A 57,671-nucleotide genomic window follows, 5' to 3' on the forward strand; every position below is an offset into this window, starting at 1 on the left:
TTTCGCTATGGCCGTCCGCGCACCGGTACCGCACAACGCGGTGGAACGTCGGCGTGAGCCAACGCGTCCGCGCCGCAGGTCCCCGAGCGTTTACGCGTTGAAGTACTTCGCCTCCGGATGCAGCAGGACGAAGGCGTCCGTGGACTGTTCCGGATGCAGTTGCAGCTCCTCCGACAGCACGACGCCGATGCGATCGGCCTCGAGCAGGTCGACCAGTTTGGCGCGGTCCTCCAACTCCGGGCAGGCGCCGTAGCCGAACGAGTAGCGTGCGCCGCGATAGCCGAGCTTGAAGTACTCCTGCACGTCGGCCGGGTCGGATTCGGCGACCGCGTGGCCGTCGAGGACCAGCTCCTCGCGGATGCGGCGGTGCCAGTACTCGGCGAGCGCCTCGGTGAGCTGGACGCCGATGCCGTGCACCTCCAGGTAATCGCGGTAGCTGTCGCCCGCGAACAGTTCGTTGGCGAAGTCGGCGATCGGCTGGCCCATGGTGACCAGCTGGAACGGCAGGACGTCCACCTGACCGGTCGACCGGGCGTACTCCCGCGAACGGATGAAATCGGCGATGCACAGGAACCGGTCGCGCTGCTGACGCGGGAAGGTGAATCGGTACCGTTCCGGCGCGTCGGGCGCCGGGTCGGTGAGCACGATGACGTCATCGCCTTCGGACACCGCCGGGAAGTAGCCGTACACCACCGCCGCGTGCTGCAACACGCCTTCGGTGCTCAACCGGTCCAGCCAGGCGCGCAGACGCGGCCTGCCCTCGGTCTCCACCAGTTCCTCGTAATCCGGCCCGTCGCCGCCGCGCTGTCCCCGCAGACCCCACTGCCCGAGGAACAGCGCCCGCTCGTCGAGCAGGCCCGAATACTCGTGCACCGCCAGACCTTTCACCACCCGTGTGCCCCAGAACGGCGGCACCGGCACCGGCAGGTCGGCCGCGACGTCGGAGCGCTCGGGCACCACGACGGGCGCCTCGTTGGCGCGGCGCTCCGCGGCGATCCGCTTGGAGCGCTCGTGGCGCGCTTTGCGCTCGGCGGCCTTCTCCCGCTCGGCGATGGCCTCCGGGCTGTCGGGGTCGAGTTCGCCGCCGCGCTTGCGGGTCATGATGTCGTCCATCAGCCGCAGGCCCTCGAACGCGTCACGCGCGTAGTGCACGTCGCCCTCGTAGACCTCGGTCAGGTCGTTCTCCACGTAGGAGCGGGTGAGCGCAGCGCCGCCCAGCAGCACCGGGAACTGCTCGGCCACGCCCTTGGCGTTGAGCTCCTCGAGGTTCTCCTTCATCACCACGGTCGACTTGACCAGCAGGCCGGACATGCCGATGACGTCGGCCTTCTTGTCCACGGCCGCGTCCAGGATGGTGGCGATCGGCTGCTTGATGCCGAGGTTGACCACCTCGTAGCCGTTGTTGGACAGGATGATGTCGACCAGGTTCTTGCCGATGTCGTGCACGTCGCCCTTCACGGTGGCCAGCACGATGCGGCCCTTGCCGCTGTCGTCGGTGGCCTCCATGTGCGGCTCGAGATACGCGACAGCAGCCTTCATCACCTCGGCGGACTGCAACACGAACGGCAGCTGCATCTGGCCGGACCCGAACAGTTCGCCGACCGTCTTCATCCCGGCGAGCAGGGTCTCGTTGATGATCTGCAGCGGCGGCACCTCGGTCATGGCCGCGTCCAGGTCGGCTTCCATCCCGGCGCGTTCACCGTCGACGATCCGCCGCTCCAGCCGCTCGAACAGCGGAAGCGCGGCCAGTTCCTCCGCGCGCGACGCCTTCGACGAGGAGGTGGACACGCCTTCGAACAGCGCCATCAGTTTCTGCAGCGGGTCGTAGCCCTCGGCGCGACGGTCGTACACCAGATCCAGCGCGGCCTCCCGCTGCTCCTCCGGGATCCGGCTGATCGGCAGGATCTTGGAGGCGTGCACGATCGCGGAGTCCAGACCGGCCTGGACGCATTCGTGCATGAAGACGGAGTTGAGCACCTGCCTGGCGGCCGGATTGAGGCCGAAGGAGATGTTGGACAGACCCAGGGTGGTCTGCACCCGCGGATGACGGCGCTTGAGCTCGCGGATGGCCTCGATGGTCTCCAACCCGTCCCGGCGCGACTCCTCCTGGCCGGTGCCCAGGGTGAAGGTGAGCGTGTCGATGATGATGTCGCTCTCCGCCAGCCCCCAGTTGCCGGTGATGTCGGCGATCAGCCGCTCGGCGATCTCCACCTTCTTCGCCGCGGTGCGGGCCTGGCCCTCCTCGTCGATGGTCAGCGCGACCACGGCGGCGCCGTGCTCGGCGACCAGGCGCATGGTCTGCTGGAAGCGCGAATCGGGACCGGCGCCGTCCTCGTAGTTCACCGAGTTGACCGCGCAACGCCCGCCGAGGTGTTCCAGCCCGGCCCGCAATACCGGGGCCTCGGTGGAGTCGAGCATGATCGGCAGCGTCGAGGCGGTGGCCAGCCTGCTCGCCAGCTCCGCCATGTCGCGGGTGCCGTCCCGGCCGACGTAGTCGACGCACAGATCGAGCATGTGCGCGCCGTCGCGGGTCTGGTCCTTGGCGATGTCCAGGCACTTCTGCCAGTCCCCTGCGAGCATGGCCTCCCGGAATGCCTTGGAGCCGTTGGCATTCGTGCGTTCGCCGATCATCAGCACCGACGCGTCCTGCTCGAACGGCACCGCGGTGTACATGCTGGACACGCTCGGCTCGTGCACCGGCGCGCGCCGCTCGGCGATCGGTGGCAGGGTCGGCTCGACCTCGCGCACCGCGGCGGTGACCTGGCGGATGTGCTCGGGCGTGGTCCCGCAGCAGCCGCCGACCAGAGCCAAACCGAACTCGGTGACGAACCCGCGCAGCGCGACCGCCAGTTCCTCGGGCGTGAGCGGGTAGACCGCACCGTCCGCGCCGAGCACCGGCAGCCCGGCGTTCGGCATCACCGAGACCGGAACCTGCGCGTGCCGGGACAGGTGGCGCAGGTGCTCGCTCATCTCGTCCGGGCCGGTCGCGCAGTTCAGGCCGATCATGTCGATGCCGAGCGGCTCCAGCGCGGTGAGCGCCGCGCCGATCTCGCTGCCGACCAGCATCGTGCCGGTGGTCTCCACGGTGACGTGCGTGATGATCGGGATCCGGCGGCCCAGCTTCGCCATCGCGCGCTTGCTGCCGGTCACCGCCGCCTTGACCTGAAGCAGGTCCTGGCAGGTCTCGATGAGGATGGCGTCGGCGCCGCCGTCGAGCATGCCGAGGGCGGCCTCGGTGTAGGCGTCGCGCAGCGCGGCGAACGGGGCGTGACCGAGCGTGGGCAGCTTGGTGCCCGGCCCCATCGAGCCGAGCACGTACCGCGGCGTACCGTCGGGAGACGGTCCCATCTCGTCGGCGACCTCGCGGGCCAGCCGGGTACCGCGCTCGGAGAGGTCGCGGATCCGGTCGGCGATGTCGTAGTCGGCGAGGTTGGGCAGGTTGCAGCCGAAGGTGTTGGTCTCGACCGCGTCGGCGCCCGCTTCGAAATAGGCGCGATGGATGTCGCGCAGGACGTCGGGGCGGGTGTCGTTGAGGATCTCGTTACAGCCCTCCAACCCGCGGAAATCGTCCAAGGTGAGATCGGCCGCTTGCAGCATGGTGCCCATCGCACCGTCACCGATGACGACACGGCGGCGCAGCGTGTCGAGTAGCGTGGTGTCGAACTCGGCGGGGACGGACGCAGACATGCGTTCCAGCGTAGTGGGCGGGGCCGACGATCCAGGCCACGGCGTAGAGCCTCGGTGTCCTGGACCACACGCGCGGCCCGGCGCCGCGCCGTCCGCGCGCGGAAACACGCCACCCGGTCCGGCCGTCATACGACACGCCATATCGCCGCACGCCGTAGGCTGACCGAGTGAACGCCAGTGAAACTCCCGATCCGGAACTGCCGACGTTGCGGGATCCGGTACTGGTCGCCGCCTTCGAGGGGTGGAACGACGCCGGTGACGCGGCCAGCGGCGCGGTCGAGCATCTGGAACTGATCTGGGACGCCGAGCCGTTGGCCGAGCTCGACTCCGAGGATTACTACGACTATCAGGTCAATCGGCCGACGGTGCGCCAGGTCGACGGTGTGACCAGGGAAATCCAGTGGCCGTCGACGATGTTGTCGGTCTGCTCGCCGCCCGGCAGCGACCGCGACGTGGTGCTGCTGCGCGGTATCGAACCGAATATGCGCTGGCGCAGTTTCTGCGGCGACCTGCTCGAGTTCATCGAGCAGCTCGGCGTGCAGACCGTGGTCATTCTCGGCGCGCTGCTCGCGGACACTCCGCACACCCGCCCGGTACCGGTGACCGGCTCGGCCTACAGCAAGGAGGCGGCCGAGCGGTTCAACTTGGAACAGACCCGCTACGAGGGGCCGACCGGGATCACCGGCGTGCTGCAGGATCAGTGCGTGAAGGCGGGGGTCCCGGCGGTGTCGTTCTGGGCCGCCGTCCCGCACTACGTCTCCCAGCCGCCGAATCCGAAGGCGACCATCGCGCTGCTGCACCGGGTCGAGGACGTGCTCGACATCGAGGTGCCGCTCGGCGAGCTGCCCAAGCAGGCCGAGGACTGGGAGACCGCGGTGAACGAGATGACCGTGGGTGACGAGGAGATCAGCGAGTACGTGCGCTCGCTGGAGGAGCGCGGCGACGCCGCGGTCGACGTGAACGAGGCGATGGCCAAGATCGATGGCGACGCGATCGCCGCGGAGTTCGAGAAGTACCTGCGCAGACGGGGTCCGGGCAGCTTCGGTCTCTGATCGGTTGCGCGGCGGCGCGATCGGCGCGGGCGACCGCCGACCGCAGGTTCACCGGAAGTTCGCCAGGGGGCCACCTTCGGGTCGGGAAACGACCGCTCCTACACTTTCGCCGGTGACCGTCCATCCGATCGTCGAGCGTCTGCGCACCTTCGACGAGCGGATCGCCGTCCACTGCCCCGACCACGCGGGCGGGGACGGCGGCGCCGGGTCCTCACCCCCCTCGCAGGTGACCTACGCTCGGCTTGCGGCGCTCGTCGAGGCCTACGCGACCGAACTCGGCCCGGCGCGCCGCCTCGTCGCGGTCGCCGCGCGCAACGATCTCGCCTCGCTCGTCGCGTACCTCGGCGCACTCAGCGCCGGATGCGTCGTCTTGCTGACCGAGCGGATCACTGCGGAGTTGCGGGACGCCTATGAACCGGACGTGCTCGTCGAAGACGGGCGGACCCGGGTGGTCCGGGAACGCTCGGCACATCGCCTGCATCCGGATCTCGCGCTGCTGCTGAGCACCTCGGGGTCCACCGGGTCGCCCAAGCTGGTCCGGCTCTCGGCGAGGAATCTGCGCTCCAACGCGGCGGCCATCGCCGAGTACCTGGCCATCGGCCCGGACGATTGCGCGGCGACCACCCTGCCGATGTTCTACTGCTACGGACTGTCGGTGGTGCACAGCCACCTGTGGCGCGGCGCGAGCCTCCTGCTCACCGACCAGTCGGTACTGGACGCGCAGTTCTGGCACGCGTTCCGGGACTGCCGCGCAACGTCGTTCGCCGCGGTTCCCTACACCGTCGAGCTGCTGGACCGCATCGGTTTCGCCCGCATGGACCTGCCGCACCTGCGCTATGTCACCCAGGCGGGCGGGAGACTCGCGCCGGAACGGGTACGCGAATACGCCGCACTCGGCCGGGAACGCGGCTGGGACTTCGTGGTCATGTACGGCCAGACCGAGGCCACCGCGCGGATGGCCTACCTCCCTGCGCATCTGGCGAGCGAGCACCCCGACTGCATCGGGATCCCGATCCCCGGCGGCGAATTCACCCTGGAGCCGGTCGAGGAAGCCGGCGACAATGGGGACGAACCACGCGAACTGGTCTATCGCGGGGCCAATGTCATGCTGGGATACGCGAAGTCCGCCGCGGACCTCGCACTCGGCCGTACGGTCGATGCCCTGCGCACCGGGGATCTGGCACGGCGCACCCCCGAGGGCTTGTATCAGGTGGTCGGCAGGCGGAGCCGGTTCGCCAAGATCTTCGGACTGCGCATCGATCTGGAGCGTCTCGAATCCGCGCTCGCGGCGGCCGGATTCACGGCGTGCTGCACGGACGACGACACCCACCTGGTCGTCGCCGTGCAGACCCCTCGGTCCGATCCCACCGAACTCGCCGCCCGCCTGTCCGGCCTGCCCGCCGCCGCCGTTCGGGTCCACCCGGTGGAACGGATCCCACGGCTACCGAACGGCAAACCCGACTACCCCGCCATCCGACAGCTGGCCGGGTTTACGCCGCAGGTGCGCGACATCCGCGCCCTCTACGCGACGACCCTGGGCATCGATCCCGCGCGCGTCCGACCGGACAGCACGTTCGTCGACCTCGGCGGGAACTCGCTCACCTACGTGACCACCGCGGCACGGCTGGAGCGGGCGCTCGGCCGCCTACCCGCCGATTGGCCGAACACCTCCGTGGCGGAACTGGAACGGATACCCGAAGGCCGCAGGCGTTTCGGGCGGGCACTCGACACCGGAACGCTGCTGCGCGCGGCGGGCATCGTGCTCATCGTCAGCTCACACGCCGGAGTGTTCGTGCTCTGGGGCGCGGCGCACGTGCTGCTCGGCGTGGCCGGCTTCAACTTCGCCCGATTCGGTGTGACCGCGGCGCCGCCAGCCGAGCGATTGCGCCACACGTTGCGCACCGTGGGATCCATCGCGGTGCCGACGGCGCTCTGGGTCGCGCTCACGCTGACCTGCACCGACTACTACGGCTGGCAGAACATCCTGTTACTGAACAAGATTCTCGGCCCGCACGACAGCGCCACCGCCGGGCACCTGTGGTTTCTCGAGGTGCTGGTGTATTTCATGCTGGCCGCCGCGCTGCTGATCCGGATCCCCGTGGTGGACCGGTGGCAACGGGCCGAGCCGTTCTGGTTCGCGATGGCGCTGGTCGCGCTGAGCCTCGTCTTTCGATACCAAGCGTTCGGTCTGTATTCGGCGAAGGACGTTCCGTTCTCTCCGCTGGCGGTGTGGCTCTTCACGCTCGGCTGGGCTGCGGCAAAGGCGACTTCGATATGGCAGCGGCTGATCGTCAGTGCCGTCGTACTGATCACGGTGCCCGGATATTTCGGTGTTCCCGAGCGGGAACGTCTGATCATGGCGGGCTTGCTCGCCCTGGTGTGGCTGTCCGCGGTCCGAGTTCCCGCCGTGGTCGCCGTCTGCGCGGCGGTGCTGGCCGACGGCTCGCTGTTCGTCTATCTGCTGCACTGGCAGGTGTACCCGCTGTTCGAACAGCACCGGCTCGCGGGGCTGCTCGCTTCCCTGGCAGCGGGTGTACTCGTCACCGGCGCGGTGAGCGGGGTGCGACGCTGGGGTTCGGTGCGGTACCGGGCAATTCGGTCGCGGCGGTCAGCTCTCCACGGTCCACACCCGCGCCGCCGCCTCCTGAGCCAGCTTGGCGATCAGGATGTCGCGCGGAATCGTCTGACCGGCAAAGTGATCGAGTGAGGGAACCACCACGTGGTGCGCGTCCGCGCGCTTGAGTTCCGCCGTGAGCTCGACGAAAGCCGTCCCGTCACCGCCGGTCGATTCATGGAACGTTGCGGCGAAGCACAGCCCTTCCTCGCGGGCGAGGCTGCTCATCGCGGCCTCGAGCTCCTTGCTATGGCCATCGGCCAGATCGTCACGCAAGTATCCATAGATCAACGCTTCCACCCGAACCTCCGTTGGATTGGGATCGCTGTTCTTTTATGTGGATCCACCCGTTTTACGGGGTATTTGCGCTTCGTGCAAGAGCAGATGTACTTGCACTTGCTCTTACAGGAGGGGCTGGCAAACTTCTGGCGCCAGATCAAGCATGCACAACGGGGCGGGGCGAAAGTAGCTGTCAACACACGGACATCTACCTGCCCTCTTGGGGCCACCAAACGTTAACTGGTGCGATACTACAGACGTGGCCGCTACCGACGATCGACCCGTCTGGGCAGTCCGAATGCGTTCCGAGCGTGACGCGAGGGGGTGGTCGCAAGCCGACGCTGTTCGCGTGATGCGTGGAAAGTCTTCGCACAACCTGCCGACCGACAGTACTCTCCTACGCAACTGGCGCCGTTGGGAATCGGGCGAATCGCGCCCCGACGACTTCTACGCGCCGATCATCGCCGCCACCTTCGACACGGTGACCGCGGCGTTCTTCCCCAAGACGAGACCGAACCGGGACGACGAACTGCTCTCGGCGACCGGCATGGACACACTCGAGTTCATCGGACGGCTCCGTATGTCCGATGTGTCCTCGGTGACGCTGGAGGCCATCCGCATCACCGCCGAACGCCTGTGCTGCGAATACTCTTACGCCGACCCGCACGACCTGCACGCCGAGGGCACCGCGTGGCTGCGCAGGATCACCTCGTTGCTGGACGGTCGCCTGACCCTGGCGCAGCATCGCGAAATCCTCGTTCTCGCCGGATGGGTCGCGCTGCTGGTCGGCTGTGTCGACTACGACCTGGGCCGGCGCACCGCCGCCGAGGCGACCCGCCGCGCCGCCCAGTCCCTGGCGCAGGAGGCGGAGAGTATCGAGATCGCCGCGTGGGCAGCGGAAATGACCGCGTGGTTCGCGCTGACCCAGGGCAACTACCGCGGTGTCATCGAGGCCGTTCAGCCGACGCTGGAAGTAAGCCAGCACCTGCGCGTCGGTGTCCAGCTCGCCGCCCAGCGCGCCAAAGCGTGGGCCAGGCTGGGCAACCCGCGCGAGGTGGAGGCGGCGCTCGAGGAGGGTCGAGCTATCTTGGAGCGACTCGATCATCCGGCGAATCTGGACAACCATTTCGTCATCGACGCGAACAAGTTCGACTTCTACGCGATGGACTGCTGCCGCGTCGCGGGCGAGGACCGGCTCGCCGAAACCTACGCGCGAGAGGTGATCCGCAACGCCACCCGGCCCGACGGCACCCTGCGCAATCCGATGCGGGTGTCCGAGGCGCACCTGACCCTGGCCGTGGTCGCGGTGCGCGACCGTGACCTGGAACTCGCGGTGGCGGAGGGCTCCCGCGCGTTCGCAGGCAGCAGGAAGTCGCTGCCCTCGCTGATGTGGATCGCGGGTGAGGTCGCGCGCGAGATCATCGAGCGGTTCCCCGGCGACCCGCGCACCCGTGCTTATCTGGACCAGTTGCGTTCGCTGTCCGTCGAGTGAGCCCACCTGCGCCGCGGCCGCGGCGAACGGTGACGAACCGGACGCGGCCACGCCGAACAGCGGAACGTCGTGCGGGTGGCGATCGGCCCGCTACTACCCTGTTCCCGGTGACCGACTCCGATGACGGCTGGGCCGACGCCCACTGGGACGACCGGCTGCGGCTGTTCTCTTTCGCCACCGCCGAGCGGCGCGCCGACTACCTCCGGGTGCTGCGCGCGTTCGACGGCGCGCGGGCGGCGTACGTGGTGCTGCTGCACGCGGACGACGTCGCGGAGTGGATCGAACGCAACGGGAACGCCCTGCGCGCTCCCGATTCGATCGCTACGAACCGACCGGCCGCGAAGACCGGGGTGGATCCGACGGAACCGCGCACGCGTCCGTCGGATGCCCCCGAGGACGAGCCGGAACCCGCTGCGGGGGGCCGGTCGACGGAGACGCTCCGCCGGGCTGCGGCGCCGCGGCTGACCGCGGCCGACATCGGCCCGCTGCTCGACCAGCTGCACCAATGGGGCGTGCTCGAGCGCAGTTACGACGGAACCCGCGCCGCGACGCTGGCCGAATATCGCAATCGGCATTATGTGTACCAGTTCTCCCAGGCGGGTTTCCAGGCCTACCAGGCGGTCGCCGGTGTGCTCAGCGCCCGCCTGGACGAAGCCTCGTTGTCGCGTCTGGTGCTGCCGGAGCTGCTGGCCGATCTGCACACCCTGGCCGAGGTCAACCGGGCGGGTGACGCCGAACGCGTCTATCGGACGCTGCGCCGGCTCGACACCGCGCTGTCCGATCTGGCCGCCCGCGCCGCGCACTTCTATCTGGGGCTCGGCGACCTGGTCCGCACCACCGAGATCACCCCGGAATCGTTTCTCGCGCACAAGGACGCGCTGCTGGCGCACATGCGGGAGTTCAGCCTCGACCTGGCCCGGTTCACCCCGCGGCTGGCGGCCGCGATCGCCGAGATCGAGGAGACCGGCGTCGACGACCTGATCTCGCGGGCGGCGCGCTGCGACGAACGGGTCCTGCTGAGCGTCGAGGAACGCCGGTCGGATTGGCAGGCCAGGTGGGACGGACTGCGTACCTGGTTCGTGGCCTCCGGCGGCGGAGAACAGGCGGGGACGACGGAAGCCGAACGCCTGCGCGAGGCCACCATGAGTGCCATCGCGGCGGTGCTCTCGCTCTTGCGGCGGGTCACCGAGACGCGTCGCGGCGGGGTCAGCCGCGAGTCGGCCTTGCGGCATCTGGCCGGCTGGTTCACCGCGGCGCCCACTGTCGACAGCGCTCACGCTTTGTTCGACGTGGTGTTCGCACTGGGCAAGCCGCGACACCTGGCGATGGAGCACCCGGACGCCGACGTGATTCCGGCGATTCGATCTTGGTGGGACGCACCACCATTGGAGATCTCGCGGACGCTCGCCGAAACCGGGCGCCCACCAGCGGCGGGTGCACCCGCCCGTATCCATCGCAACGACGCGGGTATCCGGCGTCTGCGCGAGGCGCAGTTGGACGCGCAGCGGGCCCGCGCCGAGGCCGCCAGATCGCTGGCCTCCGGCGACGTGCACGAACGGGTGCTGGACGACCGGGAAACCGAAGTGCTGCTGCGGCTGCTCGACGCCGCGTCCACCGCGTGGGTTCCGGTGCGCGGCCGGGTGGCAGGCACCACCGGCTCCGACAGCGGCGTCACACTGACGGTGTCCGAGCACGACGGCCCGACCGTGGTGCGCACCACTCGGGGGCTGCTGCGGTTGAACAACCGGTCGCTGAAGATCGAGCAGACGACCGGAACACGGTCCCGCCCGCGCGGGGAGCACGGCTGATGCACGCACGCACCATAGATGCGCTCGCGCTGGACAACTATCAACGCGCCGCCCGGGTCGTGCTGGCCAACCACCTGGTCACCCGCACCTATCCCGACCGGATCGCCCTGCCGCTGATCCGGCGCTGGGCCACCGAGTTGCGCGAGGACCTCGCCGAATTGTTCGGCTACCGGCTCGAAGTCACCGAGACCACCGCGCGGGTCTTCCCGGTCATCGACCGCCTGGACGCGGGCAAGCCGGCGCGCACACCCGCCGAGCGTGTCTTCGACCGCCGCCGCTACGCCTACCTCGCCCTCGCGCTTGCCGCGCTGGGTCGGGCCGGGGACCAGATCACGCTGTCCGAACTGGCCGATCAGGTCGCCGCCTACGCGAACCGGGTGGAAGGTCTGGAGCTGGCCACCGACCGGGCCGCCGACCGCGACGCGTTCGTCGACGCGGTGGGCTGGCTGACCGTGCGCGGCGCGCTCAGCCTGGCCGACGGCGACGCGGGCGGCTGGGCCAGCGATCCGGAGGCCGGTGAGGCGCTCTACGACATCGACCGGCCGGTGGTCTTCGCGCTGTTCCGGCCGCCGCGGGCGCTGCAACACCTGCACGGAGTGCGCGGGTTGCTGACCGAAGAACCCATGGTCACCGGCGTTTCCGCGCACGCGACGACCACCGCGGAGATCGCACGCCGGGTGCGCAGGGCGCTGGTCGAGCAGCCGGTGGTGTACGCCGAGGATCTCGCGCCCGAGGAGCGTCCCGTTCTCGCCCAGGAGCGACTCGTCGCGGAGGTCGAACTGTTCACCGGACTGCGCGCCGAACGCCGTGCGGAGGGGGTGGCGCTCATCGACACCTCGGGGCGGCTGTCGGACGTCCGCTTCCCAGGGACCGGGACGCTCGCGCAGGTCGCCTTGCTGCTGGCCGGTGAGATCGCCGACCGCGTGCTGGACATCGATCACCCGCTGCCGCGGCGCCACACCGGGCCGGACACGGATGCGGCGCTCGCGGATCAGCTCGACGAAGCCATTCCCGAGTCCACGCTGTTCGTGCCGCTCGCCGAGCCGCGTTCGCCGGATTCGCGCGCCCCGGAACCGGGCTCGGTCGCGGACACCACGGAACAGACAGATCGGTCTGCCTCATCGGGCTATCCGCTGATCGACCGGGCATGGCTGTATGAGACGGTGCAGGCGCTGGCCGATCGCTACGGCACGACGTTCGCGGCGCAATGGCAGGCCGACGTACCGCGCCTCGCCACCGAGGTGGTGGCCCTGCTGGAGCGGCTGCGGCTGGTCCGGGTGACCGACGACGGACTGCTCGTGCTGCCCGCACTGGCCCGCTACCGCGGCGCGGTCGTCACGGTCCGCACCAAGCGGGCCGCGGAACTGTTCGTCACCGCGGCCGACACCTACGGGCCCGGCGGCGCCGGGACGGAAGGGAACTGACGAATGTCGCTCATTCACGGCGGAGTGCGGTTCACCCCGACCCGCGCCGGGATCGTCAACCTGTGGGACTACCGCGATCAGGAGTTCTGTTTCGCGGACGGCAGATTGGTATTGCGCGGGCCGAACGGGTCGGGCAAGACCAAAGCGCTGGAGGTGCTGTTCCCGTTCGTCCTGGACGGACGGATCGAGCCGCGCAGGCTGAACCCGTTCGCCGGTGAGGAACGCACGATGAAGTCGAACCTGCTCTACCGCAAGCAGGACTCGGCCTACTCGTATGTCTGGATGGAGTTCGCCCGGGGCCGCTGGGAGGATCCCGAGGCGGTCACCGTCGGCATCGGCATGCGGGCCACCCGTTCGTCGGACAAGGTGACCCGCTGGTATTTCGTCGCCGACGGCCGGGTCGGGATCGATTTCTCCTTGATCGGCCCGGACGATCGACCGTTCACCCGCAAGCAGCTGGCCGAGCAGATCGGCACCGACTCGATCGTCGACCGGCCGGTGGACTATCGCAACGCCATCGACGCGCGTATGTTCGGCCTCGGGGCCCAGCGCTACGACCAGCTGATCAATCTGATCCTCACGCTGCGCCGCCCGCAGCTGGCCAAGAATTTGGACCCGCGCGGTTTGTCGCAGGCGCTCACCGACGGGCTGCGCCCGCTCGACGAGCAGCTGATCCTGGACGCCGCCCGCTCGTTCAGCGATATGGAGGAGGTCGGCCGCACCCTGGAGGGTTTGGTGCACGCCGACACCGCGACCAGGGCATTCGTCGAGGTGTATCGGAAATACCTTGCGGTGCAGGCGAAGACGGACGTCGACCAGGTGCGGGTGCGGCTCGACGCGGTGACCCACGCGAGCACCGCGCTGTTCGCCGCCACCGCGCTGCGCGAGCGCAGGGAGACCGAGCGCGCCGCGGCCGAGGCCAGGGCCGAGGACGCCGACCGGACCTACGAGCAGGCCGTCGCCGACCGGGAGAACCTCCAGCGTTCCAGTGCGTACGAGGGCAAACAGCAGCTCGACGACCTGGCCGACGCGGTGCGGCGGCTGGAGACCTCGGCCGGCGTGCACGCCGACAAGGCGCTCAAATCCCGCCAGACCTTGGACCAGCGTGCCCAAGAGGCAGAGCGCGCGCGAAACGCGGTGCGCACCGCCGCCGCCGCGCTCGCCCGCGGCGAGGACGACCTGCGCGCCGCGGCCGAGGAGGCGGGAATCGCCTGGACGCCGCTGCCGGAGTCGACGCGGGCCGAACAGCTCACCGCGGCGGTGCGCGGGCACGCCGAGGAGCGCGACGCCGACGTGCGCGCGGTACGCAAGGCGGTGGCCGCCGTGGACACGGCAGCCGCCGAACGCACCAGGGCCGAGCGGCTGGCCGAGCGCGCGCGGGAACTGCGGGACGCCGCCGCGGCGGACGTCGCGCACGCCGAAGCGGCGGTCACCATGAACCGCTCCGAGGCCGAGGCCGCGTTGCGAACCTGGTGGGGCGAGCATCGTGCGATCTATACCCCGGTACGCGCGGGCCTGCTGGAAGCGTTGAACTCGGCGCTGGCCGAGGCCGGTTCGGATGCGCCCACCGTCGCCGAAGTGCTGGCCGAACGCACCGAACCCCTGCTCGAGGAGATCCGCACCCGCCGCCAGGAGGCACGCGCCCGGGTGGCCACGGCCACGGCCCACGTCGAGGAGCTGACCGCCGAACTGGAGCGGGTGACGGCCCGGCGCGACGACGCGCCACCGGCATTCGCGGGCCGCTCCGGCCGGAACGGCGACCGGCCCGGCGCCGCGCTGTGGCGGCTGGTGCGCTTCGCCGACGACGTACCGCCCGAGACCGCGGCGGGCATCGAGGCCGCGCTGCACGCCGCGAATCTGCTGGACGCCTGGGTCTGTCCGGAAGGCGAGTTGCCGCCGGACTACGACTCCGATCAGTTCCTGGTGCCGCTGCCCGCATCGGACCGCCCGACCGGTCGCACACTCGCCGAGGTGCTGGTCGTGGAGGACGATTCGGACACGCTGGCGGTGCCGCGGCAGGTCGTGGCCGGTGTGCTCGCCTCCATCGGCCTGTACGAGGGCGCGGGCGAACCGAACGGCGCGGTGTCGATCGGAGCGAACGGCTCGTTCCGGCAAGGCGTGCAGATCGGCCGCCACCGCAAGACCGACGCCGAGTTCATCGGCGCCACGGCGCGAGCCAGGCGCCGCGAGATCCGCTCGGCGGAGTTGACCGCGGCTGTGGCGGCCGCCGAGGAAGACCGCGGCGCCGCCGAACAGCAGGAGTCCGACGCCCACGCCGAACTCGCGCTAATCTCCGCCGCCGCCAAGGCACTTCCGCGACCGACCGCGGTGACCGCTGCCTTGCGGGCGGTCTCGGAAGCGGCGGGCGTGCTGCGATCGCGTGCGGAGGCCGCCGCCCACGCCGAGCGCGATCTCGACCAGGCGGTCGCGGACGTGTCCGCCGCGGAGAAGAAGCTGCGTGCCGCCGCCACCGCGCACCGCACCCCGCGCACGGCCCGTGAGCTCGACGCACTCGCCGCCGCCATCCGCCACTTCGAGAACACCGGCACCGGATTGCTGCGGCTGCGCGGCGACCACGAGCGGGAACGAGAGCGCGAACGCGAAGCCGAGGACCGCTTGACCGAAGCCGCCGACCTGGCCGAGGCGTTCGCGGAAGAGGCCGAGGCCGCGCGCACCGGTTACCAGGAACAGCTGCGCAAACTCGAGACCCTGCGCGAGGCCCTCGGCGCGGGCGCGGCCGACATCGACCGCGAATTGGAACAGGCCCGGCAGCGGATCGAAACGACCAAGGCCGAGCAGAAGGCCGCGCGCAAGGCCGCCAACCAGGCGATCGAGGCGGTCGGCGACGCCGAAGCCGCCTACCGGACCGCGCACGAGTCGCTGGCCACCGCGCTCACCGAGGTGCTGGCGGAGGTGAAAGCCCTTGCGCCGTACGCACAGCCGGATCTGCTCACGCTACTCGGCGCGCCCGCCGACGGACGCTGGCCCAGCAGCGACGCCGCCTGGTCGACACCCGAGCAACTGCTGTACCGGATCGCGACAGCCGGAGCGGAGGCAGCGCCGCGGGTGCTGCCCGACGAAGTCGCCGCGCTGTTCGACAGTCTCACCGCGGCCACGGCGTCGGTGCGCGCGAGCGAGGCGACGCGCAAGTCCACCCGCACCGCGGTGACCGCGGCGTTGCAGGAGTTCGACGCGGCGTTGGCCGGTTCGGGCCGGGACTACCGGTTGCAGTGGGATGCCGCCGACGGCCTCACCGTCGTCCAGGTACACGACGAGCACGGGGTCTCCGCCCTGGCCGACTTCGCCGCACGGATCGACGCCGCGCGCCGGGATCAGGAACTGCTGCTCACCGACGCCGAGCGCCGGATCCTGGAGGATGCCCTGTTGACCGGCCTGGCCCAGCAGATCCACGAACGCACCAGCGACGCGCGCGATCTGATCGCCAGGATGGGCGCGGAGATGAAGCAGCGACGGATGTCCTCGGGCAACACCATCGGCGTGCACTGGGTGCTCGCCGACAGCCTGTCCGACGCGGCGCGGGCGATGTGCAAGCTGCTCGACCGGGATGCCTCGGCGCTGACGGCGGAGGATCTGGCGGCGATCCGGGCGCACTTCGCCTCCGAGATCAGGGCGGCGCGGGCCGCGCACCCGGAACGCTCCTATCCCGAGATCCTGGCCGCGACCTTGGACTACCGCACCTGGCGGGTCTTCTCCTTCACCTTGATCTCCGCCGACGGCAGCGAGGACAAGCTCACCGTGGCCAGGCACAGCGCGCTGTCCGGCGGTGAGCAGTCGGTGTCGCTGCATCTGCCGCTGTTCGCCGCGGCGCACGTCATGCTCGATTCGGCCGACCCGCAGGCCCCGCGCCTGCTGGCGCTGGACGAGGCGTTCGCGGGTGTCGACGACAACGGCCGCAGCGAATTGCTCGGATTGAGCGTGCAATTCGACCTCGATCTGTTCATGACCGGCTACGACCTGTGGATCACCTACCCGCATGTCCCGGCGTGCGCGCACTACGACTTGGCGCACTCGGCGGCCGAGAACACCGTCAGCGCGACGCTGCTGGTGTGGGACAGCGGCGATCTGCTCGCCGAACACGACGGAACGGATCTCACCGCCGCGCTCGGCTCCCCCGATCGGCGCAGGCTTCCGACCACGATCGAGGGCGGGCTGGAACTCACACCGGTGACCTGACCGCCATCCGGGCCGGGTGGCTCACTCCGGCAGGTCGCGGCGCGCGGCGTCGAGCAGGGAGTCCAGCAGTCCGGGGAAGCGGGCGTCCAGGTCGTCGCGACGCAAGGAGAGCAGCAGTTCCCGGCCGGAGGGCCGCTGCCGGATCACTCCGGCGTCGCGCAGCACACGCCAATGATGGGTCAGGTTCGACTTGGCCACGTCCGGCAGCACCGAGCCGCAAGTGTGCTCGCCGCCGTCGGCCAGTATCCGCACCACGCGCAGCCGCAGCGGGTTGCCGAGGGCGGTGAGCACATTCGTCAGCTGGATCTGCGCTCGCTCGGGATGGGCCGCGATCACGCGAACAGGTTAGCGCGGCAGTTGACACACAGTCGAACTGTACATGAGTATTCGTACAATTAGATCTACTTGGGAGGTTCTCGTGGGCGCTGGCAGTGACCGTTTCGACGGCAAGGTCGCGTTGATCACCGGCGGATCGAGCGGCATGGGCTTCGCCACCGCGCGACGCCTGCTCGGCGAGGGCGCGCACGTCGTCGTCACCGGGCGCGACAAGAGTCGCCTCGACGCCGCCGCCGAAGAGCTCGGCCATGCCGACCGCGTCCTCGCGGTGGCGGGCGACGTGTCGGACCTCGCCGATCTCGACACCCTCGTCGCGGCCGTCGCGCAGCGGTACGGACGCCTCGACGTCGTCTTCGCGAACGCGGGCATCGCCGCGTTCCAGCCGACCGCCGACATCACCGAGGCCGAGTTCGACCGCGTGGTGAACATCAACTTCAAAGGGGTCTTCTTCACCATTCAGAAGACCCTCCCCCTGGTCGCCGACCACGGCGCGATCGTCGTCAACGCCTCCTGGGCGCTGCATCGCGGCGTCCCCGGAGCGTCCCTCTACTCGGCCACCAAGGCGGCCGTGCACAACTTGGCGCGCAGTCTCGCCGCCGAGCTGGCGCCGCGCGGCATCCGGGTCAACTCGGTCAGCCCCGGCTACATCGCGACGCCGTCGTTCCGCGCCAACGTCTCCGCCGAAGCCCAGGCGGCGATCAGCGCCACGGTGGCGGCCGGGCACGTCGGCACCGCCGAGAACGTGGCCGACGCCGTCGCCTTCCTCGCGTCGGGTGAGGCGTCCTATGTCAACGGACAGGACCTACTCGTCGACGGCGGCCTGATCGCCGCCGTTCCCGACCCGATGGTCTAGCGTTGCGTCGCGGCAGCGGCGGTCGGCATGCGCTCGCGGCCCGCCGCTGCGCCGGACACGGGGAGCGATCGACAATGCCGGCAACGGTTTTCGAAGTGGTCGAACCGACCCGATCACCGCACGCTGGCGTCGGGCAGCATGGGCGGGCACGGCGTACCCGGCACGGTCTGCAACTCGAAATGCCAATACTCGTTCTCGAACGAGCGGCAGAGGCCCCATCGGTAGCCGTTCTCCTCCAGCCACCGCGCGCCCTGCTGCGGACCGACATCGATGGCGTCCCCGGACACGTGCGTGGACTCCTCCGGCGGCAGCACCCAGCGACGCGCGTTGTCCGGCCCGTAGGTCGCCACACCGTCCTCCCACAGCGCCTGCTGCTCGGCAGGCGTCCGGTATCCGGACGTGATGGACAGGGGCACACCCTGCGCGTGCGCCTCTCGCTCGGCCAAGGTGTACGCCAGCGCCAGCCTGGGATCGAGCCCTTCGGTCCCGGTCGCCGAGCCCACCGACTCCCGCTGCTCGATGGCGACCGCCGCGTCGGCCCGCGCCTCCGCCATCGAAAAACCGGTCGCGACCAGCGCCGGAAGCACCGCCACCGATAGTCCCACCGCCACCCGGCTCCGCCCAGCATTCCCAAACACCATGCGCCGATGCTATCGCCTATGCCGGGTTTGCCCCGATCGGAGGCGCACGGCGACCGCATTCCGCGCGGTAGCCGCGCGGCGCTCTCACGGTGTTTCCGCGCGGCGGAGGACAGGTCGCCGTCGCAGTACCGGATCCGGCCCGGCGGGTGCGAGACTTTCAGGCGGACGCGGCGATCGTGTCCTTCGCGAGTTCGCGGTAGTACCCGCTGGAGGCCATCAGTTCGTCGTGGGTTCCGATCGCTTCCACCCGTCCGGCATCGAGCACCACTACGTTGTCCGCATCTCGAATCGTCGAATACCGGTGGGCCGCGACGATGACGGTGCAGCGTCCCCGCAGTTCGCGCAACGTCCGCAAGACAGCCGCTTCGCTGATCGGGTCCAGGTTCGACGTCGGCTCGTCCAGCAGAAGCAGGTCGGGCTCGGTCAGCAACGCGCGTGCGATCGCCAAGCGCTGCCGCTCGCCGCCCGACAGGGACTGCCCGTGCTCGCCGACCCGCGCGTCCATGCCGCCGTCGAGCCGGGCGAGGACATCCTCGAAACCGGCCAGCTCGACCGCGCGCGCGACCTGCCGCTCGGTGGCGTGCGGATGCGCGTAGGTGAGGTTCTCCCGCACCGAACCGTGCAGGATCGGAGCACCTTGCTCCACGAAGGCGATACGACGCCGGTAGGTAGCCAGATCCAGGCTGGAAGCATCGCGATCGTCGAGGAGAACCGCTCCGCGGTCGGGTTCGTAGAAACGTTCGATCAGGGACAGCAGCGTGCTTTTTCCACTGCCGGATCGACCTACCAGCGCGACCTGTCCGCCACCCGGCACCGTGAAAGACACCTCGTCGACAGCCCGGCGGGACGGCTCGTAGGAAAAGGTGAGCGCACGAAGTTCGACCGTGGCTGGTCGGCGCCGCGCATCGTGCGCTGCCGCCCGCTCCTTCGCGAGACCGGCAAGCGTGGCGGGATCCTCGGAGGCGGTGTCTTTTTCGATGTCGACCCGAAGCACTTCGGCCACGCGCTGGAACGCACCCAACGCTTTCTGCGTCGAGCCCAGCAGCGCGATGACGCCGGTGATCGGAGTGGCCAGGAACGTGGCGTACAGCAAGAACCCGACCAGTTCACCGACTTCCATCCGGTCGCCCGCCACGCGAATACCGCCCACCAGCAGCAGAGCGAGGAACGACCCGTTCACCGCGGCCAGCGATGCCGGGCGGAGGACCGCCTCCATGCGGGCAGCGCGGACACCGCTGTGCAACGCCTGGGCCGCCTTCGCGGTGAGCCGAGCCGCCTCCCGATCCTCGGCCGAACTCGCGCGCACCGTTCGCAGTGAACTCAAGGCTCGTTCGGTGTCGGCGGCGAGTTCTCCGACACCGGTCTGCACGCTCTCCGAGGCGGTTCTGATCCCCGCCAGAGCACCCGCCACCAGCGCCCCGGCCGTAGCGATGGTGATCAGGGTCACCACCGTCATGAACGGACTGAGCCAGATCATGACGGTCAGCGCCGCGATCACCGAGACGACCGATATTCCGAACTGCACCACACTGGTCACCGCGTGCTCGCGCAATGCCGCGGTGTCGGCGCCCAGTCTGGATGTCAGATCGCCGATCCGCATGCGGTCCAGCACCGGCATGCGCACACGCAACAAACGCTCGATGAGACGCGCACGCAGATCGAATACCACCCGTTCGCCGGTGCGCGCTACCAGGAAGTCGCCGGAGGTTTCGAGCAGCGCCTGTGCGACGAACACAGCGACGAGCAATGCCACGAGCCCCGCTGTGGCGTGGCGGCCGGATACCGCGTCGATGATCCGCATGGTTACCCACGGCTGCACGAGGCCCGCGCCGACACCCGCCAGCAGCAGCGCGGCACCGGCTCCGGCTTCCTTTGCGTGCCCGCGCAGTAGAGCGACGAGATCGCGGTACCGAACTCGCCCTTCGCGCCACAATTCAGACACTTTCCCCCCTTATCCGACCGATGATGCGGATATCGATCTACTGCGATCGTCGTACAGTTCGGGTAGGAGGACAAGGTCGTTCCGGCTTTCGAACGCTGGGTGAGCGACAACCGGCGCACTACTCGCTCCACATGCAGTGCATCTCATGTGGACAACATTCAGCGAATTCCACAGAAAGCTCCACAACTTGGGATAACGCAGATCTGATATGTCCCCTTTGCGCTCAATCGCACTCAGACGGCAAACATTTCAGCGGTGCTGGAACGAGTGATGTCCACAATCTATGCACGTGCTGTGGATCACACAATCCTCCTGCGACTATCACGCCGAATTACCTGCCGATAAGGCACTTTTGGGTGATTTGCGCCGTATCGTCGCCGGTCGGCACGATGAGATCGGGTTCGCGCAAGTAACTTTCACGAGGCAATGCGTCCCTTTCGACCTGTATGTCACACATACCCGAGCTCTGGCGGCAGGACGGACGCAGTCGGCGAATCTCCCGCACCCGAGCGCGGCGAGCCGGTCCGGGCCGTGGACGCGCCGCGGGCGGCTGTGGCTCCTGCCGCCAGCCGCCCGCGAAGGGGTGAATCATCCACAGTTGTCGGGAATTTCACATTCCCTCCCCAGTCATGTGAAGACCGGCCGCATCAGACGATACGGACCGGTCATTCTCCCGGCGGACCTCCCAGCGCATTCGGACGCGACGTCGCCGCGGTCATCGGCACACCTGCCCGGCGAATCGATTCCGCGGCTTCCCTGTTGCGGGCGATCCGGTCCAGGATCTGGCCGCCGTGCGCGCGGGCGTACGACAGCGCCAGCCTGATCTTGCTCGCGTGCAGATCCGATTTCGCGCTCAGCACGGCGATCCGGCGTTCCACCGGGCCGTCCAGTTCCCGCAGGCGCGCAACGACTTCCCAGACCTCCGGACCGGCCGTCAGCGCGGCGCGCCGGTCGTGCAGCGGACCACGGAAGACGATTCCGGGGTGGTCGAGCTGGTCGACGCCTTCATGGATCAGCCGATCGAGCAATGCGGTACAACTGGTTCCTTCGCGGGCAGCGCGATCGGCCAGCCGGGAGGCGGCCGACTCGGTGATACACAACGCCGTCGGTACTGGTCTGGACGTGCTCATAGCTCTCCTCGACCTGCATCGGTGCGGACATCAACGATGTTCTCCGCTAAGCGTGCCCGCTGCGGCGCCACCGCTGCCCCGGTGATCGAGGGGACATCGTCGTGTCCTGGCCTGCCGCGGGCAGGCCAGGAAGAAGGCTCAGACGCGCTCTTTGGAGCGGGTGCGCACGCGCAGCGCGATCGGCTTCTGCGTTTCGGCGAAGAAGTCGTTGCCCTTGTCGTCGACGACGATGAACGCCGGGAAATCCTCGACCTCGATCTTCCAGACGGCTTCCATGCCCAGTTCGGGGTATTCGAGCACCTCGACCGACTTGATGCAGTCCAGCGCGAGCCGGGCGGCGGGACCGCCGATGGAACCGAGGTAGAAGCCGCCGTGTTCCTTGCACGCCTTGGTGACCTGCGCGGAGCGGTTGCCCTTGGCGAGCATGACGAACGAGCCGCCCGCCGCCTGGAACTGGTCGACGTAGGAGTCCATCCGGCCCGCGGTGGTCGGGCCGAACGAGCCGGACGCGTAGCCTTCCGGCGTCTTGGCCGGGCCGGCGTAATAGACGGCCATGTCGCGCAGATAGTCCGGCATCGGCTCGCCCGCGTCGAGCCGCTCCTTGATCTTGGCGTGCGCGATGTCCCTGGCCACGACCAGCGGACCGGTCAGCGAAAGCCGCGTCTTCACCGGGTATTTGGACAATTCGGCACGGATCTCGTCCATCGGGCGGTTCAGGTCGACGCGCACCACGTCGCCACCGAGGATGGCGTCGGTCTGCTCGGGCAGGTACTGCGCCGGCTCGCGCTCGAGTTGCTCCAGGAACACGCCATCGGCGGTGATCTTGGCCAACGCCTGCCGGTCCGCCGAGCAGGACACCGCGATGGCGACCGGGCAGCTGGCGCCGTGCCGGGGCAGGCGCACGACCCGCACGTCGTGGCAGAAGTACTTGCCGCCGAACTGCGCGCCGATGCCGAAGGACTGGGTCAGCTTGAAGACCTCCTCCTCCAGTTCCAGATCACGGAAGGCGTGCGCGGACAGCGAGCCCTCGGTGGGCAGATTGTCCAGGTAGTGCGCGGAGGCGTATTTTGCCGTCTTCAAGGCGAACTCGGCGCTGGTGCCGCCGATCACGACCGCGAGGTGGTAGGGCGGGCAGGCCGCGGTGCCGAGCGAGCGGATCTTCTCGTCCAGGAACTCCAGCATCCGGGTGGGGTTCAGGACGGCCTTGGTCTCCTGGTACAGGAACGACTTGTTCGCCGAGCCGCCGCCCTTGGCCATGAACAGGAACTTGTAGGCGGGGTTCGCCGGGTCACCCGCGGTGGAGTACAGCTCGACCTGCGCGGGCAGGTTGGAACCGGTGTTCTTCTCCTCCCACATGGTGATCGGCGCCAGCTGCGAATACCGCAGATTCAGTTTGGTGTAGGCGTCGAACACACCCCTGCTGATCCATTCCGCGTCGTCGACGCCGGTCAGCACGCCTTCGGACTTCTTGCCCATCACGATCGCGGTGCCGGTGTCCTGGCACATCGGCAGGACGCCGCCCGCGGAGATGTTGACGTTCTTGAGCAGATCGAGCGCGACGAAACGGTCGTTGCCGCTGGACTCGGGGTCGTCGATGATCTTGCGCAACTGGCCCAGATGCGCAGGGCGCAGGAAATGGCTGATGTCGTGCATCGCCGTTTCGGTGAGCAGCCGCAACGCCTCCGGTTCGACCTGTAGGAAGGTGCGCCCGTTGTGCTCGAACGTGCTGACGCCCTCCGTCGTGAGCAGCCGGTAGGGGGTATCGTCCGCGCCGATGGGCAGCAGGTCTGAATAACGGAACTCCGGCGCGGTCACCAGTCGCACTCCTTCGAACGGGCCCGAACACCGCGAACGGCCGGGCTGGTCACGAGCACAGCGAGCCTAGCCACCGGCGCGCTCGCCCTGCCGGTTAGGCAACCCTATCTCGGACAGTTGGCCAGCAAAGGTTGCACGTTCAACCCCGGTGATGCTACCTCTCATCTCTGAGAAAGCGCCCGGGCGTCCGAGTCCGGCCGCGCGCGGACCGTTCGCGCGCCGCACGTCGCGACGCGGAACGATCTCGGTACAAGTCGGAGTTTGGAGCGCTGTCGTGACCGATCCCCATTGGCTCGATGACGTCGAGATGCGCGCCTGGCTGGGCTTCGTGCGCACCCGCGACCTCATCGCCGCGGCGGTCGGGCGGGATTCCACCAGGGAATCCAACCTCACCTACGTCGAATACTCGGTACTGGCCTATCTGGCCGAGTCGCCGGACCACCGGATGACCTTCGCCGATCTGGCGGCCAAGCTCGAGTGGTCGCAGAGCAGGCTCTCCCACCAGATCACCCGGATGGAGAAACGCGAGCTGGTCGTCCGCGAGCCGATCCCCGACGACGCCCGCCGCACCGCCGCCAAGCTCACCCCGCGCGGCGCCGACGTGCTCACCGACGCGGCGCCCGCGCACGTGGAGAGCGTGCGCAGGCACATGATCGACATCCTGGATCGCAGGCAGCTGGCCGACCTGGCCGACATCTACGACACGTTGCTCGCCCACCACCGGCGGATGGCGACCGAGAACTGACCGCTCAGGCGGTCGTCGCCGCGTGCGCGACCGGATCGCTTGCCGCGGAGCGGTTTCCGGGCAGCCCGAGCGCTCGCTCGAACCCGGCGGGCAGCACCACGTCCGAGCGATCCAGATCGGTGACGCGCGTCTTGCGCAGGCCCAGCAGCGCCGAATCGATGCCGCCGCGCAGGATGTCCAGCACGTTCTCCACGCCGGCCTGCCCGTTCGCGGCCAGACCCCAGAGGTAGGCGCGCCCGATCATGACCGCCCGCGCGCCCAGCGCCACGGCCTTCACCACGTCGCTGCCGCGGCGGATGCCGCCGTCGAGCAGCACCTCGATCTGCGAGCCAACCGCGTCCGCCAGCACCGGCAGCGCGCGGATCGCGGCGGGGGTGCCGTCGAGATTGTTGCCGCCGTGGTTGGACACCGAGATCGCCGCCACACCCGCGTCGACCGCGCGCAGGGCGTCGTCGACCCGCATGACGCCCTTGAGCAGCACGGGACCTTTCCACTGCTCACAGATCCAGCGCACATCCGCCCAATCGGGTGCGGGCGTGCCCATCCATTCGCCGTAGGCGCCGAAGAAACCCGGCGCGGGCGCGTCGCCGACGGCCATGTTGGGCGCGGTGAGATCCGGGATGCTGCCCGACCGCACATAGGTCGCCAGCCACCGCGGACGCGCCAGGGTCTGCGGTGCGAACTTCAGCATCGTGCGCAGATCCAGCTTCTCCGGAATGACCGGGCTGCCCCAGTCCCGCCCGTGCGAGAACGACCAGTCCAGCGTCAGGATCAACCCGACCGCACCCGCCCGCTCGGCCCGCTCCATCCGCCGCAGGATCTCGTCTTTGCCGCCGCACCAGTACAACTGGAAGAACGTCGCCGGGTTGGCCGCGATCACCTCTTCGATCGGCTTGCTGGCGAACGAGCTCAGGCCCATCGCGATGCCCCGCGCCGCGGCCGCCCGCGCGACGGCGACCTCACCGTCGGGATGCACCGCCTGCACGCCCGTCGGGGAGATCAGCACCGGCATCGAAAGCTGCTGTCCCAGTACCGTCGTGGACTGGTCGCGCTCACCGATCGGCCCGGCCACGTGCGGCGCGAAACCCAGTTCGGTGAACGCCCGCTGATTGTCCTCGATGGTCTGGCCGCGCTCGGAGCCTGCGATCAACGCGCCGTACACCGACTTCGGCAGGCGCTTCTTCGCCCGTCGCTGCGCTTCGGCGACGGTCTCGAACCACGGATTCATGTTCCGGTCCTTTCCGGGGAGTTCTCCGGCCACCAGAGCCGGGTTCGGTCGAGCAGGTCGGTGCCCAGGTGATCGAGCAGAGCCGCGCCCTCGGCGGCGGTCGCGCCCGCCGGGTCGCCGAGTACGCCGTTGGCGCTCACCGCCCGCACTCCGCCACTGCGCAGCAGTGGCAGCAGTTCGGACAGCGGGCGGAGGTCACCGGCCGCGGCGCGGTCGCCGCGCACGCGCTCCGGCGCGAGGGCAAGTTGCAGCGCCGTCTCCGACCGGCCCGCGTGCGGGTCGCCGTCGAAGCGCGGCAGGTACAGGCGCACGTCACGAGATTCGGTGCGCAGCAGTTCCGTGGCCCTGCGCAGCGGTTCGATGTTGCCGCCGTGCCAGTTGACCAGCAGGATTCGCTCGAAGGTGTCGCTCGCCGAGCGGCACAGCTCGACCACCAGCAGTTCCAGCGCCGCCTGCCCGATGGACAACGTTCCGGGAAACCCCGCGTGCTCGCCGCTGGCGCCGTACGGGACAGCCGGTCCGACGAGCACGTCCGCCCGCACCGCGGCCAGCCGGGCACACAGCGCCGCGGCGACGTCGGTATCGGTGGACAGCGGCAGATGCGGGCCGTGCTGCTCGGTCGCGCCGATCGCGACGGTCAGGATCGCACCCGCGGCGGCGCGGGCGCCGGCCTCGGGCCAGGTGAGATCCGCCAACATGCGGCGAGATTATCGTCAGTCACTGACAAAATCAAGGGTCGCGGCGGCCGAGCACAATCGAACAATGCTGGAGAACCGGGCCACGCGCGGCCGCCCACGCGGCACCACCAAACGCGAACTCGAACTGATCGCCATGCGACTGTTCAGTGAGCAGGGCTTCGACGAGACCACCGTCGAGCAGATCGCCGCCGCCGCCGGTATCAGCGGACGCACCTTCTTCCGGTACTTCCCCACCAAGGCGGAGGTGCTCTGGTCGCAGTTCGACGACGAGGTCGCCGCGCTGCGCGCCGCGTTCGCGACGGTGCCGGACGACGTTCCGATGATGACCGCGGTGCGCCGAGTCGTGGTCGACGCCAACAAATATCGCGCCGAGGACGTCCCGGAACTGCGCACCAGGATGCAGCTGGTCGCGAACATCCCCGCGCTGGCCGCCACCGCGGGCGCGCACTACGACGCCTGGGAGCGCGCCGTGAGCGCGTTCGCGGCGGGCCGGCTCGGGGAACCGGAGGACGGGCTCATCCCGCTCGCCGTCGGCCGGACCACGCTGGCGGCGGCGCGCGCCGCGTTCGACGCCTGGCTGAGCCGCGCGGACGCGGACCTCACGGTGTATTTGGACGAGGCGCTCGCAGCGCTGGAACGCGGGTTCGCTACGGTGCCGTGAGGTACTCGCGCACTCGAACATCAGGCGAACAACCGGCAGGTTTCGTCGGCGTCTCGGGTGGGGTATGACTAGGCTCGGAATCGGCAAGCGCCGATGCACACAGATCCCGACTGAACCGTCGAAAGGGGCAGGAGTCCATGTCCGAGGTGTCCATGAGCCTTTCGGCGGATTCCCTGACCGCGGGACCGATCGATCAATTGCTTCCGCAGCTCGTCGAGCACCTGCGCCAGAACCGCACCGCGCTGCGCGAAGAGTGGGCCCGCCGCATCGCCGACGCCCAACTGCTCACCGCCATGACCCCGGAGGAGATCTTCTCCGAGGCCACCTCGATCTACGACGGCTACGTCGACGTGCTCGAGACCGGTAGCGTCGAGGCGCTGCAGGCGTACGCGCGCGACCTGTCCGAACGCATCATCCCGAGAGGCGTCGAGACCGACGAGGTCATCGGCATCGTGCTGTTGCTGCGCGACGTGCTGGCACGCAGCCTCTTCGAGAAGTACCAGTCGGACTTCGAACTGCTCAACAAGGTGCTCGACGCCTACGAACCGGCCGCCAACCGCATCGCCAACACCGTGACCGTGTCCTTCGTCCAGGAGCGCGAGCGCGTCATCCGCCAGCAGCAGGAAGCCATCCGCGAGCTGTCCACGCCGGTGCTGCAGGTGCGTGAGCAGCTGCTGATCCTGCCCATCATCGGCGTGCTGGACAGCCAGCGCGCCCGCCAGCTCACCGAGCAGCTGCTGCGCGCGATCCGGGCCAACCGGGCGAAGGTCGTCGTCATCGACATCACCGGTGTGCCGCAGATCGACTCCACCGTGGCCAACCATCTGGTGCAGACCGTCGACGCGTCCGGCCTGATGGGCGCGAACGTGATCATCACCGGGTTGTCCTCGGAGATCGCGCTCACCCTGGTGACGATCGGCCTCGATCTGTCGAAGATGAACGCGGTCGGCGACCTGCAGGGCGGCATCGAAGAAGCGGAACGGCTGTTGGGCTACGAGGTTTCCCGCGTCACCGAACGGGTTACCGAACGCGACGGCCGCTGATCGGGCCCGCCACATGCCGGTTCCGATTCTGAAGCAAGGGACGTATCTGATCGCGTCGGTGCAGTCGGCGCTGACCGACGCGGATACCGAGCGCCTGCAGGACGACCTGATGAAACAGGTCAGCAAATACCGGGCACACGGCATCATCGTCGATGTCACCGCTATCGACGTGATGGATTCGTTCGCCGCGAGATCGTTGCGTACCATCGCGCACATGACGCAGCTGCGCGGCGCCGAAACGGTGATCGTCGGTCTGCAACCGGAAGTCGCGTTCGCCATGGTGCAACTCGGTCTCACCTTCGAGGACATGCACACCGCCCTCGATCTGGAAGAGGGGCTCGCGTGGTTGGACCGGAAGATCCCAGCCCGTCGCCAGCGAGACGGTCGTGACAGTGGCCGCTGAGAACGTGGTGATCGCGGTCAGGGTGTCCGGGGACATCGTGACCGCACGTCAAGCCGGACGCGAACTGGCAGCGAAGCTCGGATTCACCCTGACCGACCGCACGATGATCTCCACGGCGATCTCCGAGATCGCCCGCAACATCACCAGTTACGCGGGCAGCGGCGAGATCCGTTTGCTCGTCGACGACCGGGAGGGTCGGCAAGCCCTGGTGGTGCAGGCCGAGGACCAGGGGCCCGGCATCATCGACATCGCCAGGGCACTGGAGGACGGGTACTCCACCGGACGCGGGCTCGGGCTCGGCCTGCCCGGCGCCCGACGATTGATGGACCGGCTGACCGTGGATTCGGCGCCGGGTCGCGGCACGCTGGTGGAGATGTGGAAGTGGGTACCGAACGGTGCGTGAGGACGGGTTCATCGGCCGGATCGAGTGGGCGGTGGCCGGACGCGCGCTACCCGGTCAACAGGTCTCCGGTGACCGCGGCGTCGTCCTGGACGCCGGTGGCGGCACCGTCCTGTTCGCGGTCCTCGACGGGCTCGGGCACGGCGCCGCCGCGGCGGACGCGGCAGATCGCGCCGCGCGGGTGCTGTCGGAGAACCGCGCGGAACCGCTGGACGTGCTGATGGTGCTGTGCCATCGGGCGATGGCCGACACGCGAGGTGCGGCGATCTCACTGGCTCTGTTCGACGAGGGCGACACGGTGCGCTGGCTCGGCGTCGGCAATGTCGAATCCCAGGTGCTGACCGCGGGCCCCGCGGGCAGCCCGAAGGTACACGCCACCGTTCTGCTGACCGCGGGCATCGTCGGCTACCGCCTTCCGGCCAATCTCCAGCCGCAGTCGGTCGCGGTCCGTCCCGGTGACCTGCTGCTGATGTCCACCGACGGCATCGTCACCGAATCCACCTCCGCCATCGACCTTTCCAAGTCCACCGCCGACATCACCGCCGAGATGCTCGCCCGGCACGCCAAGGACACCGACGACGCGCTGGTGCTCGCGGCGCGGCACCGCGGTGCGGGAGGGGCGGCCAAATGAGCGCCCTGCTGGCCGACTTCCTGGACGACTACGGCGATGCGCTACGGCGGCACATGGATTCGCCCACCCAGGCCGGCCTCGCCGAGGGGTACGAGCTGGGCAGGCGCGCCCTGGTCGAAGGCATCAGCCTGCTCGACCTCACGGAGAATCACTTCCGCGTGGTCCAGGACGTGGAGGAACAGCGACAGAAGCAGGCCGCCGCCGAGGGCGGCGAACCCGCGGCGCGCCTCCCGGAGACCGCGCTGGAATTCCTGTTGCAGACCCTCGTTCCGCTGGACATCGCCACCCGCGGTTATCTCGACGGCACCCGCCGCTACGAGCAGCAGCGTTCCCGCGCCGACGATCTCGCCGGACGCGACGCGTTCCGCACCGCGCTGGTGGAATCGTTGCAGGACGGCTTCTTCGTCGCCGACGCGCAGGGCACGATCATCGAGGTCAACACCGCCTTCGGCGCCCTGACCGGCTACGGCGCCTCGGGTGTCCCCTATCCGCTGCCACATCCGTGGTCGAGCCCGGAGGGTCCGCGCTATCCCGACCTCGGTACCGAGGCACAGCGCTTCGTCATCCCGATCCGGCACCGCGACGGGCGCAACGTGTGGCTCGCGGTGAGCACCAGCGCCTTGATCAAGCCGGAGGACAACGAGCGGATCTTCGTCGGCACACTGCGCGACATCACCGCCGAACACGACGCGCAGGCGCGCGACCAGGCGGCGTCCCGGCTGGCCACCGCGGTCGGCGCGGCCACCAGTGTGGTCGAAGTGCTCGCCGTCGGGCTCGACGAGTTGCGCCGCACGGTGGGCGCGGAAACCGCGGTGGTGGCGGTGTGGCCCAGCCGCACCGCGGCGCCGGAGGTGTACATCTCCGGCACCGGCGCCGACCGCACGTCGCACAACGGAGCGGAGTCCCTCGACGACGGGTCGCGCGCCCTGCTGGATCGAGCCAGACGCAGGCCGCCGCGCAGCCTGCTGGCCATCCCGGACGGAGCCGAGAGTTCCGAGGGCATCGTCGCTCCGCTCGGCGAGACCGGCGACGCGGCGGTGTGGTTGCGCTTCGCCGCGCCCCGGGCGATCAGCGCCGCGGACTGGACGCTGTTCTCCTTGCTGATCGGCCATCTCAGTCTCGCCGTGCAGCGGGCGCGCAACTTCGACCAGGCCCGCGCCACCTCGCTGACCCTCCAGCGCGCCATGCTCGGCCCGATCGAACTGCCGCCGCGTTTCTCGGTGCACTACGAGCCCGCGCTGCCGCCGCTGGAGATCGGCGGCGACTGGTACGACGTGGTGCCGCTGCGCGACGGCACCATCGGCGTGGTGGTCGGCGACTGCGTCGGCCGTGGCCTGTCCGCCGCGGTCGTGATGGGCCAGTTGCGCACCGCCGCCCGTGCGCTGCTGCTGCGCGGCGCGGGACCGGCGCAGTTGCTCGCCGAACTCGACACCGTCGCCGCACGGATCCCCGGCGCCATGTGCACCACCGTCTGCGCCGCCGTGCTGGACCCGGTACGCGGCCTGGTCCGCTACAGCAGCGCCGGTCACATGCCACCGATCCTCGCCGACGTCGCCAGGACCGGCCGCCTGCTGGAGGGCGGGCGCTCGGTGCCGCTGGCGACCTTCGATCCGCCGCGCCGACCGGAGGCGACCACGGCGCTGACACCGGGCTCCACCCTGGTGCTGTTCACCGACGGTTTGGTCGAACAGCGCGGCGTCGACATCGACGAGGGGTTCGCCAAGATCGCCGCGGTGCTCGCCGACACCTCGGGACGGTTGCCACGCGAAGTGGCCGACGCGGTGTTGTCGGCCCTGCGGCCGTCGATGGGTTACGACGACGACGTCGCCATGGTGGTCTACCGCCAGCCGCCCGCGCCGCTGCGGCTGGACGTGCCCGCTCGCGCGGACGAGCTCGCGGTGCTGCGGCGCACGCTGAAGGGTTGGCTGGCCGCCGCGGCGGTGCCGCACGACCTGGCCGCCGATCTGGTCGCCGCGGCCAACGAGGCGTGTAGCAACAGCATCGAGCACGCCTATCGCAACGCCGACACCGGTCGGGTCCGGATGTCGGCCACCTGCGATATCGACACCGTCGTCATCGTGGTCAACGACACCGGCGACTGGAAGCCACGGGCATCCGATCCCGGGTATCGCGGCCGCGGCATCGACATGATGCGCGCGCTGACCGAGGAACTCGACATCGACCACTCGGAATCCGGCACGACCGTGCGCATGTCGGTGACGCTGCCCGCGATCACCTTCCCCGTGGCCAATCCGTTGCGCGGGACGAACCGCCGCGTTTCCGGCTGACGATTCGCCCGGCGGTGAGCGGAGCGGCGGGCTGGACTCCGTAGATCCGGAATTGCATGCCGCGATACGGCATACCCGATTCCGCCCATTCGCTGACGATCATGCAGAATGCGCCGTCGAACCTGCTGTCCGGGTGGACATAGCAGCCATAGAGACGCGGCACGATATCCGGACCGCCGGGCGCCCAGAACGACCCTTTCACCGGACGATAGGTCCACGCTGCGCGCCAGTTGTCGGTGATCCTCGCCGCCACCTTGACGAAGGCTCCGTAGGCACCGGCGTCGAACCCCGACATCACCCAATTGCCTTGGATGCGCCGCAGTCCGATCTCGCCGAGTCTCGTGCCGTCGGCCAGGATGCCGAAACGCGGATCGCTGCCCGGATCCCGGCCCCAGCCCCAATCCTGTCCGTTCCAACCCCACCCTTGCCAGGCCGCCGGGTCGACGAGCGCGGCATGGCTCTCGCGTACTCGCCACAGCAGCATGTTCTTGTTCCGGGCCAGCCCGCCGGTGGAGATGATGTAGACATAGCCGTCGCCGCCGCGTTCCCAGGAGATCATCGTGCGTTTTCCGCCGTAGGCGCTGGTCGACCACCGAACAGCGGTATCGGTCCAGCTCTCTCCGTTGTCGTCGGAATAACGGATCTCGCACCACCGCTCGTTCGCCAATCCTTGGGTGACCATCACCCACAGATAGATCCGGCTGCCGATCGTGATGGCGTCGCAGGGCAGAACCGTGGAGTACTCCGGATTGTCGTGTACGTAGTCCCACAGTTGCCGGGCCTCCCGCGCCGCGGACCGGAATTCGATCGGTCGGTACATGTCGTGGGTGCCGCTGCGCAACAGCATCGGCGAACGCCAATTCGGGCCGCCCACCGCGGGTTCCGCTCCGGCGAACGTGTCGCCGAGCAGGTATCCGATCTCACCGCTCGGCATGCGGAACGGGATGAAGAGATCCGAGCCGCCGATATCGGCCATCGGCAGCGGGTTCAGGTCCTTGATCTTGGGCATCGCCGGATCCTGTCGATTCTCGGAGCGTCGCTGATAGATCGGCTCGTAGGGTCACCGCGAGGTGTGCACGGGCTGTCCATCAGTATCGGCCGCCGATGGCTGCGACGTTGCTGATTCGGGCCGACAGGTGCGCGCGAGAATGCGGAAACCGACTGTGCAGCTTGTGTTTCGGCAGCTCGATTCGGTGTGGCCCGTCCGATTCCGGTGGCGGAAAGTCCGTTTCCGATGCCGCTTCCGATGTGCACGGTGTTCGCCAGTGGCTGGGAACCGCGACTCCGCGCCAACGCGATCCCGGCGTACCGCGCTCCGAAAGGTGATCGCCGAATTCGCTGCTCGACAGCCGGGCCGTCACCGATCCGGGCGCCGTGTTTGGGCGGTCGCGCAGCGGGGTAAGCCGCGCACGGCTATCCCGGACCAGCTCACCCAGCGATCGGACGGAAGGCATGTCCGAAACAGACACTCCCGACGAGGAACATCCCGCCCGCGATTCCGCGGACACCGGACACAGCGGCGACATCGCCCAACCCCACGGCACCGACGAAGCCGGTCCGATCGTCGCCGCCGAGGCCGAAGCCGCCCGGGCACGCAGCGCGGCGTTCCCACTGGGCCGGCCCGGGCGCCCCTTCGATCGGCGCTCGCCGTTCATGGTCGGGCTGACCGGAGCCGCCGGTGTCGCGGTGACCTATGCCGCCATTCGCACCGTGCTCGCCGCAGGGCAGACGCTGATCCTCATCCTGGTGGCGTTGTTCCTGGCCATCGGGATGGAACCGCTGGTGTCCCGGCTGGTCCGGCCTCGCTTCCCGCGCTGGGCCGCCGTGACGACCGTCTACGTGGTCGGGCTCGGCCTGTTCGCCGGATTTCTCGCCGCGGCGATACCACCGCTGATCACGCAGGGTGACGCACTCGCGCACAACGCGCCCCACTACGTCACCCATCTCGCCGACCGCTATCCCTACATCGGCACGCTCGACCAGCGTTTCCACCTACAAGACCGGCTGCGGCGAACGCTCGAATCGGACTCTTCCGGCGTTACCACCGGGGTACTGGACGCCGGACGCGCGGTGTTCTCGATCGTCAGCAGCACGGTCATCGTCGCGGTGCTGACCGCCTACTTCATGGCGAACTTCACCCGGGTGCGCGCTTCGGTGTACCGGCTCTTCCCCAGCTCGCGCCGTCCCCGCGCGATACTGATCGGCGACGAGATCTTCGCCAAGGTCGGCGGCTATATTCTGGGCAACCTGGTCATCTCGCTGATCACCGCCGTGCTGACCGGTATCTGGCTGCTCATCTTCGATGTGCCGTATCCGCTGCTGCTGGCCGTGCTGGTGGCGGTGCTCGACCTGATCCCGATCGTCGGTTCGACGGTGGCCGGGGTGATCGTCGCGCTCGTCGCGTTGACCGTCTCCCTGCCGGTCGCGGTGGCGACCGTCGCGTTCTTCATCGCGCTGCGCCTGGTCGAGGACTACGTTCTTGTGCCACGCATCATCGGCCGCGCGGTGCGCGTACCCGCGCTCGTGACCGTGGTGGCGGTGCTGCTCGGCGGCGCGCTGCTCGGGATCATCGGTGCGTTGCTGGCCATACCCGTGGCCGCGGCCGTCCTGCTGATCATGCGCGAGACCGTCCTCCCCTCGCTCGACGAGCGATGACCGAGGCCGAGTTCTGCCGCGTCGCGTTCCCGGTGGGTCGCCCTCACCGCGCCCGGCGAAGCATCCGGATGACGGCGCTGTCGATGATCGCCCGCTCCGCGTCGGCGCCATCGGCCCGGTTCGCGCGCCGCAGTGCCGTGGCGATGGTCGTTCCGTTCTCGAAGGCGGTCACCACCCGTGGATCGACGTAGGACGCCTGAGCGACGGCAGGGGTGTTGCCGAGTGCGGCGGCGACCTCGTCCATCACCTCCCGTACCGCGCGTTTGCGCGCACGGTGGTTCGACGGCCGTTCGATCGCACCGAGGGCGGCCGCGGCCAGAACGGTCGCCTGCCAGGTGCGCAGGTCTTTGACGCTGCACTCGCAGGCGGCGAGTTCCTGGAAACGCGCGTTGATGTCGTCGGCGCGCAGTTCGCCGTAGCGGTCGCCGTCCCGGTACACCAAGAGCCGATCGGATTCCGCCCTGCAGCGTTGCAGCGAGCGAACCGCACCGGCCAGCAGTGGGTCTCGGACGCTCACGCGTCGCCGGATACCACCCTTGGCGCGATAGTCGAAATGCATCTGCTCCCCTGACACCCGAACCTGCGACCGCAGCAGCGTCGCGACCCCCCGAGTGCCGTTCTCCTCGGCATACTCCTCGCCCCCGACCCGGAACACTCCGCGATCCACCAGATCGATGGCGACCGCTTCCACCCGCCGCCGAACCAGACCGCGCAAGGCGAGATCCTCCCGGACTTGCGCGCGGACCTCCGGCAGACGCCCGGCCAGTGCCAGGACCCGGTCGAACTTCTCCTCGTCTCGCTCCTTGCGCCACTGCTCGTGGTAGAGATACTGACGCCGGCCCGCGGCATCGACGCCAACCGCTTGGATGTGACCGTTCGCGTGCGGGCAGATCCAGACCTTGCGCCAGGCCGGCGGGATCGCCAACCCGCGAATGCGCTCCAGGGTCGCGTCGTCCCGCACCGGTTCGCCGTGCACGGTGCGATAGCCGAATCCGCGTCCGCGCCGGACGCGTTGGAGTCCGCCGTCATACGGTCGGCTACGGCGCAATCGCATACTCACATCACCTAGCTGCCCTGTCCTGGACAGGCCAAACAGCTCGAGGCGCCAGGTCCCGGCAGGACGACCTGGCGCGGCGCGTATTCGCAAGATCCGTCCGGGCCGGAGAGCTACGGGGTCGGCGGAACGAAGGGTTGATTGACCGTGGTGAAGTACTGCACCAGGGCGGCGACGGCGATCGGCGCGGTGACGAAGAGCTGCCCGGCGAGTGTGCCCAGAGCTCCCACTGCCAGAATGCCGCCCAGACAGCCGACGGCGGCGGCCGGGATGAACGGGCCGAACATGCCGACGATCGTCGCGGCCGCGACGGTCGCGCCCGCGATGCCGCCGAGCACGCAGCCCACCAGGCCGCCACCGAGGCCGCCGACGACGGTGCCGATCGCGGCGCCCGTCGCGATAGTGTCCTTCAGCCGGGTGAACGCCGCGACCTCACGCTCGTAGGGCGTCCGCCACCGCGCCGAGTCCTCGAAGGGAAGGGCGACCGGGCGGTACTGCGCGTGCTCGAGGTCGAACAACGGTGTGAGCGTGGCGGTCCGGCCGCCGATGTCGGCCGCGATCGGGAAGACGAGGTCGTCGACACGGAATTCCAGCGGTGTGCCCGCGAGTACGGTGCCGTCGTCCGCCGCGATCGCGAACACGCCGTTCTCGGCCCGCAACGAGCCGGAATCGATCTGGACGACCACGCTCTCGGCCGAGGTGGTGGCGGTGTAAGCGACGACCTGCCCAGCGTCTTCCCGCGGCGCGGCGCCCGCGTTCGTGACCGAGCCGCAGGCGAGCGCGACGGAGAGCGTCGATATCGTGGCGATCTTGCGCAGAACCATGTCCGTCAGTCCTGCTTCACCGTGCCCAGTACGGCCCCGCTGTTCGCATCGACCGTCACTTCGTGTTCGACGGCGGTCGCCGCGAGCAGCCCGCGCCGGCCGGGAAGTGCACGGCCAACAGTGGCCTTCATGATGAAACCTCCTGCAAGAGTCGTGATCTCGAAGATGAAGATCACCTTCGCAGGACGTGGCTTAAGGCAGCCTGAAGTCACCTGAAAATCGTTTCAGGAACCCGTTTTCGCTGTCATTGTCGGGACGACGGCGTTAAGGTCGGTCACGGGTCGGGGTTTCCGGGGGTTTTCGCATCGTCTCCGTCGGTCGGTCCCGACGCTGCCCGCGTCGGCTGCGCAGCCGACGCCGAGGCGCGAGGGTGGGTGCGCTCGATCCCCTCCGAATGCACCCACCTTTCCCGATCGCCTTCGCGATGTGCTCAGCCTGCGTCGAGCCCGATATGCCGGGCGAGCACGGCGAGTTGGCTGCCGCTCGGCGACGCGGTCGCGGTCTACGAGCGCGTCATGCTTCCCCGTGGTTTCGACGCCATCGATCAGTCGTTGTGGATGGCCGGACAGCAGCACACTTCCTCCACCCCGGTGCCGAAGCGGGTCCGGATCTGTGCCGCGCACTCTTCCGGTGTGCCTGCCACCCCGATGGTGCGCACCATCTCGTCGGTGACCAACGCCCGCATATCGGCGAAGCCGCCCGTCTTGGACAGCGCGTTGAGCCTGGGCTGCAGCGCCTCCCATCCCTCGGCTTCGAGCACCGGACGATACGCGGGCGTGGACCCGTAGAACGCGATCAACGAGCCCGCCCCCCATCGCGGCGGCCAGAGCTTCTTCGGTGCGCCCGACCGACCATGACCTGAGCGATCACGGGGAATTCGGCCGCGGTCCGAGCGGACCGGCGCAGGCCCTCGGCGATGGCGGGCAGGGTGCGCTCGGTGAAATGACGCGCGCTGTTGAACGGCATCACCAGCAGCCCGTCGGCGACCTCGGCGGCCTTGCGGGTCATCACCGGTCCGAGCGCGCCCATCAGCACCGGCGGCGCCCCGAACGGGTTCGGCCCGGGATCGAAGGTGGGCGGCATCAACAGCAATCCGTGCATGTGTCCAGTCCGGCGGAATCGCCCCGGTGACGTCACCTACCCAAGCGCGAGTTCTCCCGCACGGTGACGACGACCACGAGGTCGCCATAGGGCGCCGCGCCCATGGCCAGCCTGTGGCTGAGGTGCGCCAAGCCGAGCCATCGTCCGTATTTGGTCAGCATGCCGGTTCGCACCTTGTCGAACAGTGGCCCGGTACGAAGCAATTCGGCCGTGCCCTGGTGCTGCCGAGACCCCAGGGCGGGCTCCCCTCGCCAGTTCCCGGCCTGCACGATGACCCGGTGCTCGCGGGCGAGGTGCCGAGCCTCGCGCGAATGCGACGAGATCCGGAAGGCCAGACGCCCGTGGTCGACCGGTAACACGAAGTGCGGCACGGTATTCCAGCGCCCGGTTGCCTCCGGTCGCGGGTAGGTCACCAGCACCGTGCTCGCATCCCACCACAGCATCCCGGGATGCCATTCGCTGGGACGATCCGGCGCGGCGAGGACGCGATGCGCCGCGAGCCGGTTGTGCCGCCGCGGGGTGTAGCCGTGGAGTCTTCGGCCGAGCGAGGAGCCGCCGTGCACGGGAAATGCCATCGCGTGGAAACCTCCGGGGAAGGGGGTGGGTTCAGGGGTACCGATTCGATCTCCGTACTGCGACCGGCGCCGTGGCGCCGTTGAGGATTTCGTGTACCACCGGGCACGATCCGGTGCAACGACATCCTCGGGTCGTCGCGCGATGGAAAGCGAATCGTCACGCTTCGCGCCGGACCGGTCGACCGTCGGCGGCGGACCGGCGGGCACGGACCGCGTTCACCGCGGCGAACAGCGCTCCGACGCAGATCAGGATGGAACCCCGCAGCCAGACCTCCGCGTCGACCCGGGTGGTCAGGAACAGACAGGAGGCCAGGCCCAGCCAAGGTATGACGAGGGGCACGCGAAAATGCCGCGCAGGGCCGGGCTCACGCCGCAGCATCAGAACCGACACGTTGACCGCCGCGAAGACGGCCAGCAGCAACAGCACCAATGTCTCGGCAAGCGAGGCCACCTCCCCGGTCAGCGCGAGCGCCAACGACGCCGCCGCTGTCACGGCGATCGCTACCCACGGTGTCCGGCGGCCCGGCAGAACCCGGCCCAGCGCCCGCGGGAGCAGCCCGTCGCGAGCCATGCCATAGGCCAGCCGCGAGGACATGATGCCGGTCAGCAGGGCTCCGTTCGCCACGGCCACCAGAGCGACCACGGCGAACAACCGCTCCGGCACCCCACCGGCCACGCGCACCACCTCCAGCAGCGGACCGCTCGAGTTCGCCAGCCGATCGGTGGGCACGACCGCACCTGCCACCAGCCCGATCAGCAGGTACACGCCACCGGCGGTGAGGAGCGCCCCGAAGAGGGCGCGCGGATAGGACCGGCGCGGTTCGGCGACTTCCTCCGCCAGATTCACCGAGGTCTCGAACCCGACGAAGGAGTAGAAGGCCAGAACCGCGCCCGCCAGGATCGCGCCGACGACGCCCTGCTCCGCGGTCCCCACCTGGGCCAGCCGCGACGGTTCGGCGTCTCCCCGGGCGATCACCCACGCGCCGAGCCCGATGACCACGACCAGCCCGCCGAGTTCGACCAGGGTCGCGGCCACATTGGCGCCGAGCGACTGCTTGATGCCATAGGCGTTGAGCGACGCCGACGCGACGAGGAACACCACCACGACCACCGCGGTCGGCAACGTCACCAAGGCACGCAGGTAGTCGGCGGCGAACGCCCTGCTCAGCGCTGCCACCGACACGACACCGGCGGCGAGCATGCAGAAACCGACGAGCGATCCGGCGGCCGGACCGAGCGCGCGACCGGCGTAGTGGGCCGAGCCGCCCGCCTTCGGGTACTTCGTCGCCAGCTCGGCATAGGACCCGGCAGTGAGGCAGGCGAGGCCCAGAGCCACCAGAAGCGGCAACCAGATCGCACCGCCCGACGCCCGCGCGATGTTCCCGACCAGCACGTAGACCCCCGCGCCCAGGATGTCACCGAGGATGAAGAAGTACAGCAGGGGCGTGCTGACCGCCCGTCGTAGAGAATCCGCCACGCAGCGGCGGATACCCGCGTCATCGACGCTGAAGCCGGCGCTGAACGCGCCGCCGTGTCACGCCGGCGCCGGGCCGATCATCCGGGCGGGGGCCGCCTGCACGGCGCCGTGATAGAAGTGCCGGCCCAAACCGACGGTGAAAACGAGTATCCCGTACACCGAGTGCTCCACCGACGCGGTGAACAGCGACCGGGTCCGCAGGTACCGCGAGGCGAAGATCCAGCCGCCGACGCCGCTGGCGACGACCGAGAACCAGCTACCGAAGACGATGTGCACGAAGCCGAACGCCGCCGCGCTCGCGATCACCAAACCCGCGCCTTCCCCGAAGACGGGCGCGTACCGGTGGAACAGGAACGATCGGAAGATCAATTCCTGCGGGTAGACGCTCAACACGGGGTACAGCACCATCACCGCGAGCCAGATCTCGGGATTGCGCCGGGGCAGATCGAAAAGATCCTCCCGCCGTACCATCGCGACCGCCGCGGTGAGCGCCACCGCGCTCGCTGCCGCCCCGGCCGCCATCGACCGCGCCTGGGCGCGCAATGTCTCGCTGCGCCACAATGCGGCGCGATCGAAATCGGAAGAGCGCCGCAGATACACCGCCGCACCCGCGGCCAGCGCCAGCAGCGCGGGAATCGGCGATTTGCCGCGCAGCAACGCGTTGTACGCGGTCGCTCCGCCGAAGAACAGTGTCGCGTACTCGGCGCCCAGGTACACCCGCCGCCGCAGTCCGATCCGCACGGCCTCAGCATAAGTCCGCGGCGCGGATCGCGCTCTCCGCGAAAACGGAGCAGACCGCGCCGCTGTGACATTCGATCGAGTGCCTCGCACAGTGTGCCCACCGCCGGAGCCATGGCGCGCGTGGCCGCCTGATCACCTGCGTCGCCACCGACGACGTCGATGTCGCCCGCCAGGCCGCCGTCATCGGGCTCGACGTCGAGGACGTGCGTACCAACGGGCTGGCCGGAGCGCAGGTGCTTGCGCAACTGTGACGCTCGCCCGCGAATGGGTCGCGTCTTCGTGAGGCGGTTCACGCCTCACCGCACGGACACCTCGCGCATACCGACCGAGCAGCGGGGAATCTCCGATTCGTGATAGACGATGTGCCATCGGGGGCCGCGCCCACGGTCCCGATCTCCAAGAGAACAGGAAGTTTTCAGTTCTGGTTCGCCGATCAACGCTGGGAATGGTCGGACGAGGTCGCGGCCCTGCACGGGTACACGCCGGGTGAGGTGACACCGACGACGGAACTGCTCCTGGCGCACAAGCATCCGGACGACCGGGCCGAGGTGGCCGACACCTTGGCGACGGCGGTGCGGACCGGGCTGCCTTTCAGCGGACGCCACCGCATCATCGATGCCGCGGGTGTCATGCACCACGTACTGGTCGTGGGCGACCAGATGCGGGACGCCACCGGCGCGGTGGTCGGCACCACGGGCTACTACATCGACGTCACCGACACCGTCGACGAACAACGGCAGGAGATCATCGACGCCACGCTGCCGGAAATGGTCGCCGCCCGTGAAGTGATCGAGCAGGCGAAGGGCGCCTTGATGCTGGTGTACGGGATTTCGGCCGATCAGGCGTTCCGTGTGCTCACCTGGCGATCGCAGGAGACGAATACGAAATTGCGCGTTCTGGCCGAAGAACTGGTGGCCGCGCTGATCGATGTCGGCGGCGCGGATGTGCAGACCCGCACCCGCTTCGACCATGTGCTGCTCACCGCGCACGAACGTCGTGTCCAGACCCAGCCTTGACCGCGTCCGAGCCGGTCGTCGGGGCCGGATCGGATGTCGTGGACTCTCGAGTTCACCGTTGCGTCAATGACTATCCGGACGGCCGCGGTCGATCTCGGCCATGTGCTCTTCGGCCCACGCGCGCAGCGCCGCGAGCGGAACTTCCAGTGACAGGCCGAGTTCGGTCAGCCGGTAGTACACGCTCGGCGGCACGGTGGGCTCCACGCGACGTGCGACCAGCCCGTCCCCGGTCAGATTCCGCAGGGTCACGGAGAGCATCTTCTGCGAGACACCGGGCATGCGGCGCTGGAGCTCGGCGAAGCGCACCTCGCCCGGTGTGGCCTCGGCGAGCAGTTTCACCACCATGGAGACCCACTTCGTGCCGATGCGGTCGAGCAGCCGCCGGGTCGGACAGGCGGGATCGAACAGGTCGCCGCCCGCCTCGGCGTGCTTACGCAGGGGATCGGTAGTCACCTCGGGCTCACCCCCTGATTCGAAAGTGCGGTCTTTGCAGCGCTGAACAGCCTACTTACGGTTACCTGATAACCAATAGTTACCAGGAGTAGGTGATGACCTCCATGTCTTCCGACATCTCGTTATGCCGCATCGCGACCAATGGCATCGAGGTGAATGTCGCGGTCGCCGGACGTGGGCCCGCGGTACTGCTGTTGCACGGGTTCCCGCACACCTGGCAGTTGTGGTCGGAGGTGATCGGTCCGCTCGCGCGACGGCACCGAGTGATCGCACCGGACCTGCGCGGCCTCGGAGCGAGCACCCGAGCGGCCGACGGCTACGACGCGGCGAATCTGGCCGTCGACGCCGCGGGACTGCTGGACGCGCTCGGTGAGCCGACCGCGGCAGTGGTCGGCATCGATGCGGGCACGCCGCCCGCCTTCCTGCTGGCCATGCGGCACCGGGACCGAGTCCGGCGACTGGTGCTGATGGAGTCGCTGCTGGGCACCCTGCCCGGCGCCGAGGACTTCCTGTCCGTCGGGCCGCCTTGGTGGTTCGGGTTCCATGCGGTGCCCGGCCTCGCAGAGAAGGTCATCACCGGAAACGAGAAGGCGTATATCGACTGGTTCCTGACCGCAGGTACCCTGGGCCGCGGTGTGCCCGGGCCGATTCGGGACGCATTCGTCGAGGCATACGGCGACCCGGTGGCCTTGCGATGCGCGTTCTCCTACTACCGTGCGATGCCGACCAGCGCCCGGCAGATCCGTGACGCGGTGGCCACCGCTCGGCTCACGGTTCCCACCATGGCCGTCGGCGCCCATCCGGTAGGCAACGCGCTGGCCCGGCAATTGGCTCCCATCACCGAGGAGCTGACCAGCCACCGGATTCCGGGATGCGGGCACATCATCCCGCTCCACGCACCGACGGAACTGGTGTCACTGCTGAGCGATTTTCTCGCCGACGACCGTACGGCCGCACACCGGCCCGATTGACGGAAAAGGCGCGCAAACCAACCGAGCCCCGAATCGATGTGCGTCGATTCGGGGCTCGCTCGGGGGTATTCGTGCCTATCCACCGATCGCTCGGTAGTTTGACGGTACGAATGTACCGGCTTGTACGCGATTTCGCCAAACCCGGCTGCGGCCACGACGGAATGGTTCAACGAGCAACTTCTTATCCGTCGGGAGATCCGACACCCGAGGAGCCGGATCGCCGCGGGTGACTCAGATGAGGTTCTTCTGCTTACGGATTCGCCGGCGCAGATCGACCATGAGCGCGTGCGACCCGCCGTGCCGCACGAAGCGCGGAATGAAGCGATTGACGAAGGAAACGAAGACGAACAAGTTCTCGAAACGCCGCTGGTCCGCGTCGGTCCACGACACCCGGAGCTGTTCCCGGAAAATCGGAGCCAGGAATCCGATGGTGAGAAATCGCAGCAGATTCCGAAAAGGCAGCCGCAGGTACCAGTGGATCATGCGAAGGTTGAGCAGGCTCTCGAGGTAGCCGCGAACGTAGTCGTCCAGCACCACCTGCTCACACGCGGTGTTCCAATACTCGTCGAACTCCGCGCGCGTGGCGGGCCACATGTCCCCCGTGACTTGCAGGGTGGTGCCCAGGGTCGAGGACGAGGTGTAGAACGCTTCGGCCTGCTCGTCGTTCATTCTCCCGTGCAGCAGCTGGTAGGTGTCCTCGAAACCGATGTAGAGGCAGGCGGCGACCCACAGTTGCAGATTGCGGTCGAAGGCGTTGTACTTCACCGCGGCACCCGGGGCCGAATGCACCTGCCGGTGCGCCACATTCACCGCTTCGCGATATGCCGCGCGCTCTTCGTCGGTGCCGAGGATGGCGACCGCGAGATATTGGGTGGTCGTGCGTGCACGTTTCCACGGGTGCTTCATCAGCGATCCGGATTCCACCTTGCTCTCGGCCACACCGTAGCCGACGCCCGGCCGGGCCATCTGCATGACGACGTTCGCCGCGGCACCGGCGAAAGACCAGAAGTCCAAAGCGTCGGTGAGTTTGATCGGTCGCTTGGTGTAAGGCCGATGCGTGACGCTGATCCCGATGCGGGTGCGATCCTTTGTCAGCGGCACACTGTGATCGCGCTCGGGATGATGAGCGACTGCGGTCATCGGGATGTCCTTCCATCTGCGTTCACACGTCGTACGACCAGGCGAATCAGTCGCGCCGACGTCAGCCGGACGCCGCCGAACACCAGCCCGGCGGCGGAGAGCACGACGAGGAACTCGAACACGGTCAACTCCGCGCCGAGCACCCGACCGACGGTCGATGACCCGGATCCGACCGTGTCGGGGCGTCCCACGGACCGCGAAGTCGAGGTGCGCCCGACCCCCGCGCGTTCCCACTTCGGCCGTTCCTCCGCGAGAACGTCGACGCGCATCGGACTCTCCTGCTTTCGATGACCCGGGCCGGTCACCTTCCCCGTATGTTACTGATCATTCTAGTCGAAATGAAGAAGGTTACGCAATCAAATTGCCATTATGAAGCGGAATCATGCTTCCTCTTGTCGATTGAGGTGTATGCGAATTCTGCCTGAACAGACCTAGATCGACACCCGGATCATCTCCGCGCTTCGGGCAGTTGCGTCGCCGTGTCGAACAAGGTGACCTCCATCAGTCGCGCCACGGCCTCCCGCGGACAGCCGCGCCTGCCGTCCCCCAGTGCCCTGCCGAGGTCGACGACCAGACCGAAGGCGGCGTGCACGAGAATTCGCGCTTGGGCTTCGGACAGCTCCGAACGCACGGCGACCAGCAGCTTGCCCCACTCGGCCACCGACAGACGCTGGATGTTGCGCAACACGACCCGGTCTTCGGCCGGGACGTGCGAGAACTCCGTGTAGTAGACGAACGTCAGTTCCCGCTCGGCGAAGGAACCCGCGACGTAGAGCGTGATCAATTCCGTCAGCGCCTCGACGGGAGTGGCCGATGAGGCGATGGCGGGACCGATGGCATCGGCCACCCGGTCGGCGGCGCGCCGGAAAGCAGCCGTCAGCAGGTCGCTTTTGCTGCGGTAGTAGCGGTAGACGGCGGAGGCGGCGGTCAGGTCCGCCGCGGCGGCGATGTCCTCGACGCTGACATTCGGATATCCGCGCTCGTGGAACAGTTCCACGGCTTTCGCCAGCAACAACTGGTGTTTGAACGGCGTCGGCGGATCGGCAGCCGGCTCCACGGCGGAGAACTCGGCGAATGCGGGCAACGTGGCGTGCACCGCCGTCCAGCACGCGGAGGCCAGCAGCGCCGCAAGTGATTTCGTCGGCAAGGCGGCATGGTGATCACCGATGCTGCTGACGACGCTGAGCACCGCCACCGCCCGGACGAATTCGTCTCGCTTGCTCAGCCTTGGGCGCACCGCACCGATCAGCCTGCGTAGCGCGGCGATCGAGGTCGCGAATTGCTCGGTGAGGGTCTTGCCGTCCTCGTCGTCCAGATAGCGGCCTTCCCAGCGCGCCAAAGTCACGGTCGGGCGATTGGTGACGGCCTGGGCGATCAGGGCATCGATGACGTATCGCAATCGAGCCTCGGCACTCCAGCTGTCGGCCTGCGCGGGAAGGGTCACCGCGTCGACGGTGACCTGGCCCAAGCGGAGCAGCTCTTCGCGGAACAGCGCATACTTGCTGGGGTAATGGCGATACAGCGCCGCGGAGCTGATCCCGACCTTGGCCGCGATCTCCTCCATGCTCACGCCGTGATAGCCGAGGGCGCCGAACGCGGCCGCGGACGTGGCGGCGATCTGCGCCCGCCGGTTACGCGGGCGTCGGCGCACCACCCGTGCCGAGCCGGGCTCGGCGGATTCTGTCCTGGCGCTCTTCACGGCACTGGCGTCAGGGTTGCGCGGGTAAGGCCAACGGCGAGTTGACCTTGTTCACCAACCACCGGTCCCCGACCTTCTCCAAGCGCATCACCATCGACAACTGACCCGGCGCGGGCTTGCCCTTGGTGCCGAGACTGGTGATGGTCTGGCCGATGACCACGATCGCTTCGGCGGAGTGCTCGTCACCGGCGCGAATCGCGCACTGCACGTCGCGGGTGGCCGAAGTGACCTGGCCTTCGCCGAGCACCGAACGCAGTTCCGTGCTGGTGGACTCGAATTGCTTCTTCCAGTCGCCGGTGGCGCCGTCGCTGACGGCGGCGAAGTAGGCATCGAGATTCTTCGAGTCGTAGTTCGCCAGGATGGGCGCATAGCGGCAGGCCGCCGCGCGCGCGTCCTCCTGCGCCGCCAGCAGATTCTCGCTGTGGTTGTTCTGGACGTACCAGTAACCGGCCATGGCCACCGACACGCCGACGAGGATCACCGCCGCCGAACGCAGGACGATCGGACCGGGACGCCGGATCGGCAGTCGGCGCAGGCGGCGCAGGCGATCACCGGCTGTGCCGGATGCGGCGGGATTCACGTTGGCGTCCGCGTCCGGCGTCGTCGTGTCGCCGGAGTCGGTTCTCGCCGACTCGACGACCTTCTCATCCGCTTGCGCCGCAGGCGATTCGGTTTCACCGGCCGGATCGACGTCGTCATTCTTCATCGGAATCTCCTAGTTGCCGGGGACCGGGCGGGACAGTTCGTCGCCATGGACGCCCGGCGGCCGGTTGGCCCCGTTGTCCGGGATGGCGGGACGTGGCGCGTTCGCCGAACCACGCACCTGCAGGGCGGGGTCGTCGGTGACGCAGTAGTTGTAGAGCCGGACCCGGTTGTCGGTCATCTTGTCGGTGGGCACCACGGGGATGGTGTCGTATTCACAGGTGGGGCGCGGCCAGATGTCGACCAGCGTGTAGAAGGCGTTGTCGTGGGCGGGGATGCCCAGCGCCTGCGAACCGACCCGCAGCGCGGGGAACAGCGCCTCGATCGCAGGGGTGCGCAGCTTTGCCGCCTTGGTGATCGCGACGAAGTTCGTCACCAGGTTCGTGATGGGGTCCTGGGTGCGGGATATGAAGCCGCCGAGAGTGCCGAGCTGCGCGGGCCCTTCGTCCAGGAGGTGACGTACTTCCAGATCCGCCGCGGTCAGCTGCTCGAACAGCACGCCGCCCGTGCGCGTGAGCGTCGCGAGGTCCGGCTGCGCATGCGAGGTCGTCTCCGCGATCACTTCCAGGTTCTCGATCAGCTGTCGTGTCTGCGGCAGCAGATCGGTCAACCCGGCCATGGCGCGGCTGATGCCCGACACCATGTTGCGCAATTGGTCGGGGCCACCGGCCAGCGCCTTGTCGAGCTCGTCGACGATGACGTTCAACCGGTCCGGGTTCAATCCCCCGATGAAGCCGCTGAGATTGGTCAGCACCGACTGCACGGTCACCGGGACGGTCGTCTGGGAGCGTTCCACCAACGCCCCGTCGGTGAGGTACGGGCCGGTGTCGGAATCCGGGCGGAAGTCCAGGTACTGCTCGCCCGCCGCCGACAACCGGCCGACGGCGACCGTGCCGCCCACCGGGATCTTCGCCGCGGAGTCGATCTGGGCCACCGCCGCGACGCCGCTGCCCGCGACTTTCACCTCGCGGACCCGGCCGACCCTGGTGCCGCGGAAGGTGACGTCGTTGCCCGCCGACAAGCCGCCGGACGACCGCAACTCCACGGTCACCGTGTAGTCGTCGCGCAGCGGATCGAACCGCAGGACCTCGGCGCCGAGATAGGCCGCGCCGAGGACCAGCACCACGATCAATCCGAAGTTCGCGACCGCGACGCGGCGGCGTACCAGCCATCGCCACAAGGGGGGATTCATCGGCCTCCTCCTTGCTGCTGAGCTTGCTGTGGCGGACTGGTGACCCGGCCGATCACCTTCTCGATCACCTGCGCCAAACTGCCGATGAACGCGGGCACGTCGCCGATCTCGGGCAGCCTGCTGCCGCTGGGATCGGTCAGTGCCCCGACACTGAGATAGGACACCGTCGCCGCGACGGCCAGGGCGGGACCGTCCAGGCTCGCCATCAGCGAGGGGTACAGGGTGTGCAGGCCGTTCAACGTTCCGCCCAAGTCGTCGCCCATCTGGGTGAAGCCGGCCATCAACCGCTGGATGCTGTCGAACAGGCTCACCGCCTGCGGGCCGGTCGTCTCGGTGAAATCGCCGAGCGCGGTCATCGTGGTGGAGACTTTGTCGAGCAGATCCACGATGGACTGGTTGTTCTCGGTGAGCAGAGCCAGCAGACCCGGGAAGGTATCCGCGGCGTCGCCCAGTTCGGCTTTCCGCCTCGCCAATTCCCCGGTGAGCACGTTGAGGCCGGTCAGGACGCTGTCGATGTCGCCGGTGCGCTGATTCAACGCGGCGATGACATTGGTCAGTTCGCTGAGCAGGTGCGCCAGTTGCGGTGCGCGGCCTGCGAACATCGAATCCATCTCGGAGGTGATCTTCGCGGCCTGGTTGATGCCGCCGCCGTTGATCAGCATCGCGACCGACATCATCAGCTGCTCGACGGACGCGGCTGCCGAGGTGTGCTCGGTGCCGATGACGTCGCCTGCGCGCAGATCATCGCCGCCCGCTGTCGTCGGGGGCAAGGTCATCGCCACGAAGATGTCACCGAGCGGCGTCGCCTGACGCAGCTCCGCGGTGGTACCTCGTGGCAGCTGGATGTCTTCCCTGATCAGCATTTCCACCTCCGCGATGAAGTTGGTCGTGCTGATCGCGGTGACGACGCCGATATCGGTTCCGCCGATCTTCACGTGGGCGTGGTCGGGCAGATTGAGCGCGTCGCGGAAGGCAGCGCGAATGGTGTAACCGGGGGCGCCGATGCCGGGTTTGGGCATCGGCAGGTTCGCCACCGTCACGCCGCAGCCGGTCGCGGTGCCCATCACCGCGACCAGCGCGGCCGCCACCGCGGTGCGTCGAAGCGGGTTCGTGCCGATCATTTCGAAATCCCCAGTAGTGCGGCGGTGAGGCCGAAGTCGGGTCCGAAGTCCTGGACCTTCCCGGTGCGGCAGCCATCCAGGCGCATCTGGATGCGCTCGCAGAACTGCGACACCACCTCGTTGTCGAGTAGGACCTTGTCGGTCAGCGCGTGCAGGCGCAGCGCTTGATGTTCCCGGCTGACGGCGTTGGACAAGTTCTCGAACAGCAACGGCCCGACGTCGACGATCTCGGTGAGGCCGCGGGCGTTGGCCCGCATCTGCTCGGTGATGGTGGTGAATCGCTCCAGCGCACCCGCGAGCTGATCGGAGTTCTCGCCGACCAGCGTGGCGGTGTTGGTGACGAAACGGTCCAACTGCTGTAGCACCGCCTGCAGGCCGGGCGCCTGATCACCCAGCAACTGCACCAATTCGGTGAGGCGGCCACTGAAATCACGCACCGTCTGGTCGTTCTGGGCGATGATCTGAGTGATCTCGTTGAGTTTGATGATCGTGTTCGAGATCTGGTCTTTGTTGGCGAAGGTCACCTCGAACGCCGAGGACAGCGCGTCCAAGGTCGCGCGCAGTTTGTCGCCGTTGCTGTCCAGGAGCGGGAACAGGACGCGGCTGGCCATCGGCCCGTTCTGGTCGTCGCCTTTGAGCGCGGCCCCGAGTTGGTCGAAGTTCTGCAGAATGCGGTCGAGTTCGACCGGTGTCCGCGTCCTGGCCAGCGGGATGTGCGTCCCGTCGGTCAGCACCGGCCCGTCCCCGCTGTACGCGGGGGCGAGTTCGACATGGCGATTGGTGATCAGCTGTGGCGACACCAAGGCGGCGATGGCATCGGCCGGGACCTTGGTTCCCTCTTCCAGGCTCATGGTGACCTGGACGTAGCTGCCCTTGGCCTCCACGGTGTCGACTCGGCCGACCGGAACGCCCAGCACCGCGACCTCGTTGCCCGCGTACAGCCCGGCGACGTTCTCGAAATCCGCGCTGATGCGGATGTGCTCGCCGAGGTACTGCCTCGGCAGCGAGGTCAGGCTGTCGGGTACGAGCGCGCAACTCGCGGTGACCAGCGCGGCCGTGATCAGCACGCCGAACTGCGCGAATCGTCGTGTTCTCATCAATTGCACCCCTGTACGGCTCGAGCGAAGCACAGCCAGTTGTCCGGGAAGAACCACGGCGCCCAGACGTCGCCGTACGGCCCGTTGCCGACGGCGTTGTTGAACTGCCGCAAGGCGATGGGCATGTTCTCGTAGAGCCGGTCCAGATTGTCGCGGTTCTTCACCAACCCCTCCGACATGGTGTTCAGGTCGTGGATCAGCGGCGCGAGCCGGCCGTCGTTCTCCAGCCCCATCTCTTGGAGCAACCTCGACAGGGCCGCGACGTTGTCGAGCAACTGCTTCAGCAACTCCTGCCGCTTCTGGACGGCGTTGCCGATCGCCTCGCCGCGGGTCAGCAACAACAGCACGCTGTTCTGGTTGTCCGAGACCAGCTGGGACACCTGGTCCATGCTCTTCAGCAGCGAGTCCACTTCGTCGCGGCGATCGGTCACGACCTTGGCGAGCGCGCCGATGCTGTCGAGCGCCTGGACCGCCAGCTGCGGGGAATCCCCCATCTGCTGGTCGACCAGGTCGAGCGCCTGGCGTAGCTTCTGCGGATCGAGGCGTTCGATGCGTTCGAAGGAGTTCTTGTACTTCGGGTCCTGGATAACCTTGCTCAGGTTGTACGGCACCGACGTGTTCTCGATGCGGATGCGATTGCCCGGCAGTCCCTTTCCGTCACCGGGCACCAGATCCACATGCAGGCGGCCGAGAATCGTCGACATCTTGATGGCCGCACGCGCGTCGGGGCCGAGACGGAGATCGCGACGCACTTTGAGATCGACCACGACCTTGGTGCCTTCGAGACGTACCGCGCGCACCGCACCCACTTCGATTCCCGACACGTCCACCGTCGCACCGGGGCGCAAACCCGCGGCCTGGGCGAATTCGGCGTGCATCATTTTGTCGCCCAACCGGGCCTGGGTCAGGACACTGGAGCCGATCAACAGAGCGGCCACCGTCGCGGCGGCGATCAGACCGAGTCGCAGATACCGGTTCCGCAGGAAGCCCGGCCACGGAATGCGCTTGCTCATCGGCACACCTCCGAATGCGAGTTGCCGCCCACCTGGGAGAACAGTCCCGGAGGCAACAGCACGCCCCACAACGACACGTCGAGGCTGCACAAATACGCGTTGCCGTAGGCGCCGTTGCTGGTGAAGCGCGCGACGCCGTTGAGGACGGCGGGCAGTTCGACCGCAGCCCGGTCCAAGGAAGCGCCGTTGAGCAGCAGCAATGCCACACCTGTGGTGGCATCGTTCTGCGCCTTCGACAAACCTGGCTTGACCTGCATGATCAGCTGGGTCAGCGAGTCGGTCGTGTGCGCGACGCGGTCCACCGACTGCTTCAGACTCTCGCCTTGCGAGTAGAGCGCCTCGACCAGCGCCCTGGCCTGGGTGAGCAGCGTCTCCAGCTCGCCGCTACGATTGGCCAGGCCGCCGATCACGGAGCTCAGGTTGCTCAGGACCTCCCCCAGGATCTCGTCCCGCTGCCCGAAAGTGCCCGCCAGATCCGCGGCTTGGGTGATCAGGCTGCTGAGCGACACCTGGTTTCCTTGCAGGGCCTGGATCAACGTCTCGGACAGGGAATTGACCTGATCGGGTTGCAGCACGCTGAACAACGGCTCGAAGCCGGACAACAACGCGGACACGTCGAACGACGGCTCGGTTCGCTCCAGCGGAATCCGCGCGCCCGCCGCGACGACGGTGCCCGCTTCCTTGCCCGGCGCCAGGGCGATATAGCGCTGTCCGATCAGGTTCTGATAGCGCACCAGCGCCTTCGTCGTGGTGGTGAGATGCTGGCGCGCATCGATCCGGAACTCGACCTCGGCACGGTAGCCGTCGGTGAAATCGATCTTGTCCACCCGCCCGACCCGCACGCCGGCCATGCGCACGTCGTCACCGACGCGCAGCCCCAGCACATCGGAGAACACCGCCGAATAGCGCTGGGTGTCCCCGGCGACCGACCGCTGCAACGTGGACCAGATGGTGACCGTGAGTGCGATCGCCAGCACCGCGAACACGCTGAATCCCGCCAGCGCTTTTCCTGATTTCATCGGCGCGGCCCTCCTTGGTCGGCCTCGGTCACGGTGACCGATCCGCCCGCCAGCACCGGACTCAGCAGCAGGTACTGGGCCATGGTGGGCCGTGCTCCGACGATCGCCGCCACGGCGTCGGATCCGCGCAGCGCGATCGGCTGCGCCGGGACGCCTGGAGTCTGCGGGTCCGGCTCGGTGGGCGGCACCGTGTTCGGCGCCGGCGAAAGACCCGGGATGGACGGCAGACCCGGGATGAACGGGAGACCGGGTATCGCGGGCAGGCCGGGCAGCACCAGACCCATGGCGCCCAGCGGTGCGGGCGCGACCGGTGCGGGTGCGGGCCCTGCCGCGTCGAGCCACTTCGGCATCAGCTGCGGCGGGTAGTTCTGCTCCGGCGCCACCTCGGGCACCGTGACTCCTCCGCAGCGGGGACCGTACTGGTCGCCGTAATGCGGGCAGTCCTTCGCCGTGTACTGCTGGAAGGGCGTGAACGAGACATCCATCTTCCACACCATCTGTTCGGCCGGGCCGAAGTGGAACGTGGTCGCCAGCCGTTGCAGCGCCACGTTCAGATTCGCGGCGGTGTACGGGATGGCCTCGGGATCCCTGGCCAAGCCGCCGAACAGATCGTCCAGGCCGGAAACCAGGAACTTGCCCGCGTCGGGGTTGCGGGCGAACAGCGCGTTGACCGAGTCGACCGTCGCGTTACCGGTGGCCAGCAGGTCGATGAGCTCGGACCGTCGTTCGGCCAGCGTGCGCGCGGTGGTCACCGACTCCGACAGCACCCCGACCAGCTCGGGAGCGGACTGGCTCAACGCGATGGATGCCCGCCCGAGATCGCCGAGCAGCGCGTCGATCCCGGGCGTCGCCCGGATCTCGGTCAGCCAGTTGTCCAAACGCTCCACGGTCGATCCGGGCGCGCGCGCCGCGGGATCCAGCGCCGCCGCGAGAGTGGCCAGTACCCGGCCCAATTTCTCGGGCTGAATATTTTCCAGCACGTTGCGCAGCACGTTCAACGTCGTCTGCAACGCCACCGTCTCGCTGCTGGTGTCCTCCGGAATGGTCGCACCGGCGCGCAACGTCTTCGGTTCCGGGCCGTTGTCGACGAATTCGATCGCGGTGACGCCGAACAGGTTGTTCGGGATGACCCGGGCGGTCACGTTCACCGGAATCGTCTCGGCCACACCGGGTTTCAAATCCACGCGCGCCTGCTGCCTGGCGCCTCTCGCCACCACGTCCACCGCGGCCACCCGGCCGACGACCATGCCGCGGAACTTGACGTCCGCCCGGCCGGGCAAGCCGTCTCCCGTGCTGGTGAGCACCACGGTCACCGGGACTTTGTCCTCGAAGTAGCCGGTGTAGCGCAGCGCGAGCAGATACAACAGGACCGCGACCGTCGTCAGCACCGCCAACCCGGCCAGGGTCAACTGCCTTGCGGTCGGTCCGCGACCACTCGGGTCAAGAATCATCGTCGGCCTTACCCCGAAATCCGGAACCCGGGATCGATGCCCCAGATCGTCAACGTGAGAAAGAGATTCGCGAACACCATCACGACGATCACCATCTTGATGGCACGCCCGGCCGCTACCCCGACGCCTTCCGGGCCACCGGTGGCGACGTAGCCGTAATAGCACTGGATGAACGTCGACAGCATCACGAACACCACTACTTTGAGCAGGGAGAAGAAGACGTCCGGGCCGATCAGGAACTGGAAGAAGTAGTGATCGTAGGTGCCGGCGGCCGTCCCGCCCAGGAACAGCACCGTGATCTTGGTAGCCAGATAGGCGGTGGCCAGACCGATGCTGTAGAGCGGAATGATGGTCAGCGTCGAGGCGATCATGCGGGTGCTGATCAGATACGGCAGCGGGCGGATCGCGATGGACTCCAGCGCATCGATCTCCTCGGAGATCCGCATCGAGCCCAGCTGAGCGGTGAACCGGCATCCCGCCTGGATGGCGAAGGCCAAGGTGGCCAGGATCGGTGCGAGTTCCCGGGTGGTGGCGAACCCGGAGATCGCTCCGGTGAGCGGGGACATCGTCAGCAGATTCAGAGCCGTGAACGACTCCATGCCGACGATGATGCCGCCGAACGCGCACAGGATGACGACCACACCGATCGTGCCGCCGCCCACGATGAGCGAGCCGTTGCCCCAGCCGATATCGGCCGTCAGCCGCGCCACCTCACGGCGGTAGTGCTTCAGGACGAACGGGATGGCGATCAGCGCTTGGAAGAACGTGATGGCCTGATGTCCCACACGCTGGTTGGCGTGCACGGGCGCCAGCGCGGCTTTCCCTGCGGCGTGCAATGGCCGCAGCGCCGGGGGTGTGTAGCTGCTCGCCATGCTCACACCACTTTCGCCGGGAAGAGCGTGTTGTACAGCTGGGTCAGAATGATGTTGGTGGCGAACAACATCAGCGCCGAGCTGACCACCGCCGAGTTCACCGCGTTCGCGACACCGCCGGGGCCGCCGTGGGCGTGCAAGCCGATATCGCAGGCGATGACCGCGGTCAGCACTCCGAAGATCGCGGCTTTGACCAAGGCGATGATCAGGTCGTTCGCCACCGCGAAGGACGCGAACGAGCTGATGAACGAGCCGGGCGTCCCGGACTGGGCGTAGACGTTGAACATGTACGCCGTCGCGAATCCGACGAAAACGACGAAGCCGCAGAGCAGGACGCTCACCAGTACCGCCGCCGCGAGCCGGGGCGCGACCAGGCGGCGTACCGGGTCGACGCCCATCACCATCATCGCGTCGATCTCTTCCCGGATGGTCCGCGATCCCAGATCGGCACAGATCGCCGAACCGACCGCACCGGCGACCATCAACGCCGACACCAGCGGTGCGCCCTGGCGGATGATGCCCAGCCCCGCTACCGCGCCGATGAATGTCGTTGCGCCGACTTGATTCACGAGTGCGCCGACCTGAATCGAGACCACGACGGCGATCGGGATGGCCACGAACACCGTCGGCGCCGCCGACACGTTGGCCATGAAAGCGCACTGTTTGATGAATTCCCGGTAGGGGAATCGTCCCCGCACGAGTGAGACGAACAGCTGGACAACCGCTTCGCGGCCCAGAGTGACCTGCCTGCCCAGCGTTTCCAGCGACCGCTGGGGATGGCGCCGCCACAACCCCGAGGCGCTGTCGATCATCTTCCCGAGCTCGCCCGGTTCCAGTGGCGGTTGCTTGTCGGCTGGCGTTCGCAGCGAGGCAGTCACCGGTAGCCGTTCCTTTCCGATTTCTCGTCCACCGCGCCGGCGGCCGCCCCCTCGATGGCGCGGAGCGTGTGAAGTGTTGCACACCTCACAGCGGCCAGACAAGTTATAAGTTATTGACTATTCCACCCATTGGGTGACACGTGGCTCGCATGCGACGCGACGCAGTATGCAGCAGGATCGATCTGTACTGCGTCTACATGCGAAGATGCGAACAGGCTACATCATCGAACAACACATCCGAACAGTAAGTAATCGCCCATTCTTCACTGCATCCGAGTCGGAGCCGACCCGGCGAGCCACTAGGAGAGGGCTTCCAGCCAACGTTGCAACAGCATCGCGAGTGCGACGAGCACCGCGCAGCCGGCCAGGAAAAGACTGAGTACGGCCACCCACAGCCCGAAGCGGAGCACGGGATTGACCTTCATCTGCCCACCGAGGATCTTCACCACGATCACGAGAACGTCGATGAGCCACACCAGAGCCATCATCAGGTCATGCACACATTCGAGAAGGTCAGCACGGGCCAGCACACGATCGATCCCAGAAACGACATCAGCAGATCGATGCCGTGCATATCGCGCAGATGGCCGGTGTGCGTGAGAGTCCAGATCACCCCGGCCGAGCCGTAGGGAACGCCGATGATGATCAGAGTCCCGAGGAACTCCGAGAGCTTCATCTCGTAGCCGAGTATTCGGTCCAGCTTTTTGAGCATGCGTCGATGCATCCTTTCGCTTCGATCCACGCCGCGGCCCACGAACCGTGGACACCACCGGAAGGGAAGTGCCCAATCGCACGCACCGGTCGACGCGACCCGAGCCGTATGTTAGTCGATATTCTCGCGTATACGGAAGGGTTGACGAGCAATATGGACTGATATCACCGATATGAGCAGGTCATAGGACCGATGCGCCAGCGGTCCATCCTTGTCATGTTGATGCACATTCTCCACATTTGTAGATGTCGACTGAACCGCCCTACGCGTCGACGCAGCCCGATGGCAGTGGTGGGCCACCTGGACCGCGAGCCCTCCACGCAGCCCGCGAGGCCGAGCTGCGCCGCACTCCGCCGTTCGGCCTTGACCTTGCCCCCAGGGCAAGGTTGGAGGGTGGTCGGCATGACCAACAACGCACTGCACACCGTCGAAGCCCGGATGCGCGAGCAGGCCGCCGCCTACTGCGCGTCCAACGAGGTCCCCGGATTCGTCGCCGGCGTCTACCACGCCGGTGAGCAGATCGTCGTCGCCCACGGCACCGCGAACATCGCCACCGGGGCGCCGATGCGCGAGGACACCGGCTTCCTCTTCGGCTCGGTGACCAAAGTACTGACCACCACGCTGGTCCTCCAGCAGGTCGAGCGGGGTCTTCTCGATCTCGACGCGCCGGTGGTGCGGTACCTGCCCGAGTTCGCCCTCACCGCGCCGGGCGCGGCGGACAAAATCCTGGTGCGGCACTTGATCTCGCATACCAACGGCATCGATGCGGACCTGTTCTTCCCCGATGCGAAAGGGCGCGACGCCCTGCGGATCTACGTCGAGGGCCTGGCGAGCAATTGCGGTGTCCTGTTCGAGCCCGGCGAGCAGCTCAGCTACTCCAACGGCGGCATGATCGTCGCGGGCCGTCTGCTGGAGGTGGTGACCGGGCTGTCCTTCCCCGATCTGCTCGAGCGCGACGTCTACGCACCCGTCGGCATGACGAACTCCAGCACTTCCGCCGAACGGGCGATGCTGCGCAGCACCGCGATCGGGCATTTCCCGGACCCGGACACCATGGCGGCCAGGCCCACCGGCATGTTCACGCTGCCCGACACCTGGGGACCGGCCGGCGGGACGCCGATCGGCACCGTCGCGGACCTGCTCGCCTTCGGGCGCACCCACCTGGCGGGCGGCGTGTCCCCCTCCGGCACGCGCGTGCTCTCGGCCGGGTCGACCGCGCTGATGCAGCAGATCTCGCACGACATGGCCACCCCGAACGTGCCGCCGATGGGCCTGGGTTGGGTGCGGTACCCGTTCGGCGACACGACCGTCCTGGCGATGTCGGGCGCGTCGCCCGGCGGCGTGTCCATCCTGTGCGTCGTGCCCGAATACGACCTGGTGTTCACCGCCTTCGGCAACACCCCCGGGGCGATCATGCTGCACGACCAGATCCTGCGATGGCTGCTGAGCGAACATCTCGGTGTCCGGATACCCGCCCTGATCACCGAATCGGCACAGGACATCGATCTCACGCCCTACGTGGGCACCTATCGTTCCGATCAGCTGCGCGTCGACGTCGATGTCGTCGACGGTCAACTCGAGGAGCGCGTGACCTACGAACCGGCGGACGCATCGCAGGAGCGGATCTTCACCGAATTCGCCGGAGGTATGACCGCCGCCCCTCCGCAGCGCTACGTGCCGGTCCGGCCCGGCCTTTTCGCGCCCGCCGGATATCCGCTCGAGACGTTCGACGGATACCTGCGGCTACTGCTCGTCTCCTACCACGAGATTCGCGATGGCCGAGCGCGTTTCCGCAACGGCGGCGGCCGCCTCACCCGGCGGGATTGAAATCTCGATGCCGTCCGCCGCCAGGAGGGATGTCTCCGCCGCCGGGGTGCGGCGTGCATGAGCCGATCTCGGGTCGCAGCAGGCGTGTTCGCCATTAGGCTGACGCCGTCGAAGGTGCCCGAACGGCCGTCCTGTGTGGTGGGGCCGGCCGCAGCGGTCGGGCGCGGAAGAGCGAGGTATGCGCGATGCGGGACAGTCGGTGGCGGCGGGCGGTGGCATCCGTCGTGTGCGGAGTCGGGCTGCTGGCGGGATCGTCGGTGAGTGCGGCGGCGGACCCGGCCGGTGAGACCGGTGTCGTGTGGTTGTGCAGGCCGGATCGAGCGGACGACCCGTGCCGAGGCAACTCGGCGACCACGGTGCGGCAAGCGGGACAACCCGATGCGCGCGAGGATCCAGCGCCGGCCGGGGATACCGGGGTGGACTGCTTCTATGTGTACCCGACGGTGTCCTTGGAGCCGACGCCCAACTCCGATACCGCGGTGACCCGCGAGGTGCGGGCGGTGGCCGAGCAGCAGGCCGCCCGATTCTCCCAGGTCTGTCAGGTATTCGCCCCGGTGTACCGGCAACGGACCATCACCGCGCTGGCGCGGGAACGGGCATATTCGCCCGAGCAGCGCGCCGACATGGCGCGCATCGCGTACGACGACGTCCTGCGCGCATGGCGGCAGTTCCGCTCCGAGCGCGAAAGCGGCAGGCCGGTAGTGCTTGTCGGGCATT

50 protein-coding genes and 1 pseudogene (1 of these 51 running past the window's edge) are annotated in these 57,671 nt (G+C 68.3%); 19 read left to right on the plus strand and 32 right to left on the minus strand.

The window, feature by feature from the left end; genetic code table 11:
• Nucleotides 1-90 precede the first annotated feature (90 nt).
• Entirely contained in the window at nt 91-3,687 is a 3,597-nt protein-coding gene (gene metH, locus ON21_RS14590) for a methionine synthase (RefSeq protein WP_039798444.1), read from the minus strand.
• A gap of 167 nt (nt 3,688-3,854) precedes the next feature.
• Here metH and ON21_RS14595 point away from each other — a divergent pair, with 167 nt between their 5' ends.
• Nucleotides 3,855-4,739 (plus strand): PAC2 family protein, encoded by an 885-nt coding sequence (locus tag ON21_RS14595; protein WP_039798445.1) that lies wholly within the window; start codon nt 3,855-3,857, stop codon nt 4,737-4,739.
• Between the two features lie 112 nt (nt 4,740-4,851).
• The gene (locus ON21_RS14600) at nt 4,852-7,446 is read left to right on the plus strand and encodes an AMP-binding protein (protein WP_063821075.1); all 2,595 of its coding nucleotides are present in this window, start codon (nt 4,852-4,854) and stop codon (nt 7,444-7,446) included.
• Here the strand turns inward: ON21_RS14600 and ON21_RS37115 are convergent.
• Nucleotides 7,348-7,653 (minus strand): hypothetical protein, encoded by a 306-nt coding sequence (locus ON21_RS37115; RefSeq protein ID WP_083880623.1) that lies wholly within the window; start codon nt 7,651-7,653, stop codon nt 7,348-7,350. The two genes, ON21_RS14600 and ON21_RS37115, sit on opposite strands and share 99 nt — an antisense overlap.
• A 331-nt stretch (nt 7,654-7,984) precedes the next feature.
• Here ON21_RS37115 and ON21_RS14610 point away from each other — a divergent pair, with 331 nt between their 5' ends.
• From ON21_RS14610 to ON21_RS14625, 4 genes are all read left to right on the plus strand, one after another.
• Nucleotides 7,985-9,124, plus strand: a complete 1,140-nt coding sequence (locus ON21_RS14610) for a hypothetical protein (protein WP_039798487.1) — start codon at nt 7,985-7,987, stop codon at nt 9,122-9,124.
• Between the two features lie 107 nt (nt 9,125-9,231).
• The gene (locus ON21_RS14615) at nt 9,232-10,932 is read left to right on the plus strand and encodes a TIGR02677 family protein (protein ID WP_039798447.1); all 1,701 of its coding nucleotides are present in this window, start codon (nt 9,232-9,234) and stop codon (nt 10,930-10,932) included.
• Nucleotides 10,932-12,356, plus strand: a complete 1,425-nt coding sequence (locus ON21_RS14620; protein WP_039798448.1) for a TIGR02678 family protein — start codon at nt 10,932-10,934, stop codon at nt 12,354-12,356. Before ON21_RS14615 ends, ON21_RS14620 begins: the two co-directional genes overlap by 1 nt.
• A 3-nt stretch (nt 12,357-12,359) precedes the next feature.
• Nucleotides 12,360-16,550 (plus strand): TIGR02680 family protein, encoded by a 4,191-nt coding sequence (locus ON21_RS14625; protein WP_039798449.1) that lies wholly within the window; start codon nt 12,360-12,362, stop codon nt 16,548-16,550.
• Nucleotides 16,551-16,571: 21 nt separating this feature from the next.
• On the opposite strand, the gene ON21_RS14630 is transcribed toward ON21_RS14625, so the two are convergent.
• A complete protein-coding gene (locus ON21_RS14630; RefSeq protein WP_039798450.1) occupies nt 16,572-16,886 on the minus strand; it encodes an ArsR/SmtB family transcription factor in 315 nt (104 codons plus the stop codon).
• An 82-nt stretch (nt 16,887-16,968) separates the two neighbouring features.
• On the opposite strand from ON21_RS14630, the gene ON21_RS14635 reads away from it, so the two are divergent.
• Nucleotides 16,969-17,739, plus strand: coding sequence for an SDR family NAD(P)-dependent oxidoreductase (locus ON21_RS14635; RefSeq protein WP_039798451.1), 771 nt, complete (start codon nt 16,969-16,971; stop codon nt 17,737-17,739).
• 113 nt (nt 17,740-17,852) lie between these two features.
• Here the strand turns inward: ON21_RS14635 and ON21_RS14640 are convergent, their stop codons facing one another.
• From ON21_RS14640 to ON21_RS14655, 4 genes are all read right to left on the minus strand, one after another.
• Nucleotides 17,853-18,380 carry a M15 family metallopeptidase gene (locus ON21_RS14640; RefSeq protein WP_373281131.1) on the minus strand — a complete coding sequence of 176 codons (528 nt, stop codon included), beginning with the start codon at nt 18,378-18,380 and terminating at the stop codon, nt 17,853-17,855.
• Between the two features lie 157 nt (nt 18,381-18,537).
• Nucleotides 18,538-20,322, minus strand: coding sequence for an ABC transporter ATP-binding protein (locus tag ON21_RS14645; RefSeq protein WP_051020805.1), 1,785 nt, complete (start codon nt 20,320-20,322; stop codon nt 18,538-18,540).
• 665 nt (nt 20,323-20,987) lie between these two features.
• A complete protein-coding gene (locus ON21_RS14650; RefSeq protein ID WP_218004086.1) occupies nt 20,988-21,452 on the minus strand; it encodes a hypothetical protein in 465 nt (154 codons plus the stop codon).
• 138 nt (nt 21,453-21,590) lie between these two features.
• Complete coding sequence (locus ON21_RS14655; protein ID WP_051020814.1) at nt 21,591-23,267, minus strand: fumarate hydratase; 1,677 nt, start codon at nt 23,265-23,267, stop codon at nt 21,591-21,593.
• Nucleotides 23,268-23,541: 274 nt separating this feature from the next.
• Here ON21_RS14655 and ON21_RS14660 point away from each other — a divergent pair, with 274 nt between their 5' ends.
• Nucleotides 23,542-24,012, plus strand: a complete 471-nt coding sequence (locus tag ON21_RS14660; RefSeq protein WP_039798453.1) for a MarR family winged helix-turn-helix transcriptional regulator — start codon at nt 23,542-23,544, stop codon at nt 24,010-24,012.
• 4 nt (nt 24,013-24,016) lie between these two features.
• Here ON21_RS14660 and mftD read toward each other — a convergent pair whose 3' ends face one another.
• Together mftD and mftE are read right to left on the minus strand one after the other, a co-directional pair.
• The gene (mftD, locus tag ON21_RS14665; RefSeq protein WP_039798454.1) at nt 24,017-25,240 is read right to left on the minus strand and encodes a pre-mycofactocin synthase MftD; all 1,224 of its coding nucleotides are present in this window, start codon (nt 25,238-25,240) and stop codon (nt 24,017-24,019) included.
• A complete protein-coding gene (gene mftE / locus ON21_RS14670) occupies nt 25,237-25,938 on the minus strand; it encodes a mycofactocin biosynthesis peptidyl-dipeptidase MftE (protein WP_039798455.1) in 702 nt (233 codons plus the stop codon). The genes mftD and mftE overlap by 4 nt, the downstream gene beginning before the upstream one ends.
• 64 nt (nt 25,939-26,002) lie before the next feature.
• On the opposite strand from mftE, the gene mftR reads away from it, so the two are divergent.
• The 6 genes from mftR (at nt 26,003) to ON21_RS14700 (ending at nt 31,364) form a co-directional block, all read left to right on the plus strand.
• Nucleotides 26,003-26,599, plus strand: coding sequence for a mycofactocin system transcriptional regulator MftR (mftR, locus tag ON21_RS14675; RefSeq protein WP_039798456.1), 597 nt, complete (start codon nt 26,003-26,005; stop codon nt 26,597-26,599).
• Nucleotides 26,600-26,736: 137 nt separating this feature from the next.
• Nucleotides 26,737-27,642 carry an STAS domain-containing protein gene (locus tag ON21_RS14680; protein ID WP_039798458.1) on the plus strand — a complete coding sequence of 302 codons (906 nt, stop codon included), beginning with the start codon at nt 26,737-26,739 and terminating at the stop codon, nt 27,640-27,642.
• Nucleotides 27,643-27,655: 13 nt separating this feature from the next.
• Nucleotides 27,656-28,045, plus strand: a complete 390-nt coding sequence (locus ON21_RS14685; protein WP_039798459.1) for an STAS domain-containing protein — start codon at nt 27,656-27,658, stop codon at nt 28,043-28,045.
• Nucleotides 28,035-28,448, plus strand: coding sequence for an ATP-binding protein (locus ON21_RS14690; RefSeq protein ID WP_051020806.1), 414 nt, complete (start codon nt 28,035-28,037; stop codon nt 28,446-28,448). Before ON21_RS14685 ends, ON21_RS14690 begins: the two co-directional genes overlap by 11 nt.
• The gene (locus tag ON21_RS14695) at nt 28,441-29,076 is read left to right on the plus strand and encodes a SpoIIE family protein phosphatase (protein WP_039798460.1); all 636 of its coding nucleotides are present in this window, start codon (nt 28,441-28,443) and stop codon (nt 29,074-29,076) included. The genes ON21_RS14690 and ON21_RS14695 overlap by 8 nt, the downstream gene beginning before the upstream one ends.
• Complete coding sequence (locus tag ON21_RS14700; protein ID WP_039798461.1) at nt 29,073-31,364, plus strand: SpoIIE family protein phosphatase; 2,292 nt, start codon at nt 29,073-29,075, stop codon at nt 31,362-31,364. Before ON21_RS14695 ends, ON21_RS14700 begins: the two co-directional genes overlap by 4 nt.
• Here the strand turns inward: ON21_RS14700 and ON21_RS14705 are convergent.
• A complete protein-coding gene (locus tag ON21_RS14705; RefSeq protein ID WP_083880624.1) occupies nt 31,309-32,373 on the minus strand; it encodes a DUF4185 domain-containing protein in 1,065 nt (354 codons plus the stop codon). The two genes, ON21_RS14700 and ON21_RS14705, sit on opposite strands and share 56 nt — an antisense overlap.
• 443 nt (nt 32,374-32,816) lie before the next feature.
• Here ON21_RS14705 and ON21_RS14710 point away from each other — a divergent pair, with 443 nt between their 5' ends.
• Nucleotides 32,817-34,019, plus strand: coding sequence for an AI-2E family transporter (locus ON21_RS14710; RefSeq protein WP_051020807.1), 1,203 nt, complete (start codon nt 32,817-32,819; stop codon nt 34,017-34,019).
• Between the two features lie 43 nt (nt 34,020-34,062).
• On the opposite strand, the gene ON21_RS14715 is transcribed toward ON21_RS14710, so the two are convergent.
• The 7 genes and pseudogenes from ON21_RS14715 to ON21_RS14740 all read right to left on the minus strand — a co-directional run bounded on the left by ON21_RS14715 (nt 34,063) and on the right by ON21_RS14740 (nt 39,791).
• Entirely contained in the window at nt 34,063-35,073 is a 1,011-nt protein-coding gene (locus ON21_RS14715; RefSeq protein ID WP_039798462.1) for a DNA topoisomerase IB, read from the minus strand.
• Nucleotides 35,074-35,186: 113 nt separating this feature from the next.
• Nucleotides 35,187-35,897, minus strand: coding sequence for a DUF8020 domain-containing protein (locus ON21_RS14720; protein ID WP_039798463.1), 711 nt, complete (start codon nt 35,895-35,897; stop codon nt 35,187-35,189).
• Between the two features lie 5 nt (nt 35,898-35,902).
• Entirely contained in the window at nt 35,903-36,073 is a 171-nt protein-coding gene (locus tag ON21_RS38410) for a hypothetical protein (protein ID WP_157170840.1), read from the minus strand.
• A 368-nt stretch (nt 36,074-36,441) separates the two neighbouring features.
• Nucleotides 36,442-36,980, minus strand: a pseudogene (locus tag ON21_RS14725) (LLM class flavin-dependent oxidoreductase); the annotation flags it as partial.
• Between the two features lie 50 nt (nt 36,981-37,030).
• Nucleotides 37,031-37,573 carry a hypothetical protein gene (locus ON21_RS35840; protein WP_157170841.1) on the minus strand — a complete coding sequence of 181 codons (543 nt, stop codon included), beginning with the start codon at nt 37,571-37,573 and terminating at the stop codon, nt 37,031-37,033.
• 157 nt (nt 37,574-37,730) lie between these two features.
• Nucleotides 37,731-39,050: an APC family permease gene (locus ON21_RS14735; protein ID WP_051020809.1), complete on the minus strand. Its 1,320-nt coding sequence runs from the start codon at nt 39,048-39,050 to the stop codon at nt 37,731-37,733.
• Nucleotides 39,051-39,107: 57 nt separating this feature from the next.
• The gene (locus tag ON21_RS14740; RefSeq protein WP_051020810.1) at nt 39,108-39,791 is read right to left on the minus strand and encodes a CPBP family intramembrane glutamic endopeptidase; all 684 of its coding nucleotides are present in this window, start codon (nt 39,789-39,791) and stop codon (nt 39,108-39,110) included.
• Between the two features lie 350 nt (nt 39,792-40,141).
• On the opposite strand from ON21_RS14740, the gene ON21_RS14745 reads away from it, so the two are divergent.
• Nucleotides 40,142-40,807 (plus strand): PAS and ANTAR domain-containing protein, encoded by a 666-nt coding sequence (locus ON21_RS14745; RefSeq protein ID WP_039798465.1) that lies wholly within the window; start codon nt 40,142-40,144, stop codon nt 40,805-40,807.
• Nucleotides 40,808-40,870: 63 nt separating this feature from the next.
• On the opposite strand, the gene ON21_RS14750 is transcribed toward ON21_RS14745, so the two are convergent.
• Nucleotides 40,871-41,260, minus strand: a complete 390-nt coding sequence (locus ON21_RS14750; protein WP_086006422.1) for a winged helix-turn-helix transcriptional regulator — start codon at nt 41,258-41,260, stop codon at nt 40,871-40,873.
• A gap of 95 nt (nt 41,261-41,355) precedes the next feature.
• On the opposite strand from ON21_RS14750, the gene ON21_RS14755 reads away from it, so the two are divergent.
• On the plus strand, nt 41,356-42,231 hold the full coding sequence (locus ON21_RS14755) for an alpha/beta fold hydrolase (RefSeq protein WP_039798466.1): 876 nt from the start codon (nt 41,356-41,358) through the stop codon (nt 42,229-42,231).
• 231 nt (nt 42,232-42,462) lie between these two features.
• On the opposite strand, the gene ON21_RS14760 is transcribed toward ON21_RS14755, so the two are convergent.
• From ON21_RS14760 to ON21_RS14825, 14 genes are all read right to left on the minus strand, one after another.
• Complete coding sequence (locus ON21_RS14760; RefSeq protein ID WP_039798467.1) at nt 42,463-43,371, minus strand: oxygenase MpaB family protein; 909 nt, start codon at nt 43,369-43,371, stop codon at nt 42,463-42,465.
• Nucleotides 43,368-43,640, minus strand: a complete 273-nt coding sequence (locus tag ON21_RS14765; RefSeq protein WP_039798469.1) for a hypothetical protein — start codon at nt 43,638-43,640, stop codon at nt 43,368-43,370. Before ON21_RS14765 ends, ON21_RS14760 begins: the two co-directional genes overlap by 4 nt.
• A gap of 179 nt (nt 43,641-43,819) precedes the next feature.
• Nucleotides 43,820-45,070, minus strand: a complete 1,251-nt coding sequence (locus ON21_RS14770; protein WP_039798470.1) for a TetR/AcrR family transcriptional regulator — start codon at nt 45,068-45,070, stop codon at nt 43,820-43,822.
• Between the two features lie 10 nt (nt 45,071-45,080).
• Entirely contained in the window at nt 45,081-45,776 is a 696-nt protein-coding gene (locus tag ON21_RS14775) for a hypothetical protein (RefSeq protein ID WP_051020811.1), read from the minus strand.
• Nucleotides 45,777-45,785: 9 nt separating this feature from the next.
• Entirely contained in the window at nt 45,786-46,964 is a 1,179-nt protein-coding gene (locus ON21_RS14780; protein ID WP_039798471.1) for an MCE family protein, read from the minus strand.
• Nucleotides 46,961-48,085: an MCE family protein gene (locus ON21_RS14785; RefSeq protein ID WP_039798472.1), complete on the minus strand. Its 1,125-nt coding sequence runs from the start codon at nt 48,083-48,085 to the stop codon at nt 46,961-46,963. Before ON21_RS14785 ends, ON21_RS14780 begins: the two co-directional genes overlap by 4 nt.
• Nucleotides 48,082-49,182: an MCE family protein gene (locus ON21_RS14790; protein ID WP_039798473.1), complete on the minus strand. Its 1,101-nt coding sequence runs from the start codon at nt 49,180-49,182 to the stop codon at nt 48,082-48,084. The genes ON21_RS14785 and ON21_RS14790 overlap by 4 nt, the downstream gene beginning before the upstream one ends.
• Nucleotides 49,182-50,195, minus strand: a complete 1,014-nt coding sequence (locus ON21_RS14795; RefSeq protein WP_039798498.1) for an MlaD family protein — start codon at nt 50,193-50,195, stop codon at nt 49,182-49,184. The genes ON21_RS14790 and ON21_RS14795 overlap by 1 nt, the downstream gene beginning before the upstream one ends.
• Nucleotides 50,192-51,214: an MlaD family protein gene (locus ON21_RS14800; protein WP_039798474.1), complete on the minus strand. Its 1,023-nt coding sequence runs from the start codon at nt 51,212-51,214 to the stop codon at nt 50,192-50,194. The genes ON21_RS14795 and ON21_RS14800 overlap by 4 nt, the downstream gene beginning before the upstream one ends.
• Nucleotides 51,211-52,665 (minus strand): MlaD family protein, encoded by a 1,455-nt coding sequence (locus ON21_RS14805; protein WP_039798475.1) that lies wholly within the window; start codon nt 52,663-52,665, stop codon nt 51,211-51,213. Before ON21_RS14805 ends, ON21_RS14800 begins: the two co-directional genes overlap by 4 nt.
• Nucleotides 52,666-52,673: 8 nt before the next feature.
• Nucleotides 52,674-53,537: an ABC transporter permease gene (locus tag ON21_RS14810; RefSeq protein ID WP_039798476.1), complete on the minus strand. Its 864-nt coding sequence runs from the start codon at nt 53,535-53,537 to the stop codon at nt 52,674-52,676.
• 2 nt (nt 53,538-53,539) lie between these two features.
• A complete protein-coding gene (locus ON21_RS14815; protein ID WP_051020816.1) occupies nt 53,540-54,349 on the minus strand; it encodes an MlaE family ABC transporter permease in 810 nt (269 codons plus the stop codon).
• A 365-nt stretch (nt 54,350-54,714) separates the two neighbouring features.
• Nucleotides 54,715-54,903, minus strand: coding sequence for a hypothetical protein (locus ON21_RS14820; protein WP_039798500.1), 189 nt, complete (start codon nt 54,901-54,903; stop codon nt 54,715-54,717).
• Complete coding sequence (locus ON21_RS14825; RefSeq protein ID WP_039798477.1) at nt 54,903-55,127, minus strand: hypothetical protein; 225 nt, start codon at nt 55,125-55,127, stop codon at nt 54,903-54,905. The genes ON21_RS14820 and ON21_RS14825 overlap by 1 nt, the downstream gene beginning before the upstream one ends.
• A 402-nt stretch (nt 55,128-55,529) precedes the next feature.
• On the opposite strand from ON21_RS14825, the gene ON21_RS14830 reads away from it, so the two are divergent.
• Both ON21_RS14830 and ON21_RS14835 read left to right on the plus strand, forming a co-directional pair.
• On the plus strand, nt 55,530-56,954 hold the full coding sequence (locus ON21_RS14830; RefSeq protein WP_039798501.1) for a serine hydrolase domain-containing protein: 1,425 nt from the start codon (nt 55,530-55,532) through the stop codon (nt 56,952-56,954).
• A 185-nt stretch (nt 56,955-57,139) separates the two neighbouring features.
• Nucleotides 57,140-57,671: the beginning of a DUF3089 domain-containing protein gene (locus ON21_RS14835; protein ID WP_083880625.1), read on the plus strand. The gene runs 638 nt beyond the window's last position; the window shows 532 of its 1,170 coding nt (coding positions 1-532); the start codon lies at nt 57,140-57,142; its stop codon lies off the right edge, out of view.

The sequence above is a fragment of the Nocardia araoensis NBRC 100135 genome (genome assembly GCF_000308435.1).
Lineage (GTDB): Bacteria > Actinomycetota > Actinomycetes > Mycobacteriales > Mycobacteriaceae > Nocardia > Nocardia araoensis.

Excerpts from the sequence above, each read along its gene's own strand:
- metH (WP_039798444.1), bottom strand. The coding sequence starts at position 3,687 with ATGTCTGCGTCCGTCCCCGCCGAGTTCGACACCACGCTACTCGACACG.
- ON21_RS14610 (WP_039798487.1), top strand. The coding sequence starts at position 7,985 with ATGCGTGGAAAGTCTTCGCACAACCTGCCGACCGACAGTACTCTCCTA.
- ON21_RS14620 (WP_039798448.1), top strand. The coding sequence starts at position 10,932 with ATGCACGCACGCACCATAGATGCGCTCGCGCTGGACAACTATCAACGC.
- ON21_RS14625 (WP_039798449.1), top strand. The coding sequence starts at position 12,360 with ATGTCGCTCATTCACGGCGGAGTGCGGTTCACCCCGACCCGCGCCGGG.
- ON21_RS14640 (WP_373281131.1), bottom strand. The coding sequence starts at position 18,380 with ATGGTGTTTGGGAATGCTGGGCGGAGCCGGGTGGCGGTGGGACTATCG.
- ON21_RS14650 (WP_218004086.1), bottom strand. The coding sequence starts at position 21,452 with ATGAGCACGTCCAGACCAGTACCGACGGCGTTGTGTATCACCGAGTCG.
- mftD (WP_039798454.1), bottom strand. The coding sequence starts at position 25,240 with ATGAATCCGTGGTTCGAGACCGTCGCCGAAGCGCAGCGACGGGCGAAG.
- mftE (WP_039798455.1), bottom strand. The coding sequence starts at position 25,938 with ATGTTGGCGGATCTCACCTGGCCCGAGGCCGGCGCCCGCGCCGCCGCG.
- mftR (WP_039798456.1), top strand. The coding sequence starts at position 26,003 with ATGCTGGAGAACCGGGCCACGCGCGGCCGCCCACGCGGCACCACCAAA.
- ON21_RS14680 (WP_039798458.1), top strand. The coding sequence starts at position 26,737 with ATGTCCGAGGTGTCCATGAGCCTTTCGGCGGATTCCCTGACCGCGGGA.
- ON21_RS14685 (WP_039798459.1), top strand. The coding sequence starts at position 27,656 with ATGCCGGTTCCGATTCTGAAGCAAGGGACGTATCTGATCGCGTCGGTG.
- ON21_RS14700 (WP_039798461.1), top strand. The coding sequence starts at position 29,073 with ATGAGCGCCCTGCTGGCCGACTTCCTGGACGACTACGGCGATGCGCTA.
- ON21_RS14705 (WP_083880624.1), bottom strand. The coding sequence starts at position 32,373 with ATGCCCAAGATCAAGGACCTGAACCCGCTGCCGATGGCCGATATCGGC.
- ON21_RS14710 (WP_051020807.1), top strand. The coding sequence starts at position 32,817 with ATGTCCGAAACAGACACTCCCGACGAGGAACATCCCGCCCGCGATTCC.
- ON21_RS14715 (WP_039798462.1), bottom strand. The coding sequence starts at position 35,073 with ATGCGATTGCGCCGTAGCCGACCGTATGACGGCGGACTCCAACGCGTC.
- ON21_RS14720 (WP_039798463.1), bottom strand. The coding sequence starts at position 35,897 with ATGGTTCTGCGCAAGATCGCCACGATATCGACGCTCTCCGTCGCGCTC.
- ON21_RS35840 (WP_157170841.1), bottom strand. The coding sequence starts at position 37,573 with ATGGCATTTCCCGTGCACGGCGGCTCCTCGCTCGGCCGAAGACTCCAC.
- ON21_RS14755 (WP_039798466.1), top strand. The coding sequence starts at position 41,356 with ATGACCTCCATGTCTTCCGACATCTCGTTATGCCGCATCGCGACCAAT.
- ON21_RS14760 (WP_039798467.1), bottom strand. The coding sequence starts at position 43,371 with ATGACCGCAGTCGCTCATCATCCCGAGCGCGATCACAGTGTGCCGCTG.
- ON21_RS14765 (WP_039798469.1), bottom strand. The coding sequence starts at position 43,640 with ATGCGCGTCGACGTTCTCGCGGAGGAACGGCCGAAGTGGGAACGCGCG.
- ON21_RS14775 (WP_051020811.1), bottom strand. The coding sequence starts at position 45,776 with ATGAAGAATGACGACGTCGATCCGGCCGGTGAAACCGAATCGCCTGCG.
- ON21_RS14780 (WP_039798471.1), bottom strand. The coding sequence starts at position 46,964 with ATGAATCCCCCCTTGTGGCGATGGCTGGTACGCCGCCGCGTCGCGGTC.
- ON21_RS14785 (WP_039798472.1), bottom strand. The coding sequence starts at position 48,085 with ATGATCGGCACGAACCCGCTTCGACGCACCGCGGTGGCGGCCGCGCTG.
- ON21_RS14790 (WP_039798473.1), bottom strand. The coding sequence starts at position 49,182 with ATGAGAACACGACGATTCGCGCAGTTCGGCGTGCTGATCACGGCCGCG.
- ON21_RS14795 (WP_039798498.1), bottom strand. The coding sequence starts at position 50,195 with ATGAGCAAGCGCATTCCGTGGCCGGGCTTCCTGCGGAACCGGTATCTG.
- ON21_RS14800 (WP_039798474.1), bottom strand. The coding sequence starts at position 51,214 with ATGAAATCAGGAAAAGCGCTGGCGGGATTCAGCGTGTTCGCGGTGCTG.
- ON21_RS14805 (WP_039798475.1), bottom strand. The coding sequence starts at position 52,665 with ATGATTCTTGACCCGAGTGGTCGCGGACCGACCGCAAGGCAGTTGACC.
- ON21_RS14810 (WP_039798476.1), bottom strand. The coding sequence starts at position 53,537 with ATGGCGAGCAGCTACACACCCCCGGCGCTGCGGCCATTGCACGCCGCA.
- ON21_RS14815 (WP_051020816.1), bottom strand. The coding sequence starts at position 54,349 with ATGATCGACAGCGCCTCGGGGTTGTGGCGGCGCCATCCCCAGCGGTCG.
- ON21_RS14820 (WP_039798500.1), bottom strand. The coding sequence starts at position 54,903 with ATGATGGCTCTGGTGTGGCTCATCGACGTTCTCGTGATCGTGGTGAAG.
- ON21_RS14825 (WP_039798477.1), bottom strand. The coding sequence starts at position 55,127 with ATGCTCAAAAAGCTGGACCGAATACTCGGCTACGAGATGAAGCTCTCG.
- ON21_RS14830 (WP_039798501.1), top strand. The coding sequence starts at position 55,530 with ATGACCAACAACGCACTGCACACCGTCGAAGCCCGGATGCGCGAGCAG.